Annotated in this window: 50 protein-coding genes and 1 pseudogene (1 of these 51 running past the window's edge); 28 read left to right on the top strand and 23 right to left on the bottom strand. The window is 64.7% G+C overall.

Translation table 11 applies throughout. The annotated features are described in order from the left end of the window. From gsiC to EVC45_RS25695, 6 genes are all read right to left on the bottom strand, one after another. Positions 1-270: the beginning of a glutathione ABC transporter permease GsiC gene (gene gsiC / locus EVC45_RS25720; protein WP_129961049.1), read on the bottom strand. It extends 651 nt beyond the left edge of the window; the window shows 270 of its 921 coding nt (coding positions 1-270); it begins with the start codon at positions 268-270; its stop codon lies beyond the left edge, outside the window. A gap of 116 nt (positions 271-386) precedes the next feature. After that, positions 387-1,949: a glutathione ABC transporter substrate-binding protein GsiB gene (gene gsiB, locus EVC45_RS25715; RefSeq protein WP_129961048.1), complete on the bottom strand. Its 1,563-nt coding sequence runs from the start codon at positions 1,947-1,949 to the stop codon at positions 387-389. Positions 1,950-2,057: 108 nt separating this feature from the next. Continuing rightward, positions 2,058-3,980, bottom strand: a complete 1,923-nt coding sequence (locus EVC45_RS25710; RefSeq protein ID WP_129961047.1) for a dipeptide ABC transporter ATP-binding protein — start codon at positions 3,978-3,980, stop codon at positions 2,058-2,060. Between the two features lie 70 nt (positions 3,981-4,050). Beyond that, positions 4,051-5,040 carry an isoaspartyl peptidase/L-asparaginase family protein gene (locus EVC45_RS25705; RefSeq protein ID WP_129961046.1) on the bottom strand — a complete coding sequence of 330 codons (990 nt, stop codon included), beginning with the start codon at positions 5,038-5,040 and terminating at the stop codon, positions 4,051-4,053. After that, positions 5,037-6,128: a MurR/RpiR family transcriptional regulator gene (locus EVC45_RS25700; RefSeq protein ID WP_129961045.1), complete on the bottom strand. Its 1,092-nt coding sequence runs from the start codon at positions 6,126-6,128 to the stop codon at positions 5,037-5,039. The genes EVC45_RS25705 and EVC45_RS25700 overlap by 4 nt, the downstream gene beginning before the upstream one ends. A 220-nt stretch (positions 6,129-6,348) precedes the next feature. Next, entirely contained in the window at positions 6,349-7,623 is a 1,275-nt protein-coding gene (locus EVC45_RS25695) for an MFS transporter (RefSeq protein WP_129961044.1), read from the bottom strand. A 94-nt stretch (positions 7,624-7,717) separates the two neighbouring features. On the opposite strand from EVC45_RS25695, the gene EVC45_RS25690 reads away from it, so the two are divergent. Beyond that, positions 7,718-8,428 carry a pseudouridine synthase gene (locus EVC45_RS25690; RefSeq protein WP_129961043.1) on the top strand — a complete coding sequence of 237 codons (711 nt, stop codon included), beginning with the start codon at positions 7,718-7,720 and terminating at the stop codon, positions 8,426-8,428. A 168-nt stretch (positions 8,429-8,596) separates the two neighbouring features. Next, the gene (locus tag EVC45_RS25685) at positions 8,597-8,785 is read left to right on the top strand and encodes a hypothetical protein (RefSeq protein ID WP_129961042.1); all 189 of its coding nucleotides are present in this window, start codon (positions 8,597-8,599) and stop codon (positions 8,783-8,785) included. 132 nt (positions 8,786-8,917) lie between these two features. On the opposite strand, the gene EVC45_RS25680 is transcribed toward EVC45_RS25685, so the two are convergent. Continuing rightward, positions 8,918-9,949 (bottom strand): SDR family NAD(P)-dependent oxidoreductase, encoded by a 1,032-nt coding sequence (locus EVC45_RS25680; RefSeq protein WP_129961041.1) that lies wholly within the window; start codon positions 9,947-9,949, stop codon positions 8,918-8,920. 94 nt (positions 9,950-10,043) lie between these two features. Between EVC45_RS25680 and EVC45_RS25675 the strand changes: the two genes are divergently transcribed. The 4 genes from EVC45_RS25675 (at position 10,044) to EVC45_RS25660 (ending at position 13,711) form a co-directional block, all read left to right on the top strand. Then, on the top strand, positions 10,044-11,075 hold the full coding sequence (locus EVC45_RS25675; RefSeq protein ID WP_129961040.1) for a CDP-6-deoxy-delta-3,4-glucoseen reductase: 1,032 nt from the start codon (positions 10,044-10,046) through the stop codon (positions 11,073-11,075). 405 nt (positions 11,076-11,480) lie between these two features. Then, positions 11,481-12,665: an acetylornithine transaminase gene (locus tag EVC45_RS25670; protein ID WP_129961039.1), complete on the top strand. Its 1,185-nt coding sequence runs from the start codon at positions 11,481-11,483 to the stop codon at positions 12,663-12,665. A 21-nt stretch (positions 12,666-12,686) separates the two neighbouring features. Then, a complete protein-coding gene (locus tag EVC45_RS25665; RefSeq protein ID WP_129961038.1) occupies positions 12,687-13,160 on the top strand; it encodes a GNAT family acetyltransferase in 474 nt (157 codons plus the stop codon). Positions 13,161-13,417: 257 nt separating this feature from the next. Next, on the top strand, positions 13,418-13,711 hold the full coding sequence (locus EVC45_RS25660; protein ID WP_129961037.1) for a GYD domain-containing protein: 294 nt from the start codon (positions 13,418-13,420) through the stop codon (positions 13,709-13,711). A 107-nt stretch (positions 13,712-13,818) separates the two neighbouring features. On the opposite strand, the gene EVC45_RS25655 is transcribed toward EVC45_RS25660, so the two are convergent. From EVC45_RS25655 to EVC45_RS25625, 7 genes are all read right to left on the bottom strand, one after another. Then, positions 13,819-14,523 (bottom strand): ABC transporter ATP-binding protein, encoded by a 705-nt coding sequence (locus tag EVC45_RS25655; protein ID WP_129961036.1) that lies wholly within the window; start codon positions 14,521-14,523, stop codon positions 13,819-13,821. Positions 14,524-14,540: 17 nt separating this feature from the next. Further along, positions 14,541-15,332: an ABC transporter ATP-binding protein gene (locus EVC45_RS25650; RefSeq protein ID WP_027198609.1), complete on the bottom strand. Its 792-nt coding sequence runs from the start codon at positions 15,330-15,332 to the stop codon at positions 14,541-14,543. A 20-nt stretch (positions 15,333-15,352) separates the two neighbouring features. Continuing rightward, positions 15,353-16,522, bottom strand: a complete 1,170-nt coding sequence (locus tag EVC45_RS25645) for an ABC transporter ATP-binding protein (RefSeq protein WP_129961035.1) — start codon at positions 16,520-16,522, stop codon at positions 15,353-15,355. A gap of 26 nt (positions 16,523-16,548) precedes the next feature. Then, positions 16,549-17,499 (bottom strand): branched-chain amino acid ABC transporter permease, encoded by a 951-nt coding sequence (locus EVC45_RS25640; protein WP_129961034.1) that lies wholly within the window; start codon positions 17,497-17,499, stop codon positions 16,549-16,551. A 228-nt stretch (positions 17,500-17,727) separates the two neighbouring features. Next, complete coding sequence (locus EVC45_RS25635; protein ID WP_129961033.1) at positions 17,728-18,930, bottom strand: branched-chain amino acid ABC transporter substrate-binding protein; 1,203 nt, start codon at positions 18,928-18,930, stop codon at positions 17,728-17,730. 546 nt (positions 18,931-19,476) lie between these two features. Continuing rightward, positions 19,477-20,436, bottom strand: coding sequence for a 4-hydroxy-3-methylbut-2-enyl diphosphate reductase (gene ispH, locus EVC45_RS25630; RefSeq protein WP_129961032.1), 960 nt, complete (start codon positions 20,434-20,436; stop codon positions 19,477-19,479). Positions 20,437-20,438: 2 nt separating this feature from the next. After that, the gene (locus EVC45_RS25625) at positions 20,439-20,894 is read right to left on the bottom strand and encodes a peptidylprolyl isomerase (protein ID WP_011489621.1); all 456 of its coding nucleotides are present in this window, start codon (positions 20,892-20,894) and stop codon (positions 20,439-20,441) included. Positions 20,895-21,103: 209 nt separating this feature from the next. On the opposite strand from EVC45_RS25625, the gene radC reads away from it, so the two are divergent. From radC to nadB, 4 genes are all read left to right on the top strand, one after another. Continuing rightward, a complete protein-coding gene (gene radC, locus EVC45_RS25620; protein WP_129961031.1) occupies positions 21,104-22,015 on the top strand; it encodes a DNA repair protein RadC in 912 nt (303 codons plus the stop codon). Positions 22,016-22,215: 200 nt separating this feature from the next. After that, on the top strand, positions 22,216-22,449 hold the full coding sequence (gene rpmB / locus EVC45_RS25615) for a 50S ribosomal protein L28 (RefSeq protein ID WP_007180631.1): 234 nt from the start codon (positions 22,216-22,218) through the stop codon (positions 22,447-22,449). Positions 22,450-22,459: 10 nt separating this feature from the next. Next, positions 22,460-22,627 carry a 50S ribosomal protein L33 gene (gene rpmG / locus EVC45_RS25610; protein ID WP_008919555.1) on the top strand — a complete coding sequence of 56 codons (168 nt, stop codon included), beginning with the start codon at positions 22,460-22,462 and terminating at the stop codon, positions 22,625-22,627. A gap of 224 nt (positions 22,628-22,851) precedes the next feature. Further along, positions 22,852-24,450 (top strand): L-aspartate oxidase, encoded by a 1,599-nt coding sequence (gene nadB / locus EVC45_RS25605; protein WP_129961030.1) that lies wholly within the window; start codon positions 22,852-22,854, stop codon positions 24,448-24,450. Positions 24,451-24,574: 124 nt separating this feature from the next. Here nadB and nadC read toward each other — a convergent pair whose 3' ends face one another. The 6 genes from nadC to purN form a co-directional block, all read right to left on the bottom strand. Beyond that, a complete protein-coding gene (gene nadC / locus EVC45_RS25600; RefSeq protein WP_129961029.1) occupies positions 24,575-25,498 on the bottom strand; it encodes a carboxylating nicotinate-nucleotide diphosphorylase in 924 nt (307 codons plus the stop codon). Further along, entirely contained in the window at positions 25,498-26,637 is a 1,140-nt protein-coding gene (gene nadA, locus EVC45_RS25595) for a quinolinate synthase NadA (RefSeq protein ID WP_211193477.1), read from the bottom strand. Before nadA ends, nadC begins: the two co-directional genes overlap by 1 nt. Before the next feature lie 128 nt (positions 26,638-26,765). Continuing rightward, the gene (locus tag EVC45_RS25590) at positions 26,766-27,962 is read right to left on the bottom strand and encodes an acyl-CoA desaturase (RefSeq protein ID WP_129961027.1); all 1,197 of its coding nucleotides are present in this window, start codon (positions 27,960-27,962) and stop codon (positions 26,766-26,768) included. A 200-nt stretch (positions 27,963-28,162) separates the two neighbouring features. Further along, positions 28,163-29,551, bottom strand: a complete 1,389-nt coding sequence (locus tag EVC45_RS25585) for a mechanosensitive ion channel family protein (RefSeq protein WP_248295250.1) — start codon at positions 29,549-29,551, stop codon at positions 28,163-28,165. A gap of 72 nt (positions 29,552-29,623) precedes the next feature. Then, entirely contained in the window at positions 29,624-30,883 is a 1,260-nt protein-coding gene (locus EVC45_RS25580) for an RsmB/NOP family class I SAM-dependent RNA methyltransferase (protein ID WP_129961026.1), read from the bottom strand. Then, on the bottom strand, positions 30,880-31,533 hold the full coding sequence (gene purN, locus EVC45_RS25575) for a phosphoribosylglycinamide formyltransferase (protein WP_129961025.1): 654 nt from the start codon (positions 31,531-31,533) through the stop codon (positions 30,880-30,882). Before purN ends, EVC45_RS25580 begins: the two co-directional genes overlap by 4 nt. Positions 31,534-31,671: 138 nt before the next feature. Here purN and EVC45_RS25570 point away from each other — a divergent pair, with 138 nt between their 5' ends. The 6 genes from EVC45_RS25570 to dut all read left to right on the top strand — a co-directional run bounded on the left by EVC45_RS25570 (position 31,672) and on the right by dut (position 39,133). Then, positions 31,672-32,667, top strand: a complete 996-nt coding sequence (locus EVC45_RS25570; protein ID WP_129961079.1) for a bifunctional riboflavin kinase/FAD synthetase — start codon at positions 31,672-31,674, stop codon at positions 32,665-32,667. A 168-nt stretch (positions 32,668-32,835) separates the two neighbouring features. Continuing rightward, positions 32,836-35,673, top strand: a complete 2,838-nt coding sequence (gene ileS / locus EVC45_RS25565) for an isoleucine--tRNA ligase (RefSeq protein ID WP_129961024.1) — start codon at positions 32,836-32,838, stop codon at positions 35,671-35,673. Then, positions 35,673-36,179 carry a signal peptidase II gene (gene lspA / locus EVC45_RS25560; protein ID WP_129961023.1) on the top strand — a complete coding sequence of 169 codons (507 nt, stop codon included), beginning with the start codon at positions 35,673-35,675 and terminating at the stop codon, positions 36,177-36,179. Before ileS ends, lspA begins: the two co-directional genes overlap by 1 nt. 127 nt (positions 36,180-36,306) lie before the next feature. Continuing rightward, positions 36,307-37,524, top strand: coding sequence for a bifunctional phosphopantothenoylcysteine decarboxylase/phosphopantothenate--cysteine ligase CoaBC (gene coaBC / locus EVC45_RS25555; RefSeq protein ID WP_129961022.1), 1,218 nt, complete (start codon positions 36,307-36,309; stop codon positions 37,522-37,524). 80 nt (positions 37,525-37,604) lie between these two features. Next, positions 37,605-38,621, top strand: a complete 1,017-nt coding sequence (locus EVC45_RS25550; RefSeq protein WP_129961021.1) for an LLM class flavin-dependent oxidoreductase — start codon at positions 37,605-37,607, stop codon at positions 38,619-38,621. A gap of 65 nt (positions 38,622-38,686) precedes the next feature. Continuing rightward, on the top strand, positions 38,687-39,133 hold the full coding sequence (gene dut / locus EVC45_RS25545; protein WP_129961020.1) for a dUTP diphosphatase: 447 nt from the start codon (positions 38,687-38,689) through the stop codon (positions 39,131-39,133). A gap of 143 nt (positions 39,134-39,276) precedes the next feature. Here dut and clpA read toward each other — a convergent pair whose 3' ends face one another. Beyond that, complete coding sequence (clpA, locus tag EVC45_RS25540) at positions 39,277-41,574, bottom strand: ATP-dependent Clp protease ATP-binding subunit ClpA (RefSeq protein ID WP_129961019.1); 2,298 nt, start codon at positions 41,572-41,574, stop codon at positions 39,277-39,279. Further along, positions 41,571-41,885 (bottom strand): ATP-dependent Clp protease adapter ClpS, encoded by a 315-nt coding sequence (gene clpS / locus EVC45_RS25535; RefSeq protein WP_008919570.1) that lies wholly within the window; start codon positions 41,883-41,885, stop codon positions 41,571-41,573. The genes clpA and clpS overlap by 4 nt, the downstream gene beginning before the upstream one ends. A 557-nt stretch (positions 41,886-42,442) precedes the next feature. Between clpS and EVC45_RS25525 the strand changes: the two genes are divergently transcribed. Next, a complete protein-coding gene (locus EVC45_RS25525; RefSeq protein WP_007180614.1) occupies positions 42,443-42,649 on the top strand; it encodes a cold-shock protein in 207 nt (68 codons plus the stop codon). Between the two features lie 182 nt (positions 42,650-42,831). On the opposite strand, the gene icd is transcribed toward EVC45_RS25525, so the two are convergent. Continuing rightward, a complete protein-coding gene (gene icd, locus EVC45_RS25520; RefSeq protein ID WP_129961018.1) occupies positions 42,832-44,088 on the bottom strand; it encodes an NADP-dependent isocitrate dehydrogenase in 1,257 nt (418 codons plus the stop codon). 329 nt (positions 44,089-44,417) lie between these two features. Between icd and EVC45_RS25515 the strand changes: the two genes are divergently transcribed. The 11 genes and pseudogenes from EVC45_RS25515 to EVC45_RS25465 form a co-directional block, all read left to right on the top strand. Further along, complete coding sequence (locus EVC45_RS25515) at positions 44,418-44,987, top strand: pseudouridine synthase (protein WP_129961017.1); 570 nt, start codon at positions 44,418-44,420, stop codon at positions 44,985-44,987. A 495-nt stretch (positions 44,988-45,482) separates the two neighbouring features. After that, positions 45,483-45,677, top strand: coding sequence for a hypothetical protein (locus EVC45_RS25510; RefSeq protein ID WP_027212290.1), 195 nt, complete (start codon positions 45,483-45,485; stop codon positions 45,675-45,677). A 144-nt stretch (positions 45,678-45,821) separates the two neighbouring features. Next, positions 45,822-46,337, top strand: a complete 516-nt coding sequence (locus EVC45_RS25505; protein ID WP_129961016.1) for a DUF192 domain-containing protein — start codon at positions 45,822-45,824, stop codon at positions 46,335-46,337. A 286-nt stretch (positions 46,338-46,623) separates the two neighbouring features. Continuing rightward, entirely contained in the window at positions 46,624-48,732 is a 2,109-nt protein-coding gene (gene fusA, locus EVC45_RS25500; RefSeq protein ID WP_129961015.1) for an elongation factor G, read from the top strand. A gap of 245 nt (positions 48,733-48,977) precedes the next feature. Continuing rightward, the gene (locus tag EVC45_RS25495) at positions 48,978-49,505 is read left to right on the top strand and encodes a cupin domain-containing protein (RefSeq protein ID WP_129961014.1); all 528 of its coding nucleotides are present in this window, start codon (positions 48,978-48,980) and stop codon (positions 49,503-49,505) included. 75 nt (positions 49,506-49,580) lie between these two features. Then, complete coding sequence (locus tag EVC45_RS25490) at positions 49,581-50,600, top strand: HoxN/HupN/NixA family nickel/cobalt transporter (protein ID WP_129961013.1); 1,020 nt, start codon at positions 49,581-49,583, stop codon at positions 50,598-50,600. 275 nt (positions 50,601-50,875) lie between these two features. Continuing rightward, complete coding sequence (locus tag EVC45_RS25485) at positions 50,876-52,552, top strand: ABC transporter substrate-binding protein (RefSeq protein WP_129961012.1); 1,677 nt, start codon at positions 50,876-50,878, stop codon at positions 52,550-52,552. A gap of 40 nt (positions 52,553-52,592) precedes the next feature. Next, entirely contained in the window at positions 52,593-53,621 is a 1,029-nt protein-coding gene (locus EVC45_RS25480) for an ABC transporter permease (RefSeq protein ID WP_129961011.1), read from the top strand. Continuing rightward, the gene (locus tag EVC45_RS25475) at positions 53,618-54,511 is read left to right on the top strand and encodes an ABC transporter permease (protein ID WP_129961010.1); all 894 of its coding nucleotides are present in this window, start codon (positions 53,618-53,620) and stop codon (positions 54,509-54,511) included. The genes EVC45_RS25480 and EVC45_RS25475 overlap by 4 nt, the downstream gene beginning before the upstream one ends. Then, entirely contained in the window at positions 54,508-56,715 is a 2,208-nt protein-coding gene (locus tag EVC45_RS25470; protein WP_129961009.1) for an ABC transporter ATP-binding protein, read from the top strand. The genes EVC45_RS25475 and EVC45_RS25470 overlap by 4 nt, the downstream gene beginning before the upstream one ends. A gap of 442 nt (positions 56,716-57,157) precedes the next feature. Beyond that, positions 57,158-57,671: pseudogene (locus tag EVC45_RS25465) on the top strand (hypothetical protein); the annotation flags it as partial.

The following is a 57,671-nucleotide window of genomic DNA, read 5'->3' as shown; positions in this document are numbered from 1 at the left end:
CTCCTGGCTCACCGGTCGCTTGCTGCGTGTCGACATGCCGAAGTCGCCGTGCGCCATCCGCCAGAAGAACCGCACGAACTGCTGCGGCAACGGCTTGTCGAGGCCGAGATCGGCGCGCACCAGCGTGACGGTCGCCTCGTCCGCTTCGGGGCCGGCGGCGAGCCGCGCCGGATCGCCCGGCAGCAGATGCACGAACAGGAACACCAGCACGGCGACGATGAAGAGCGTCGGCAGCAGGCCAAAGAGTCGTTTGACGAGGAAGTTCAGCATGAAACCAGTCCGGCGAATGAGCGGCAGATGAGCGGCAAATGAGGCGGGCAACGAAGCAGCGTGCGCGGCGACGGCCTGGGTAAGCCGCCGCCTGCGCATGCCGCCTCGTCAGCTCATCACTTGATCGCGATCTCGTCGAAGTTGAACGAGCCGTCCGGCGCGACGTAAGCGCCCGACAGACGCTTGCTGCGCGCATACACGACCTTCTCCTTGACGAGGAAGATCCACGGCGCGTCGGCCCAGATGCGCTTCTGCGCATCGGTGTAGAGCGTGGCCTTCTGCGTGCGGTCGGTGGTTTCGAGGGCCTGCTTCAGATCGTTGTCGACCGCGTCGCTCTTGTAGTACGACGTGTTGACCATCTTCGGCGGGATCGAGTAGCCGGCGAGCAGCGGGCTGATCGCCCAGTCCGCCTCGCCGGTCGACGACGACCAGCCCGCGTAGTACATGCGCACCGGCGCGGTCGCCGGGTCCTGCGCGCTTTCGACCTTGGCGACGCGCTGCCCCGCTTCGAGCGCCTCGACGCTTGCCTTGATGCCGACCTGCGCGAGCTGCTGCTGCACGAACTGGATCACCTTCTGCGCGGTCGAGTAGTTATACGCGGACCACAGCGTCGTTTCGAAACCGTTCGGATAGCCCGCTTCCTTCAGCAGTGCACGCGCCTTCGCCGGATCGTACGGCCAGGGGCCGAGCTTGACCGCATAGTCGACGCCCTGCGGCACCACGCCGTCGGCCGGCGTCGCGTAACCGGCGAACGCAACCTTGGTCAGCGCTTCCTTGTTGACCGCATAGTTCAGCGCTTCGCGCACCTTCGGGTTGTCGAACGGCTTCTGGTTCATGTTCATGCTGATGTAGCGCTCGATGATCGACGGCGCCGCGATCAGATCGACCTTCGGGCTCGACTGCAGTTGCGCGGCCTGCTCGAACGGCACCTGGAATGCGAAGTCCGCTTCGCCGGTGCGCATCAGCGCGGCGCGCGTGTTGTTGTCGACGACCGGCTTCCAGTCGATCGCATCGATCTTCGGATAACCCTTCTTCCAGTAGCCGTCGAACTTCTTCACGGTCAGGTCGCCGGCCGGGTCCCACTTGACGAGTTCGAACGGACCTGTGCCGACCGGATGAAACCCGATGTCCTTGCCGTACTTCTTCAGTGCGTCCGGCGAGATCATCACCGCCGACGGATGCGCGAGCACGTTGACGAACGCCGAGAACGGCGCCTTCAGCGTAATGCGCACCGTGTACGGATCGACCACTTCGGTCTTCTCGATGCGGCTGAACATGTTGTAGCGCTTCAGCTTGTTGGCCGGATCGGTCACGCGGTCGAAGTTCGCTTTCACGGCCGCCGCGTTGAAGTCGGTGCCGTCCTGGAACTTCACGCCATGGCGCAGCTTGATCGTATAGACGCGCGCGTCGGGGCTCGCCTCATAGCTGTCGGCGAGCACGTTGCCGAGCTTCATGTCCTTGTCGAAGCCGAACAGCCCCTGGTAGAACGACTTCGCGACTGCCTGCGACAGCGTGTCGTTCGCGTCGTACGGATCGAGCGACGTGAAGGTCGACGCGACGGCCATCACGGCCGTGGTTTCGGCGTGCGCCAGATTGCCCGCGAGCATCGCGAACACCACCGCGCCGCCGCTGACGAGCGCGCGCAAACGAAACGGAGAGGACGGGAACAGCAGGTTCATGAGGTTGCTCCAGGCTGCGAGTTAAGGGTGTGACAGGGTCGTTATGGTTGGCTGGTGCTGTGGGTGCTGCTTCAGGTCGATCAACTCCCACGCGGTGCGACGCTTCGCTCAATAAGCGCCGCCGACGCGATGCTGCGCGACGAAATGATCCGGTCCCACCGCCACCAGCGGCGCGACGACCGGCTCGTCGTGCAGCGCGCGGATCGGGCTCGGAATATCGTCGGCGGCGAGCAGGCGTTTGGCGTGACGGCGCGCGGGATCGGCGACCGGCACCGCGCTCATCAGCTTCTTCGTGTACGGATGCTGCGGCGCCTCGAACACCGCGCGGCGCGGACCGATCTCGACGATCTGGCCGAGATACATCACCGCGACGCGATGGCTCACGCGCTCGACCACCGCCATGTCGTGCGAAATGAACAGATACGCGACGCCGAGTTCGCGCTGCAGATCGAGCATCAGATTGACGATCTGCGCCTGCACGGAGACGTCGAGCGCGGACACCGATTCGTCGGCGATCACGACTTTCGGATTCAGCGCGAGCGCGCGGGCGATCGCGATACGCTGCCGCTGCCCGCCCGAAAACTCATGCGGATAGCGGCGCGCGGCCTCCGCCGGCAAGCCGACTTTCTCGAGCAGCCACGCGACGCGCGCCTGCGCTTCGGCACCCTGCGCGACGCCGTGCACGAGCAGCGGCTCCATGATCGAGAAGCCCACCGTCAAGCGGGGATTCAGCGACGCGAACGGGTCCTGGAAAATAAACTGGATATCGCGGCGCAGCGCCTGCAATGCGGGCCCGCTCAGCGAGCTGATTTCCTTGCCAGCGAATTCGATCGAGCCGCTCTGACTTTCGACGAGCCGCAGCAGCGAGCGGCCCGTGGTCGACTTGCCGCAGCCCGACTCGCCGACCAGCGCGAGCGTCTCGCCGGGACGCAGATCGAAGCTGACTTTTTCGACCGCATGCACGCGGCCCGTCATGCGGCCGAACAGGCCGCTGCGAACCGGAAAGCGCGTGACCAGATCGCGCACGCGCAGAATCGGCGGCGTGTCGTCGCGCACCAGCGGCTGCGCTTCTGCGGCGACGGCCGCGGCGGGCTGCACCGCGGCATCGGCGCCGTTCGCGCCGGCCTGCTCGACGCTCAGGATCGGGAAGCGCGCGGGCTGATCGGTGCCGTGCATCGAGCCGAGCCGAGGCACCGCCGCCAGCAGCGCCTTCGTGTACGGATGCGACGGCGCGGCGAACAACGCGTCCGACGCGCCCTGCTCGACCTTCTCGCCGCGATACATCACGAGCACGCGGTCGGCCACTTCGGCGACCACGCCCATGTCGTGCGTGATGAAGATCACGCCCATGTTCATCTCGTCCTGCAAGCCGCGGATCAGTTGCAGGATCTGCGCCTGGATCGTCACGTCGAGCGCGGTGGTCGGCTCGTCGGCGATCAGCAGCGCCGGCTTGCACGACAGCGCCATCGCGATCATCACGCGCTGGCGCATGCCGCCCGATAGCTGATGCGGGAAACGCGCCGCGACGCGCTTCGCTTCGGGTATCCGAACCAGTTCGAGCAGGCGCAAGGTTTCCGCGCGCGCGGCCTCGCGACTCTTGCCCTGGTGCAGCGCGATCGCCTCGCTGATCTGGTCGCCGACCGTGAAGACCGGATTGAGCGAGGTCATCGGCTCCTGGAAGATCATCGCGATGTCGGCGCCGCGCACCGTGCGCATCGTGCCGGACGACGCCTTCGCGAGATCGAGCACGCTGCCGTCGCGCCGCCGGAATGCGATGCTGCCGCCGGCGAGACGGCCGCCGCCATGCTCGATCAGCCGCATCAGCGCCAACGACGTGACCGACTTGCCCGAGCCCGATTCGCCGACGATCGCGAGCGTCTCGCCGCGCTCGACCGTGAACGACAGATTGCGCACCGCGTTGAAGGTCGCGTCGCCACGGCGGAAAGCGACCGTCAGATCGTCGACCGCGAGTACGCGCTGCGGCGGCAGGGTTTCGATCGGCGGGCTGGCGGTGTGCGAGGAAGTCGGCACGGTGATTCCTTTGCTTTGAATGCGAACGCGGCTAACGGGGCTGCGGCAAGGTGGCGACGCGCGCCGGCGGCTAGCGATAGATCGCCGTCACCGGCGCTTCGCCGAGCCGCGCGAAACCGCGATACATGCCTTCGGTGTTGAACGACAGCGTGACGTTGCCCTGCGCGTCGACGGCGACGAGGCCGCCGCGTCCGTCGATCTTCGGCAGGCGGTTCATCACGACATCGTGCGCGGCCTCTTCGAGCGAGACCTGGCGATAGGCCATCTGCGCGGCGACGTCGTAGGCGGCGACCATGCGCATGAACATCTCGCCGGAGCCGGTGGTCGACACCGCGCAGGTCGCGTCGTCCGCGTAGCAGCCCGCGCCGATCAGCGGCGTGTCGCCGACGCGGCCCACCTGCTTGTTGGTGACGCCGCCCGTCGAGGTCGCCGCGGCGAGATGCCCGTGGCGGTCGAGCGCGACCGCGCCGACGGTGCCGAACTTGCGGTTCGGATCGATCGGTTCGTGCGGCATCGGGTCGTCGTTATTCGACGCGGTGGACGCGAGCGTCGCGGCGTCGTGATCGAGCATCGGGCGCTGCTGCTCGCGCGCGAGCTGCCATTGACGATAGCGCGCGTCGGTATCGAAGTAGCTGTTATCGACGAATTCGAGCCCCTGCGCGATCGCGAACGCTTCCGCGCCTTCACCGGTGAACAGCACGTGGTCGCTGCGCTCGAGCACGCGGCGCGCGGCCAGAATCGGATTGCGCACGCGCTTCACGCAGCAGATCGCGCCCGCGTCGAGCGTGCGGCCGTCCATGATCGCGGCGTCGAGCTCGTGCGTGCCGGCCGCGGTGTAGACCGCGCCGTGGCCCGCGTTGAAGAGCGCGCAGTCTTCGAGCAGCCGTACCGCTTCGCTGACCGCGTCGAGCGCGCTGCCGCCATCGGCGAGCACGCGCTGGCCGGCGCTCAGCACCGCGTTGAGCGCCGCGTGATAGTCAGCTTCGGCGCTGGCTGACATCGACGTGCGCAGGATCGTCCCTGCCCCGCCGTGAATGGCAATGACTGCGTTGGAGTTCATCGTTTGGATCGTGGAGTGCGATTGTTGCGGGGAATGCGGGCTGCCGTGATGGCTTTTGCTTCGGTGTCCGTGGCTTTCACGCGTTTGGCTCGAGTGCTGTCGGCCTTTGCGCCGTCGCCGGTTTTGGGCTTCGCAGACTTCGCGCGCACGGCTTTGCTCGCGGCACGAACAGGCTCCTGCGCGGCACCGCCTGCGCCGGACTGCGGATCGAACAGCCACGGCAGCACGAACTCGCTGACCTCGGCGGCCGCCTTGACCGAGCGTTGCGCGCGATACGCGACCGCGTCGCACAACGCCTCGATCACCGCGAGCACGGCCGAATCGGCATTCGACGCGAGACGCCGGTCGGTGCGGACATACAGCGCCAGGTCCGCGAATCGCACGAGCGGCGAGCGCGGACCGTCGGTGAGTGCGAGCACGCGCGCGCCGCGTTCGGAGGCGCGGCGCGCCAACTCGATCGTGTCCTCGACATAGCGCGGAAACGCGATGCCGATCACTAGATCTCCCGCGCCGGAACCCACCAGGTGCCGCGCCGCATGCGACGGTCCGCCGTTCAGCGCGAGCGAATGCACGTTGTCGTGATACGGCAGCAGCCCGTGCTCCATCAGGCCCGCGAGAAAGGCGCTGGCGCCGAAGCCGATCACGAATACGCGGCGCGCGGCGATGATCGCGTCGACGGCGGCGTCGGCAGTCGCGCGATCGATCGACGTGCGCGTCGCATGCAGATTGTTGGCGGCCTGCTCGAGCGACGCGTCGATCAGATCGTCACCGGCCGCGAGCGTTTCCTGCGCGCTGCGCAGCCGCTCGACCGGCGCGAGCGTCGCCTCGAAGCCACGCACGAGCGCCTCGCGGAACTGCGGATAACCGTCGAAGCCGAGCGCGCGCGCAAAGCGATTCGCGCTCGCGACCGACGCACCGACCACGCTCGCGAGTTCGTCGATGCGCATCGTCGCCGCGCGGAACAGATTGGCCAGCACGTACTCGCCCATGCGCTGGTGGATCGGCGTGAGCGTCGGCATCGCGGCGGTGATGCGCGCGGCGATGGCCTGCTCGGCGGGGTTCGACACAGCGGACGGGTGATGGATCATGCGAGCGGACAGGCGCGGTTGTTCTAGGTGAACTGGATGAAATTATATTTACATGAAACACGCGCCGAAAAAAATTCATTTTCATAATTCGAGGGTTTTCACCGACCAAAGCCCTTCAGACAAGGGAGTTCAGCATTCGCGCATGCCGCACCCCGATGAAAATCCATTTTCATCGGGGCGATTGGGGGCCTCTTTGCGTGCCGCGTGCCGCGTGCCGTCATCAGCATGCCGCCGCGCTCTGCTCGGGAATGCCCGTGAGCCGCGCCGCCGGCGACATCACGATGATCAGCGCCTGCACCATGAACGCGAACGACGCCGCGACGAGGCACAGGTCGATGCTCCAGCGCGCGCTGAGGACGGCGCCGAGCAGCGCGCCCACCGGCCGCGCGCCGTAGGTGGCGGTGCTGATCAGCGCGGACACGCGGCCGATCATCCGTTCGGGTGTGATCGCCTGACGCAGCGTGGTCGAGCCGACGACCCACAGGATCGGTCCCGCGCCGAGCAGGAAGAAGCTCGCGAGCGCGAGCCAGAACGATGGCGCGATGAGCGTCGCCGCCATCACGAGCGACGCGAGCAGGCCGCACGACGGCCCGATGATCAGCAGACGCCCGAACGCGAGACGCCGCGCGATCGCGGGCGCGGCGAGCGCGCCGCAGACCATGCCGACACCGTACGCGCCGAGCGTCACGCCGACCGCCGAGGCATCGAGCCCGAGCCGATGCACCGCGTACGGCACGTAGACCGCCTGCAGGATGAAGAAGCCGAGATTGAAGAACACGGCGGTGAGCAGCATCGGCAGCAACAGCGGATCGCGCAGCACGAAGCGCGTGCCGTCGCGCAGCTCCAGCATGAAGTGGCGCCGCGGCGCGGCCGCTCGCGGCGGCTCGCGCAAGCCCGCGAGCAACGCGACCGCGAACGCGGACAACATCGCCGCGCCGCCATACGCCCAGCCCGCGCCGATCCAGCCGACCAGCACGCCGCCCAACGCCGGACCCGCCGAGTACGCGACGCTGCGCGCGAGTTCGAGCCGGCCATTCGCGTTCGCATAGGCCTCGCGCGGCACGATCGACGGCACCAGCGACGGCGCCGCCACGTTGTAGGCAACCGTGCCCGTCGCGGCGACGAAGCCGAGCGCGGCGAGTAGCGGCAGGCTCAGCGCATGCGTGAGCACCAGCAGCAGCACGCACAGCATCGCGCAGACACGCACGCTTTCGGCGAGCGTCATCAGCACGCGGCGCGAACGGCGATCGGCCCAGACGCCGAGCGGCATCGACAGCAACAGGAACGGCAGCGTCTGCGCGGTTTGCAGCAGACCGGTGTCGCGCGCGTTGGCGCCGAGCGCGAACACCGCGACGAGCGGCGCGGCGGCGAGACTGATCTGCTCGGCCGATTGCGCGCACAGGTTCGACCAGGCGAGACGCTGGAATGCGCGGGGTAGTCGTTGCGCGCTGGAAGACGAAGGCGAAGACGATGAAGACGAAGACGTGGCGGACATCGATGCACTCCCGAGGTTTGACGTGAGGTATTCATCGTCGGCGCTCGGGGCTGGCGGGGCGCTCCGCTTCTTGCGGTGTTATTCTTCGCTCGCCATGAATCTCGAAAGCATTCTCTTTACTCAAGGTTTCGGTTCGCGCCGCCAATGCCGCGCGCTGATCGGCGACGGCCGCGTCGGCGTCGACGGTGTTATCTGCACCGATGCCGATGCCGATTTCGCTATCGATAGCGGCGCGTTGCGATTCAGCGTCGACGGCGTCGAATGGCCGTATCGCGAGCACGCGTATCTGCTGCTGAACAAGCCGGTCGGCTACGAATGCTCGCGCGATCCGCAGCATCATCTGAGCGTGTTCAGCCTGCTGCCGCCGCAGTTCGCCGAGCGCGGCGTGCAGTGCGTCGGCCGTCTTGATCAGGACACCACGGGTCTGCTGCTGCTCTCCGACGACGGCAAGTTCGTGCATCAGTTCACCTCGCCGAAACGCAAGGTGCCGAAGCTCTATGTCGCGACCACCCGCTATCCGCTCGACGACGCGCAGCTCGCCGCGCTACGCGACGGCGTGCTGTTGCACGGCGAAACGAAGCCGAGCGCCGCGCTCGACGCAGAGGCGCGCGACACTCACACGCTCGCGCTCACGGTGCTCGAAGGCAAATACCACCAGGTCAAGCGGATGATCGCGGCCTCGGGCAACCGCTGCGAGGCGCTGCATCGCGAGCGGATCGGCGGGCTCGCTCTGCCCGCGACGCTCGCGCCCGGCGCATGGCAATGGCTCGACGAAACGGGCCTCGCCGCGCTGCGGACCGGCTAAGCGACTAGCGCGCAGCGAGTGCCAGCCTAAGCCCTTGATGCGCCGGAGAAAGCCCGCGTGCATTGTGGTGCATCGCACATAGGCCGCTGCGGTGCAGCATGCCGTTCCTTACATGTCGCCCTATACTCGTCTAAACAAACGACTACAAAGGTTTCAAGGAGGGGCGCCATGCATATCGACGGCACGATGGCGTTTTCGCACGCGATGATTGCGTTTATCTGCTTTGCGCTGCTGCTGGTCGGCGGATCGCTGATCGTCATGCGGCTGCGGCATAAGTACCACCCGAATCTGATCGGCGCGCTGATCGGCGGCATGCTGTGCTTCCTGTTGCTGGAAATGCTGCCGGCGCTGACCTGATGCCTGTTGGACCGCGCGGCCCGTTTTGCGCGGCGCATTAATGCGGTGCGGGGGATACGGTTCGTTTCGGGGCAGCGCGGCCTCGCGAGGCGGTATTTTCCTTCTGCTGCTGGCCGTGTCGGCCGCTGCGCCTTAGCCGCCCTTCCCGCTCGCTTCGCGCAAAAAATCGTCGACGCTCGGATAGCGCAGACGCACCCGCAATTCTTCCTTCAGACGCCGGTTCACGAGCCGGCGCGACTCGCGCATGAACGACAGCAGCATCGGATCGATCTGCTGCTCCGCCTGCTCGCGCGTGATGCGCGGCGCTCGCGCGAGCCCGAACGCGTCGGCGACCACGTCGAAATACTCTCCCATTTTCAGCGCCGAATCGTCGGACGCGTGCAGTGCGCGCGCGGGCCGGCCATGCGTGGCGAGTCGCACGAGGATCGCGGCGAGGTCGTCGGCGTGGATGTGGTTCGTATAGACGTCGTCGGCATCGACGAGCGCCGGCGTGCCTTTTTCGAGCCGCGCAAGCGGCAGACGGTTGCGCGCATAGATGCCCGGAATCCGCGCGATGCTCGCGGCGACGCTGCCGCGCGCGGTCGCACGCCGCAACTGCCGCTCGGCCGACACGCGACGTTTGGCGCGCGCATTCGCGGGCTGCGTCGCGCGCGTTTCGTCGATCCACGCGCCGCCGCAATCGCCGTAGACGCCCGTCGTGCTCGCGTAAACGATGCGCACGGGTGCGCTCGGAGCACCGGTTCGGCGCACCCCGTCGGGTACAATATCGGGTGTTTCAGCGTCCAGACCTGAAGCGCGCGTACGGCGCAATCGCGCGATGGGCGCGACGGACGACCTCGCCGCGCGAGCGTGCATGCGGCCCGCGGCACCCAGCGTCGCAAGCAGCGCGCGAGTGCGCCGGTCGTCGTCGCCGGACTTCTGTGGCGGCGCGAGATGCAGCACCGTCGGCGCGAGGCGCGCGAGTCGTTTGAGACTGCGGCGCGCGTCGAGATCGCCGACGAGCGGCGTCACACCCGCGGCGCGCAACTCATCGCAGCGCGCGGCATGGCTCGTCAACGCGAACACGTGCGCGCGCGGCCGCAACAGCGGCACGCAGCGCATGCCGACGTCGCCGCATCCTACGATAAGCACGCGCGGCCGGCGGAAGATTCGTGTGGCTTTCATGGTGGACGCATTGTAGCGGTCACACGCAACAGGTACCGCGCGGTTGATCCGGCGGGTCCAATTACGATTCCGACTTTTCGATTTCGAACACTTTATGGCATTTAACGTCACGCTCCGGCAAAGCGGCCGGCAGTTTCAGGTAGAACAGGACGAACCGGTCCTCTCCGCAGCACTGCGTCAAGGCGTCGGCCTGCCGTACGGCTGCAAGAACGGCGCGTGCGGTTCGTGCAAGGGCACAATCGTGAGCGGCGAGGTCGAACAGCGCGCGCACTCGTCGTCGGCGTTGTCGAACGACGAAAAGACGCGCGGCATGGCGCTCCTGTGTTGCGCAACCGCGTGCTCCGATCTCGAAGTCGACATCCGCGAAGTGGCCGGCGTCGGCGACGTGCAGGTCAAGAAGCTGCCGTGCCGCGTGAATGCGATCGAGCGTAAGGCCGACGACGTGATCGTCGTCAAGCTGCAATTGCCGGCCAACGAACGTCTGCAATATCTGGCCGGCCAGTACCTCGAATTCATCCTGAAGGACGGCAAGCGCCGCAGTTATTCGATGGCGAGCGCGCCGCACGTCGAAGGCCCGGTCGAACTGCACATTCGTCACATGCCCGGTGGCGCCTTCACCGATCACGTGTTCAACACGATGAAGGAGCGCGACATCCTGCGCTTCGAAGCACCGCTCGGCACGTTCTTCCTGCGCGAAGACTCGGACAAGCCGATCGTGCTGCTCGCGTCGGGCACCGGCTTCGCGCCGCTGAAGGCGATCGTCGAGCATGCGGTGTTCAAGAACATCACGCGGCCCATGACGCTTTACTGGGGCGCGCGCCGCAAGAAAGACCTGTACCTGCTCGAACTCGCCGAGCAATGGGCGCGCGAGATTCCGAACTTCAAGTTCGTGCCGGTGCTCTCCGAGCCCGATGCGGGCGACGCGTGGACGGGCCGCACGGGCTTCGTGCATCGCGCGGTGATCGAGGATCTGCCCGATCTGTCAGCCTACCAGGTGTACGCATGCGGCGCGCCGGTGATGGTCGAATCGGCGCTGCGCGACTTCACGCAGCATCACCAGTTGCCGGAAGACGAGTTCTACGCGGACTCGTTCACGAGCGCGGCGGATCTCGCGAACGCGGTCTGATTGCACGGCGACATACGGCCGGCCCCCACGCCTGGATCAGCGCTTCAATGAGCGCTCGCGTCGACCGGTCGCGCCGAACATGTCAGCCTCGCGGCAAGCCGTCAATGTGGCCTCGATGCAGCGCCAGTGCAAATTCATGGTTTACACCAGCGGTTTTCTTATCGTATTCTTTCGCGCATGAACCGCATCCAGTCCGAACTCCGACGTCGCCGCTCGCCGCTCCCCTAGGGACGCCGCTGGCTTCTTCACGGACTCGCGCCACACACAAATCTGGGCGCAAGCTGTTCGAATCATGAAAGCCACGGCATGCCGTGGCTTTTCTGTTTTTCCGGCCGCCGTTTTGAGTGGCCAAACCGTCACCGTTTCTTCACCCTGCACTTACCCTTTTGCCTGGAGCCTGCCGTCATGAATTTCAATGAGTATCCAATCGATTCGCTGATGTACATCACGAACCGGCCTGAAATCGTTTTCACGCACGGCAAAGGCTCGTGGATTTACGACAACAACGGCAAGCGCTATCTGGATTTCATCCAGGGCTGGGCGGTCAACAGCCTCGGCCACTGCAACGACGGCATGATCGAAGCGCTGAACAGCCAGGCGAAGCTGCTGATCAACCCGTCGCCGGCGTTCTACAACGAGCAGATGGCGAAGCTCGCGGGCCTGCTCACGCAGCACAGCTGCTTCGACAAGGTGTTCTTCGCGAACAGCGGTGCCGAGGCGAACGAAGGCGCGATCAAGCTCGCGCGCAAGTGGGGCAGGAAGTTCAAGGACGGCGCGTTCGAGATCATCACCTTCGACCACAGTTTCCACGGCCGCACGCTCGCGACGATGTCGGCGAGCGGCAAGCCGGGCTGGGACACGATCTACGCGCCGCAGGTGCCGGGCTTCCCGAAGGCGGAGCTGAACGACATCGCATCGGTGGAAAGGCTGATCAACGCGAAGACCGTCGCGGTGATGCTCGAGCCGATTCAGGGCGAAGGCGGCGTGATCCCCGCAACCCGCGAATTCATGCAGCAACTGCGCGAGCTGACGAAACAGCACAACATCCTGCTGATCGTCGATGAAGTGCAAAGCGGCTGCGGCCGCGCCGGTACGCTGTTCGCGTATCAGCTGTCGGGCATCGAGCCGGACATCATGACGCTCGGCAAGGGCATCGGCGGCGGCGTGCCGCTCGCGGCGCTGCTGTCGAAGGCGGAAATCGCCGTGTTCGAAGCAGGCGACCAGGGCGGCACCTACAACGGCAATCCGCTGATGACGGCGGTCGGCTACTCGGTGATTTCGCAGCTGACGGCGCCGGGCTTCCTCGAAGGCGTGCGCTCGCGCGGCGAATACCTGCGCACGAAGCTTCTCGAACTGTCCGAAGAGCGCGGCTTCAAGGGTGAGCGCGGCGAAGGTCTGCTGCGCGCGCTGCTGCTTGGCAAGGACATCGGCAACCAGATCGTCGAGAAGGCGCGCGAGATGCAGCCCGACGGCGTGCTGCTGAACGCCGCGCGTCCGAATCTGCTGCGCTTCATGCCGGCGCTGAACGTGACGACCGAAGAGATCGACCAGATGCTGGCGATGCTGCGCTCGGTTCTCGATTCGCTGTAATCGATCGCGGAGCGCCCCCTGATGACGACGAACACGACGCTGTCGATCCGCCGCTTCGACGCGAGCGATACCGAAGCGGTGATCGCGCTATGGCAACAGGTGTTTCCCGAGTATCGCGACGTGACACGGCCGCAGCGCAATCCGCGTCTGTCGATCGCGAACAAGCTGGCGACGCAACCGGAACTGTTCTTCGTCGCGGTGCTCGATGGACGGATCGTCGGCACCGTGATGGGCGGCTATGACGGACACCGCGGCTGGCTGTATTCGCTCGCGGTCGACGCATCGCTGCGACGTCATGGCATCGGCACGCGGCTTGTCGCACACGTCGAGAGCGAGTTGACGAAGCTTGGTTGTCCGAAGCTGAATCTGCAGGTGCTGGCGTCGGCGTCGGCCGAAGTGCGCGCGTTCTACGACGCGCTCGGCTATCGCGCCGATGCGGTAATCAGCCTCGGCAAACGGCTCGGCGAATACGCGGACGCGGCCCCGGCGGGTTGATTCGCGTCGTACACCTGATTAAAGAAGGCCGCATGCGTTGGTGAGCGCATGCGGCTTTTTTTATTGGTTCTCCAACGAACGGCGCACATATCGGCGGATTCGGACAAACATCAGATGGCGGGCAGATGGTTGCCTAGAATCGTTTACGCACGAGACGACCACGGGGCTGAAAGAGACGTTCGCGGCGGTTCGCGACGCTCCCCGCGGCGGCTCATGCATCCGAGTCCCAACGCGTTTGAATCCTAAGGGGAATCTTCATGGCGACTTATGTGGTGCTCCTGCAATTCACGGATCAGGGGATCCGCGCGATCAAGAACACAGCCCAGCGAGCCGGGCAGGCGGCGGAGATGGCGAAATCGTTTGGCTGCGAAATGAAGCAGATCTACTGGACGTTAGGGGAATACGACCTTGTCTCGGTCATCGACGCGACAGACGAGCAGAGCTTCCTCGCCTTCGGCTTCGCACTCGGCTCGTCCGGCAATGTGCGCACGAAAACGCTGCGTGCGTTCGATAAAGACGAAATCAGTGCGGTTATCGGGCGACTCCCTTAATTCACGCCCTAACCAGAAAAATAAAACGCGCCCCACGACGTTGCATCGTGGAGCGCGCTGCAAGCCGGACGTGTGCACAAAGGGCACACGTCCCACTATTCACCTACTTATTCACCCAGGTATGCGGCCCGAACCTTCGGGTCGTCGAGCATCTGCTTCGCGTCGCCCGACATCGTGATCAGACCGGAGTCCATCACGTAGCCGCGATTGGCCGCCTGCAGCGCGAGACGCGCGTTCTGCTCGACGAGCAGCACGGTCATGCCTTCGGCGGAAATCGAGCGCACCACTTCGAAGATCTTCTCGACCATGATCGGCGACAGACCCATCGACGGTTCGTCGAGCAGCAGCAGTTTCGGCCGCGAGATGATCGCGCGCGCCATGGCGAGCATCTGCTGCTCGCCGCCCGACAGCGTGCCCGCGTATTGCGAGGCGCGCTCTTTCAGACGCGGGAAGAAGCCGAACATGCGCTCGACGTCCGACTTGATCGCGTCGGTATCGTTGCGCAGATACGCGCCCATCTGCATGTTCTCGACGATCGACATGCGCGCGAAAATGCCACGCCCTTCCGGCACCATCGCGAGACCGCGCTTGAGCAGTTCATGCGCGGGCAGGCCCTTGATCGACTGACCCATGTACTCGATGTCGCCGGCCGCGTACGCCTTCAGGCCGGTGATCGCCTTCATCGTCGTGGTCTTGCCCGCGCCGTTCGCGCCGATCAGCGTGACGAGTTCGCCCTGCCCGACCTCGAGGTCGACACCCTTGACCGCCTGGATGCCGCCGTAGTTGACCTGCAGGCCCTTGATTTTCAACATTGCTTGCGTCGTGGACATCAGTGGACCCCCGCACCCAGATAAGCTTCGATCACCTTCGCATCCTTCTGCACGTCCTGCGGCAGACCCTGCGCAATCACCTTGCCGTAGTCGAGCACCGTCATCTGGTTGCACAGGCCCATCACGAGTTTCACGTCGTGTTCGATCAGCAGGATCGTCTTGCCGTCCGCGCGGATCTTGTCGAGCAGCTTGGTCAGCTCGACCTTCTCGGTGGCGTTCATGCCGGCCGCCGGTTCGTCGAGCGCGAGCAGCTTCGGATCGGTCGCCAGCGCACGGGCGATTTCCAGACGACGCTGGTGGCCGTACGACAGGTTGCGCGACGTGTAGTCCGCGTATTGCGTGATGCCGACGTAGTCGAGCAGTTCGAGCGCGCGCTCCTTGATCTCGCGCTCTTCCTGGCGTTCTGCCGGGGTCTGGAACACCGCGCCGAGCAGGCCGTGCTTGGTGCGCACATGACGGCCGACCATCACGTTTTCGAGCGCGGTCATGCCGCCGAATAGCCGGATGTTCTGGAACGTGCGCGCGATGCCCGCCTTCGCGACCTGATAGACCGCGGTCGGCGTGTAGTTTTCGCCGTCGAGCTTGAACTCGCCCGAATCCGGCGTGTACAGACCCGTGATCACGTTGAAGAAGGTCGTCTTGCCGGCGCCGTTCGGGCCGATCAGGCCGTAGATTTCGCCCGCGCGGATCTGCAGGCCGACCTCGGAAAGCGCCTGCAGGCCGCCGAAGCGCTTGTTGACGCCCTTCACCGACAGACGGATCGCCGCGTTGTTGCTTACGTTATCGCTCATGTCTTTTTCTCCACCGGACCTTATGCGCGCACCGGCTTCTTGCCGTTACGCTTCGCCAGCTTCGCAATCTTGTCTTCGTGCTTCGGCGCGGGCCACAGGCCTTCCGAGCGATACAGCATGATCACGACCATCGCGAGACCGTACAGCAGCTGACGGATCACTTCGGTATCGACGATTTCATGGCCGAAGATCATGTTCTGCAGCGGACCCATCGTGGAGCGCAGGAACTCGGGGAACACCGCGAGCAGCACCGCGCCGAGGATCACGCCCGGAATGTGGCCCATGCCGCCCAGCACCACGCAGGCGAGCACCACGACCGATTCCCAGAACGTGAACGATTCCGGTGACACGAAGCCCTGGAACGAGCCGAACATCGCGCCCGACAGGCCGCCGAACGACGCGCCCATCGCGAACGCGAGCAGCTTGACGTTACGGGTGTTGATGCCCATCGCCTTGGCGGCGATTTCGTCTTCGCGGATCGCGGCCCACGCGCGGCCGATACGCGAATGCTGCAGACGCGTACAGGTCCAGATCACGAACAGCGCGCACAGCACGAACAGGTAGTAGTACAGGTACACGGACGGGAACTGCATGCCGAACAGCGAGTGCGACTGCGACAGGCTGAAGCCGCCGACCTGCACCGGGTCGATCCCCGTGATCCCCTTCGGGCCGTTGGTGATGTTCACCGGACGGTCGAGGTTGTTCATGAAGATCCGGACGATTTCCCCGAAGCCGAGGGTCACGATTGCGAGGTAGTCGCCACGCAGACGCAGCGTCGGCGCACCGAGCAGAATCCCGAACATCGCGGCGAGCGCCATCGCGATCGGCACGATGATCCAGATCGGCACGTGCAAACCGTGCGGCGCGAGTGCCGCGATCCACTCGAATTGCGTCGACAGGTGCGGCGAGCTGAGCAGCGCGGCTGTGTAGGCGCCGATCGCGTAGAACGCGATGTAGCCCAGGTCCAGCAGGCCGGCGAAGCCGACCACCACGTTCAGGCCCAGCGCGAGCATCACGTACAGCATCGCGAAGTCGAGCACGCGGACCCAGTAGTTGCCGCCGGCGGCGCCGATCACCATCGGTGCGGCGATCACGAAGATCGCCGTGAGGATGCCGATGGTCAGCGTCTTCGTGCGGTTCTTTTCGGGGATGAGCGTGGTGGACGGCTCGATCGGTTGAATTGAGGTCATGATTGTTGACTCCTTGTGGCCCGGGATCAGGCGCGATCCGCGACACGTTCGCCGAGCAGACCCGACGGACGGAACACGAGCACGACGATCAGCACGATGAACGCGAACACGTCCTGGTAGTTACTGCCGAACACGCCGCCCGTGAGATTGCCGATATAGCCTGCGCCCAGCTGCTCGATCAGGCCGAGAATCACGCCGCCGACCATCGCGCCGCCGAGATTGCCGATACCGCCGAGCACGGCCGCGGTAAAGGCCTTCAGGCCAGGGATGAAGCCCATGTAGAAGTGCGCGTTGCCGTATTCGGATGCGATCATCACGCCGGCCAGTGCGGCGAGCGCCGAGCCGATCATGAAGGTCGCCGAAATCACGAAGTTCGGGTTCACACCCATCAGGCTCGCGACGTTCGGGTTTTCGGCGATCGCGCGCATCGCGCGGCCGAGCTTGGTCTTGTGCACGAGCAGCAGCAGGCCGCCCATCACGAGGAACGCCACCACGATGATCACGATTTCAGTCATCGAGATCACGGCGCCGGGCGTCGTGTCGGTGGCCTTGATCACGTTGATCGGGTCGGTGGGCAACAGCTGCGGGAACGGCAGAGGATTGCGCGACCAGATCATCATCGCGAGCGTCTGCAGCAGAATCGACACACCGATCGCGGTGATCAGCGGGGCGAGACGCGGTGCGCGCCGCAACGGCCGGTAGGCCACGCGCTCGATCGTGTAGCCGACCACCGAGCAGACCGCCGCTGCGATGATCAACGCGATGACGAGCGTCAGCACATTGCCGAGGCCGGGGAAGTGGTTCTGCAGCACACCTATGGCGGAGAGCGCAACCATCGCGCCCACCATCAACACATCGCCGTGAGCGAAGTTGATGATGCCCAGAATGCCGTAAACCATCGTGTAGCCTAGTGCGATGATGGCGTAGACACTGCCAAGCACCAGTCCATTCAGGATCTGCTGGATGAAGATATCCATTTATTGCTCCTTAGCCCGTGCGACTGGATTCGCGTTGTTCATCTGCCGGTGGGCGGTGATGCGCGACGAATCTCAACGGCACTGCGGGTACTGATGTAAAAGACCGGTAAGGGTTATCCGCTGCCGGCTTGCCCTGACGACCGTGATGCGGTCGCGGGCTCCCCTTGGGCGGATGCAAAAACGGCACCGTTGGATGGTGTCGGTGCCGTCAGGCCGAACTTCCCGTCATCACATCTTTACGACGTCGAGCACTGCTTTCTTGCCGTCCTTGAAGTCGTAAAGCGTAATGGCGCCCTCTTTCAAATCACCCTTGTCGTCGAACGCGATGTGGCCGATTACCCCGTTGTAATCGGTCGAAGGCATCGCAGCCAGCACCTTGGGCGCCTCGATCGAATTAGCGCGCTTCATTGCATCGACAATCACGTACACAGCGTCATACGTGAACGGCGCGTAAATCTGCACCGGCGTGTGGAAGCGATCCTCGTACTTCTTTTCGAAGTCCGCTCCATTGGTCATTTTCGAAAGCGCGAGTCCTGCTTCCGAACAGACCAGGTTTTGCACGGCGGTACCCGCCAGCTCACCTACCTTGTCGGTACACACACCGTCGCCGCCAAGGATTTTTGCCCTGATACCGAGCGCCGCCGCCTGCTTCGTAAACGGCCCGCCCGTCGCGTCCATGCCGCCGAACATGATGGCGTCCGGCTGAACACTCTTGATCTTCGTGAGAATGGCCCGGAAATCCGTGGCCTTGTCGTTGGTCGCCTCGCGCGCGACGATCTTCGCACCGCTCGCCTCGGCGGTCTTCGCGAATTCATCAGCGAGACCCTTGCCGTAGGCGGTCGCATCGTCCACGATCGCGATGCGCTTGGCGCCCAGCGCCTTCGTCGCGTAATTGGCGAGCGCCGGACCCTGCTGCGCGTCGGTCGCGACCACCCGATAGGTCGTCTTGAATCCCTGTTGCGTGTAGGCCGGATTCGTCGACGACGGCGAGATCTGCACGATGCCCGCGTCGCTATAGATCTTCGACGCCGGAATCGAGACCCCGGAGTTCAGGTGCCCGATCACTGCGACCACGTGATCGTCGACCAGCTTCTGCGCGACCGCGGTGCCCGTTTTCGGGTCCGCCGCATCGTCCTGCGCGTCGAGCTGCAGCTGGATCTTGCGACCGTCGATCGTCAGACCCTGCGCATTGATTTCCTCGACTGCGAGACGCGCCCCATTTTCATTGTCCTTGCCCAGGTGCGCGATGCCGCCCGTCAACGGAGCCGCATGACCGATCTTCACGATAGTCGCTTCGCTCGCGGCGGCGACCGCCGCGGCCGAAGCCGCCGATGCGCCCGCTCCCGCTTCGCCATCCTGTTTCTTGCCGCACGCGGTCAGCATCGCAACCGCGGCCGCGATGGACACGGCGTAAGCAAATTTGACTCGCATCAAGTGAGGTCTCCTGCGCCTTTCAAAATCCACTGTTCAGGACCTTAAGGCCTTGAGAACGCGCGCATTGTAACTCCAATTATGCGGCTGGCAATATTGTTGAACCGGTGGGGTTTTCCTGCATTGCAACCTGATATTCAGAGGAAAGTTCGCTAAAAAGCGCAACCCGGTTGCGATCCTTTTTCGTGCACCAGTTGCACCGTCCCCGAGCCCGATGGCATCAAGTGTTGCGGCCGATCGGGCTGAATGCCGGATAGGGCGGGCTTTGCATCGGATATGTCCTTTTAGCGTGCGTTCGCCAAGATGCACTAATTCAGTGCGTGATTAATTCGTCTTAAGCCGGTTGCTTAGGTTAAAACGGGGGCGCATCGCTCGAAAATCAATAAAAGACCCGATCACAATTCAAAATTATTTGTGCGCGAGACCACTGAAATCCAGTGAACCGTTCGATCTGGCACCCAATTTACCCAGGCGTGCCGTCTGAGTCGGCACATAAAAAAAGCGCGCCCTCGGGCGCGCTTTCCTTTCACTGATGCTAACGGATTGTCAGGCTGGCAGACCGAGCCCGCGCGGCAGCGGGAACGCGATGTTTTCCTCGATACCCTCTAGCGCGCGCACGTTGCGCACACCCAATTCGCGCAGACGCGCGATCACTGCCTGCGCCAGCACCTCCGGAGCGGACGCGCCGGCGGTCACGCCGATGCGGCGCTTGCCCTCGACCCACACCGGATCGATCTGATCGGGCGAATCGACCATATAGGCCGGCACCCCGAGCTTCTCGGCGAGCTCGCGCAAGCGATTCGAATTCGAGCTGTTCGGACTGCCGACGACGACCACGACGTCGCACTGCGGCGCCATGAACTTCACGGCGTCCTGGCGATTCTGCGTGGCGTAGCAGATGTCCTGCTTCTTCGGCTCACGGATGGACGGATACTTGGCCTTCAGCGCGCCGATGATTTCGGCGGCGTCGTCGACCGACAACGTGGTTTGCGTGACGAACGCGATCCGCTCGGGATCGGCGAGCTGCAAAGCCTGCACGTCCTCGATGTCCTCGACCAGATGCATACCCTCGGCCGCCTGGCCCATCGTGCCTTCCACTTCCGGGTGGCCCTTGTGGCCGATCATCACGATGTCGAAACCGTCCTGGCGCATCTTCGCGACTTCGATATGCACCTTGGTCACGAGCGGACAGGTGGCGTCGTACACGCGCAGCCCGCGCGACTCCGCCTCCGAGCGCACGGCCTTCGACACGCCGTGCGCGCTGAAGATCACCGTGTTGCCCGCCGGCACCTCGTCCAGGTTTTCGATGAAGATCGCTCCCTTCTTGCGCAGGTCTTCGACCACATAGGCGTTATGGACGATTTCGTGACGCACGTAGATCGGCGAGCCATACAGCTTGATGGCCCGCTCGACGATCTCGATCGCCCGGTCGACGCCGGCGCAAAACCCGCGTGGCTGGGCCAGCAGGATCTCCGCTTCGGCAAGAGTCGTATCCGTGATGCTCATGTTTACAGAATCCCGATGATTTTCACTTCAAACGCCAGCGCCTGGCCGGCAAGCGGGTGATTGAAATCGAACAGGGCCGACGTTTCGCCGACTTCCTTCAGCACGCCGGCGTAGCGCCCGCCGCCCGGCGCATTGAATTCGACCAGGTCACCCGGGGAAAAATCCTCGCCGATCATGCTGTTCTCCCGCAGCGTGGCAAGAGACACCCGCTGGATCAACTCCGGATTGCGCGGGCCGAACGCCTGCCCCGGCGCTAGCTGAAAGGTCGAATGGTGGCCCACCTTCAAACCCAGCAAAATATCTTCCAGCGGCGGCGCCAGTTGACCGGCGCCGAGCAGCAGCGTGGCCGGCTTGTCGCTGAACGTGTTGATCACTTCGGCGCCATCGGCAAGGGAAAGCCGGTAATGCAGCGTGACGTGTGAACCGGGTTTCACCTCGGAAATATCGATGATGCTCATGCAATGCTCGCTCAGTCGAAGCGCGCTGCACGCGTGCGCCGCGGGCGCAATTGACGCGTGTGGCAAACCGTCGGCCTGCCGTGCGCAAAGCGTCTATTGTAAGCCACCTAGCGGGCGCCGGCTTGAGTCCGTCGCGCGCGGAGGCGGCACGGCCCGACGGCGCGTTGCGCCGCGCGCGCCGTCAACCTTATGCGGAGGACTCTATATATATGGCTGATTTCGCCAGCACAATCGACGACACACCTGCGGCAACGGTACCGCCGAAGTCGCGCAAACGCATCGGGGGCGGCGCGAAAGCCGCGGCGAACGAGACGGCCGGGGCTGCTTCGAAGGCCACCGACTCGACCGCTCGCACCCGGCCGCAACTATTCCGCGGCAAATGGCACAGGCGCGACATGCCGCGCGAGCGGCTGATCGACCAGGGCCCCGACGTGCTGTCGGACACCGAAATGATCGCACTCGTACTCGGCTCCGGCCTGCCCGGCCACGACGTGTTCAGCGTCGCGCGGGCGCTGCTCGATCGCTTCGGCTCACTGCGCGCGATGCTCGACGCGACTTACGAGGACTTCGACGGCATTCGCGGCATCGGCCCGGCGAAAAAGGCGCAATTGCTCGCGATCATGGAAATGGCGCGCCGCTCGCTCGTCGACAAGATGCGCAAGCGCCCGCTGATGAATTCGCCCGACGCGGTCGAAAGTTATCTGCGTCTTCTGATCGGTGGTCAGCCGCAGGAGGTGTTCGTGTCGCTATTTCTCGACGCGCGGCATCGGCTGATCCGCTGCGAGGAAAGCGCACGCGGCTCGCTGACGCGCATGGCCGTTTATCCGCGCGAGATCGTGCGGCGGGCGCTCGCCGCGAACGCGGCCAGCCTGATCGTCGCGCATAATCATCCGTCTGGCGCCGTCGAGCCGAGCGCGAGCGACTGCCGGCTCACGCAGACGCTGCGCGACGCGCTCGCGCTCGTCGATGTGCAGCTGATCGATCATCTGGTAATCGGCGCGGACAGCGTATACTCGTTCGCCCGCGCCGGCTGGCCGGGGCTCGCACGAAAGGCCGCTCGAGCGCAAGAAGCGGCGAAGCCGCCGCACGGCGCCGTGTTCCGCATCGCAAATAAGGTTTGATTTTGCGGCTTTTTTTCTGCTAGAATTCCGGTTTGCCTATTTCCAACCCCCTGTTCCGAAGCCATCAAGGCGTTCCGCAAAGGTCAGGCGGCTGTGGTAGCGAAGTGCTCTCTACGCAACTTCGCACATCTTCAGCGCGGCTCTTTTCGGGAAACTTTCACGGCGTTCGAACTCAGAATTAGCGTATTAGGAGTGCTCTCATGGCACGCGTATGCCAAGTAACTGGGAAAGCGCCGATGAGCGGCAACAACGTTTCCCACGCGAACAACAAGACCAAGCGCCGGTTCCTCCCGAACCTGCAAAACCGCCGTATCTGGGTGGAAAGCGAAAACCGTTGGGTGCGTCTGCGCGTTTCGAACGCCGGCCTGCGCCTGATCGACAAGAACGGTATCGACGCTGTGCTCGCAGACCTGCGCGCACGCGGTGAAGCCTAAGGAGTAAATCATGGCGAAAGGCGCACGCGACAAGATCAAGCTGGAATCGACCGCAGGCACGGGTCACTTCTACACGACGACGAAGAACAAACGCAACATGCCGGAAAAGATGCTGATCAAGAAATTTGATCCGGTCATCCGTAAGCACGTTGACTACAAGGAAACCAAGATCAAGTAATCTTGGCTCTCCAGCCTGACGAAGGCAAAAACATGAAAAGCCTCGCATCCGTGCGAGGCTTTTTTGTTCTTGCGCCCACCTCGCGATAGCGCCGCAACGCGCGCACGAATCACCCTATTCCGTTTGGCCAGCTTTCGCTAGCGCGTCGCGGCGCGTATCCTTTGTCGTTTTCGCGGCGCGGTTCGCGCGCCGTCATTGCAAAACGAAAGATGGAGATGTGGGCAATGGAATTCGATGTGGCGATTGTCGGTAGCGGTCTGGCTGGTTTGAGCGTCGCGCTCAATCTCGCGCAGACACGGCGCGTTGCTGTGATCGCCAAGCGATCGCTGACCGAGGGTGCGAGCGACTGGGCGCAGGGCGGCATCGCCGCGGTGCTCGATTCCGCGGACAGTGTCGAGAATCACGTGCGCGACACGCTGATCGCGGGCGGCGGCCTCTGCGACGAGGCGGCGACGCGATTTATCGTCGAGCACGGGCGCGCCGCGATTGAATGGCTGATCGAACAGGGCGTGCCGTTCACGAAAGACGACGCCGCCGAACTGGGCTTTCACCTGACGCGCGAAGGCGGTCATAGCCATCGCCGGATCATTCATGCTGCCGACGCGACCGGCCACGCGGTCGTCGCCACGCTCAGCGAACAGGTTCGCCAGCATCCGAACATCACGCTGTTCGAAGACCATCACGCGGTCGACCTGATCACGTCCGAACGCCTCGGCCTGCCCGGGCGCCGCTGCCACGGCCTGTACGCGCTCGATCTGCAAAGCGGCCGCACCGTCACGATCGAGGCACCGCATACGGTGCTCGCGACCGGCGGCGCCGGCAAGGTCTACCTGTACACCACCAACCCGGATACCGCGACCGGCGACGGCATCGCGATGGCATGGCGCGCCGGCTGCCGCGTGTCGAACATGGAATTTATCCAGTTCCACCCGACCTGCCTGTTTCACCCGTACGCGAAGTCGTTCCTGATTTCGGAAGCGGTGCGCGGCGAAGGCGGCATTCTGAAGCTGCCGGACGGCACGCGCTTCATGCCCAATCACGACGAGCGCGCGGAGCTTGCACCGCGCGATATCGTCGCGCGCGCGATCGACTTCGAGATCAAGAAACGCGGCATCGACTGCGTGTACCTCGACATTAGTCACCAGCCCGCCGAGTTCCTGCACGAGCATTTCCCGACGATCCTCGCCCGCTGCCGCGAGTTCGGCATCGACATCACGAAAGAGCCGATTCCCGTGGTGCCGGCCGCGCATTACACGTGCGGCGGCGTCGTCACCGACCTGGCAGGTCGCACTGACCTCGCGGGTCTCTATGCGGTCGGCGAAACGTCGTGCACGGGCCTGCACGGCGCGAACCGGCTCGCCAGCAATTCACTGCTCGAATGCCTGGTGATCGGCCGCTCGGCCGCCGAGGCGATCGAAGCGGAGGGCTTTGCCGCTGCTGTCCACGCGCCGCTGCCGGATTGGGACGAAAGCCGCGTGTCAGATCCGGACGAGGAAGTCGTGGTCGCGCACAACTGGGACGAGCTGCGCCGGCTGATGTGGAACTACGTTGGCATCGTGCGCACCGACAAGCGGCTCGAGCGCGCGAAGCACCGGCTTTCGCTACTGCGCGACGAGATCCACGAGTACTACGCGAACTTCAAGGTGAGTCGTGATCTGCTGGAGTTGCGCAATCTGGTCGACGTGGCCTCGCTGATCGTCGAGGGCGCGCGCTCGCGGCGCGAAAGCCGCGGCCTGCATTTCAGCCGCGACTGGCCGGCCGCATTGCCCAAGGCGCTGCCGACAGTGCTGTCGCCGAAATATGCGCGCAAGCGGAATACCTGATGGCATAGCGCTGAAACATACGCTGAAACGGCGCCTCAAACGACAAGGCCATTGCCGAAAAGCTCCGGCAATGGCCTTGTTCAGTTGTCGCGACGGTTGGTTGGTGCGCCAGAACGTCCGACGCTCAAACGATCCGCATCGAGTAGTCGGTCGCGCGCACGTCCTTGGTCAGCGCGCCGATCGACACGCGGTCCACGCCCGTCTCGGCAATCGTACGCACGGTCTCGAAGTTCACGCCACCGGACACCTCGAGCACTGCGCGCCCCGCCGTGATACGAACCGCGTCGCGCATCATGTCGAACGAGAAGTTGTCGAGCAGGATCGACTGCGCGCCATGTGAGAGCGCGGTTTCGAGTTGCTCGAGCGTTTCGACTTCGATCTGGATCGGCACGCCTGCGTTCAACGCGAGCGCCGCGTCCATCGCCGCACCCACGCCGCCGGCCGCTGCAATGTGGTTTTCCTTGATCAGAATGCCGTCGTACAGCGCGAGCCGCTGATTCGCCCCGCCGCCGACGCGCACCGCGTACTTCTGCGCGAGCCGCAAGCCCGGCAAGGTCTTGCGCGTATCGAGCACGTGCGTGCGCGTGTGAGCGATTGCATCGACATAGCGGCGCGTCGCGCTCGCCACGCCCGACAGCAGCTGCAGAAAATTCATCGCATTGCGCTCGCCGGTCAAGAGCGCGCGCACCGGCCCCCGTAGATCGCACACCGTCGTGTCGGCGCTCATGCGGTCGCCCTCGCGATACCGCCATTGAACTTCGATGCGCGGATCGACCGCGCGCATCACCGCGTCGAACCACGGTACGCCACACAGGACCGCGTCCTCGCGCACGATGATGCGCGCGTTGCGAACGTCATCGGCAGGCACGAGGCGGCCGGTCTGATCGCCGCTGCCGATGTCTTCGGCGAGCGCATCGGCGACGTTGCGCGCGAGCGCCGTGTCGAACGCCGCGCCGTATTGTGCGTGAATCTCCGCGAAAAGCGGCGACACTGCGTTGGCCCCTTCGTGCGCCACTGCCTGCTCAGGCGCCTTCTCCACCACAGTCATTACGCTGCCCCCACGTTCGAATACAGTTGCGCGTCGCGCGCAAGATCGCCGCTCGCCTGCACGCGCTTCTTGTGACGCGCCGCGAAATCGAGCATGCGGTCGATCGGCAGACGCGCACGCTCGCCGATCGCGCGATCGACGAAGATCTCGTTGTGGCCGCGCTCAAGCACATCGGCCAGGTTGGCGAGGCCGTTCATCGCCATCCACGGGCAATGCGCGCAGCTCTTGCAGGTCGCGCTGTTGCCAGCCGTCGGTGCCGCAATCAGCGTCTTGCCGGGCGCGGCGAGCTGCATCTTGTGCAGGATGCCGAGGTCGGTCGCGACGATGAAATGCGTCGCGTTGAGCTTCTGCGCAGCGTCGATCAACTGCGTGGTCGAGCCGACCACGTCCGCCAGGGCGACCACGTTGGCCGGCGACTCCGGATGCACGAGCACCTTCGCGTGCGGATAATCGGCGCGCAGCAGATCGAGCTCGATGCCCTTGAATTCGTCGTGCACGAGGCACGAGCCCTGCCACATCAGCATGTCCGCGCCGGTCTTGCCCTGGATGTAGCTGCCGAGATGACGGTCCGGCGCCCAGATGATCTTCTCGCCGCGCGCATGCAGATCAGCGACAATCTCCAGCCCGATCGACGACGTCGCCATCCAGTCCGCGCGCGCCTTCACGGCCGCGCTCGTGTTCGCGTACACGACCACCGTGCGGTCCGGGTGCGCGTCGCAGAACGCCGAGAACTCGTCGACCGGACAGCCGAGGTCGAGCGAACAGGTCGCATCCAGATCCGGCATCAGGATGCGCTTGTCCGGACTGAGAATTTTCGCGGTCTCGCCCATGAAGCGCACGCCCGCGACCACCAGCGTCTGCGCTTCGTGATCGCGGCCGAAGCGCGCCATTTCCAGCGAATCGGCTACGCAACCGCCGGTTTCGTCGGCAAGCTCCTGCAATTCGGCATCGACATAATAATGCGCGACCAGCACCGCTTTCTCGCGTCTGAGTAACTCGCGAATGCGTGCCTTCAGCACCCGCTTCTCTTCCGCCGACGGCGTCTCGGGCACCTTCGCCCACGCCTGGCCGACCCCGCAGGTCGTGCCCTGCGCCTGTGGCCGATCGTATTCGACGGTCTTGATCGCCTGCTGCTCCATCATCTCCTCTGCCCTCACCTGGCCGCCGCGGCTTGCCGCTCGCGTTGCACGCGATGCTTTTCCGCAGCCCAAAAATGCAAAACCCCGCCAACGCGGGGTTTTGTGACGTCTTTGAATTTTAATGGATTTCAGGCATAGCGACGCAACCGCATCGCGAAGTCTTGCAGCGCCTTGATTCCGCTCTGCTCGGCACGATGGCACCAGTCCTGCAATTGCACCAGCAATTGCTCGCGCGATGCGTTGGAGCGCTCCCACATCGCCGCCAGTTCGTTGCGCATGTCGATGTAGGTCTTCAGCTTCTGGCTGTTCGCAAAAATCTGCGGCAACTGGAGCCTCTGCGGCTCGTTGAGGCCTGCCTCTTCCTTGTGAAACCAGCTACGCGCGCCGCGCATCACCTGATACTTTTCGCGCGCGCCGACTTCCTTCAGATGCGCGAGCTCCTGGCGGTACGCCCGCTTGATCGCCTTCGCGTAACGCGCCATCACTTCGTAGCGGTTCGCGAGTACGGCCTGCAGCGTGTCCTGATCGAGCACGAGCTTGCCGGTGGTCAGGCGCGGCGTCGGCGCGACCTTCTTCACCTTGGCCAGACGAAACGCCTGCATGATGCGGATGTACATCCAGCCGATGTCGAACTCGTACCACTTATTCGAGAGCTTCGCCGACGTCGCATACGTATGATGATTGTTATGCAGCTCCTCGCCGCCAATGATGATGCCCCACGGGAAAATGTTGGTGCTCGCATCCGACGAATTGAAGTTGCGATAGCCCCAGAAGTGCGCGAGGCCGTTGACCACGCCGGCGGCCCAGAAAGGGATCCAGACCATCTGCACGGCCCAGATGGTGAGGCCGACGACGCCGAACAGCGCGACGTTGATCACCATCATCAGGCTCACGCCGAGAATCGGGTACTTCGTGTAGACGTTGCGTTCCATCCAGTCGTTCGGCGTACCGTGACTGAACTTGCGCATCGTTTCTTCGTTTTTCGCTTCGGTGCGATAGAGCTCGGCGCCTTCGAGCAGCACCTTCCAGATGCCGCGCGTTTGCGGGCTGTGCGGATCCTCTTCGGTTTCACACTTCGCATGGTGCTTGCGGTGAATCGCGGCCCACTGGCCGGTCAGCATGCCAGTGGTCATCCACAGCCAGAAGCGGAAAAAATGACTGACGATCGGGTGCAGATCCAGCGCGCGATGCGCCTGGCAGCGATGCAGATAGACGGTCACGCCGATGATCGTGATGTGCGTCACGATTAGCGTGTACACGACGAGTTGCCACCACGAGAAATGCAGCAGCCCGTGGGCAAGGAAATCGAGCAAAGAATTCAACAAGGTAAGTTACCTGCAGAACGAGAGATACGAAGCACACGCGACGCGTGTGTCATGAAAGTGAAAGCATACAGCGGGATAGGACGATATTCTACTTGAAGCGTTCCAAGTGTTTGTAACAAATAGGGATTTTTTGTGCGCTATCAAGTCGATGGCGATTCTCCCGGCGCTGAAGCATGCCTCGTCGCGGCCCGAAACGGTGCTCAACGACCGTCGTCGACAGCCCCGCCGGCGGGCCTGAGCGCGGAATCGGCCGTGGCATCAGGCACCGGATCGGTCATTGTTACCGGGTGCGGCATTGCGCCGCCTGTCGGACCGACGATGCGCACCTCGCGTTGCGCGAGCGGAATCGTGATGCCGTGCTCGGAAAAGAGACGCCAGATGTTGCGATTGACCGTCGAGCGTACGCCCCCCGTGCCGTTCGCCGCGTCCGCGATCCAGAAGCCCAGCTCGAGATTGATGCCATCCGGACCAAAGCCGACCAGAAACGGCGTCGGCGCCGGTTCGTGCAGCACCCGCGGCACGTCGGCGGCGGCCTCGGCGAGCAGCGTCATTGCTTGCTCGACGTCGGATGTGTAGGCGATCTGCACGGCCGCCTTCGCGTAGCCGCGAGTCAGATACGACGACTGGTTCTGTACGACGTCGGTGATCAGCTTCTCGTTCGGAATCAGCGTCTCGATACCGTCGAGTCCACGCACGACGGTGTAGCGCGTGCGAATCTGCGTGACGCGGCCCTGCAGGCCGCTCACGTTGATCGTGTCGCCGATTCGCAACGAGCGGTCGAGCAGAATGATGAAGCCCGACACGTAGTTGCTCGCGATCTTCTGCATGCCGAAGCCGAGGCCGACGCCCAGCGCGCCGCCGAACACGCCGAGCACGGTGATGTCGATGCCGACGATCGACGGACTGATCAGGATTGCCGCGAGCACGAAGGCCGCGCGGCCGACCCGCGCGACCACCACCTTCAGGTTCGCGTCGAGCGTGTTCGAGCGCATCAGGCGATCTTCGAACGACGAGCCGAGCCACATCGCGACGATCATCGTGACGCCGACCCACAACATCCCCGTGATCAGCGACAGCAGCGTCATATGCGCATTGCCGACGCGAAAGCTCACGCTGTCCAGCCATGCGATCACGGCGTTCTGAATGCCCAACAGCGTGACCACCATGCCGATCCACACCACCACCGACACGACCTTCTCGACGAGAAACAGCCACGGATGCTCGCCACCTTCGCGGTTGAACACCCGCCGCGCGAAGAAGAACACGATGTAGATCAGCCCGATGCCGACGAGCGGCACCAGCGCCAGATCGAGCAGCGCGGTGTCCATGAACTGGCCGGCGATCGCCCGCGCGAGCCACACGAGTCCCGCGCCGATCAGCGGAAAAGCCGCCCGGTGGAGGCTTTCCATGCCAAAACGCAGGCTCCCGTAGCGCGCCGGCTGCGGCCGCTCCATCCGGCGGCCCAGTGCCCGCGCAAGCGCCCACGCGACGAGCAGCGTCGCGAGCAGGATCGCGACCTGCCACAGCATCACGGGCTGACCGAAGTCGCGCGCGATGTCGCTGAACATGTGGGGAAAAGTCGTATGCATGGGTGTCGCCGAAATTGCCGGCACGCGCGGATTCGTCAGCCAATCCGCGCGCACCCGCCGGTAGCCGGTTGCCTAGCTCTGGCGCTCGAGCACGGCGGCGAAGAAGCCGTCGGTCGCATGGCGGTGCGGCCACAGCGACAGGTAGTCGCCCATCTCCAGTTCGATGCGCTGCTCGGCGAGCACGTCGCGCACGGGGACCAGCGCGAAATCAGGGTGATCGGCGAGGAACTGCTGCACGACCGCCTCGTTTTCCGCTTCGAGGATCGAGCACGTCGCGTAGACGAGCCGGCCGCCCTTCTTCACGAGACGCGCCGCGCTCGCGAGGATCGACGCCTGCTTCGGCGCCAGTTCGGCGATCGACTCCGGCGACTGGCGCCACTTCAGGTCCGGATTGCGGCGCAGCGTGCCGAGGCCGCTGCACGGGGCATCGACGAGCACGCGGTCGATCTTGCCGGCCAGACGCTTGATCTTCGCGTCGTGTTCGCTGTCGATCAACACCGGGTTCACGTTCGACAGGCCGCTCCTCGCGAGACGCGGCTTCAGCTTCGCGAGACGACGCTCGGAGACGTCGAACGCGTAGAGTCGGCCGGTCGAGCGCATCGCCGCGCCGAGCGCCAGCGTCTTGCCGCCCGCGCCCGCGCAGAAATCGACGATCATCTCACCGCGTCGCGGCGCGACCAGCGAGCACAGCAGCTGGCTACCCTCGTCCTGCACTTCGAGCCAGCCCTGCTGGAACGCGTCGAGCTTGGTGAGCGCCGGCTTGCCGACCACCCGCACGCCGAGCGGCGCGAACGGCGTCGCGCCTGCCTCGATGCCGGCCTTCGACAACGCGCCCAGCACGTCGTCGCGGCTCGCCTTGATGGGATTGGTGCGCAAATCGAGTGGCGCCGGGTAATTCAGCGCGGCGGCCAGCTGCGCGAGCTCGGCGCCCTCGAAGCGCGTGCTCAACGCCTGGCAGATCCAGTCGGGCAAGTTCAGGCGAATCCGCAGCGGCAGGCTTTCCGGGTCGATCTTCGACACGTGTTCGAGCCACGTCCCCTCGGCCTCGGTGACGAACGGCTTGAGCGCCGAGCGTCCGACTGTCTGCATCAGGCCCAGCAGCGCCATGCGGCGCGCCGGACTGCCGGTGCCGCTTTCGGCCAGATGCGCGAACTCCATCCGGCGGCGCAGCACCGCGAACACCGCCTCGGCGATCACGCCGCGCTCGGCATGGCCGAGCTTCGGATGCGCGCGGAAGAAGCGGCTCGTGGTGGCGTCGGCGGGGCCGTTCAGCCGCAGCACTTCGGCCAGCAGCGTTTCAGTTTGTCCAATCAGGAAACCATGCAATCTCATGCGCCCTCTCCGGCGGTGTGACCGGCAAAGAGCCATTGCGGCTCCGACGGCGTAAGCGTGACGCGCAAGCCGTCGAGAGCGAGACGCCCTTCGACGAACCAGCGCACCGCGCGTGGATAGATGATGTGCTCGGTGGCGAGCACGCGTGCGGCGAGCGTCTGGGCGGTGTCGCCAGTCTCGACAGGCACGGCCGACTGCAGAACGATCGGCCCGTGATCAAGCTTTGATGTGACAAAATGCACCGACGCGCCGTGGAACCGCACGCCGGCATCGAGCGCCTGCTGGTGGGTCTTCAGGCCCGGGAAGCTCGGCAGCAGCGACGGGTGTACGTTCAGCATGCGCCCTGCGTAATAGTCGACGAAGCGCGCGGTCAGCACGCGCATGAAGCCCGCGAGCACGACGAGGTCCGGCGCGAACGAGTCGATCTGCCCGGCGAGTGCCGTGTCGAAGCTGTCGCGATCCGGAAACTGGCGGTGGTCGACCACCGCCGTGGCGATGCCGCGCGACGCCGCGAACGCGAGCCCCGCGGCATCAGGACGGTTGGCAATCACGGCGGCGACCTGCGCCGGCCAGCCCTCGCTCGCGCAGGCGCGCACGATGGCTTCCATGTTGCTGCCCCGCCCGGAAATCAGGATGACGAGTTTTTTCATGCGCGGATTTTATCATTCGGCAATCGCTAACCCGCGACCGCGCAGCCGTCTGTTGCGCCAAGCGTTTATAATCGATTGTTTTGCGGCACCCTGCCCGCGCCCCTATTGCAATCGCAGCAACTGCTGCAACCCGCTATCGTGAGAGTCTTCCGCGGTCTTCCCAATGCCGAGAGCCGCGCGCCATGCGCGCTGACCATCGGCAACTTCGACGGTGTCCACCGCGGCCACCAGGCTCTGCTCGCGCACGTGCGCGCGGCCGCCAACGCGCGTGGCCTGCCCGTCTGCGTGATGACCTTCGAGCCGCACCCGCGCGAGTTCTTCAACCCTACCGGCGCGCCGCCGCGCATCGCGATGCTGCGCGACAAGCTCGAGGCGCTGCGCACCAACGGGGTCGACCGGGTCGTCGTCGAGCACTTCAATCACACGTTCGCGAGCCAGTCGCCGGACACGTTCGTCGAGCGGATCATCGTCAACGGCTTGCACGCGCGCTGGATCATGATCGGCGACGACTTCCGCTACGGCGCGAAGCGCGCCGGCGATTTCGCGTCGCTGCAGGCCGCCGGCAAGCAACACGGCTTCGAAGTCGAACAGATGGCGACGGTCGCCGATCCGTCGGGCGCGCGCATTTCGAGTTCGGGCGTGCGCGCGGCGCTGGTCGCTGGCGACCTCGACTCGGCGCGCGCCGCGCTCGGCCGCGACTATCTGATCAGCGGCCACGTCACCCATGGCATGAAACTCGGCCGCGATCTCGGCTTTCCGACGCTCAACCTGCCGATCGCGCACAAGCGTCCGGCTCTGGCCGGCATCTTCGTCGTGCAGGTGCACGGCATCGCCGAGCACCCGCTGCCGGGCGTCGCGAGCCTGGGTCTGCGCCCCACCGTCGACGATTCCGGCCGCGTGCTGCTCGAAGTACACCTGCTCGACTGGCACGGCGACGCGTATGGCAAACTCGTGCGCGTCGAATTTCTGAAGAAGCTGCGCGACGAGGAGAAGTTCGTCGACCTCGAAACGCTGACCGCCGCGATCGCGCGCGACGTCGCCAATGCGCGCGCGTGGTTCGCCGCGGTCGGCGCCGGCACGCCGGGCAGCCGTTCCACCGGTTTCGCCACCTCGGCCACCGACCGAATTAGATAACCGCCCGCGGTTTGGGCCGGCGCACCGCGCCGCACGAACCGTCGCCGCGCGCATCGAAGGGCGTCCTGGCTTCACGCGGAGCCGCCCGCCGGGCGCGTCCCACGCTCCTCGCGCAGCGCGCAATCCGCGCGCCGCTACGCAAAGAAACGAATTCACCGCCACCACATCATGAGCAACAAGAAAGCCGATTCGAAACCGCAGTCCCGCTACCCGGTCAACCTGCTCGACACGCCGTTCCCGATGCGTGGCGACCTGCCCAAGCGCGAGCCGCAATGGGTCAAGGACTGGCAGGAACGCAAGGTCTACGAGACAATCCGTGCTGCCTCCAAGGGCCGCAAGAAGTTCATCCTGCACGACGGCCCGCCGTATGCGAACGGCGACATCCACCTCGGCCACGCGGTGAACAAGATCCTGAAGGACATGATCGTCAAGGCGCGCAATCTGGCGGGCTTCGACTCGGTCTACGTGCCGGGCTGGGACTGCCACGGCATGCCGATCGAAATCCAGATCGAGAAGCAGTTCGGCAAGTCGCTGCCGGCGGCCGAAGTGATGCAGAAGGCCCGCGCTTACGCGACCGAGCAGATCGAGAAGCAGAAGGTCGGCTTCCGCCGTCTGGGCGTGCTCGGCGACTGGGACAATCCGTACAAGACGATGAACTTCGCGAATGAAGCCGGCGAAATCCGCGCGCTCGCGAAGATCATGGAAAAGGGCTACGTGTTCCGCGGCCTGAAGCCGGTCAACTGGTGTTTCGACTGCGGCTCGGCGCTCGCTGAAGCGGAAGTCGAGTACAAGGACAAGACCGATCCGACCATCGACGTGCTGTTCAGCTTCGCCGAGCCGGAAAAGACCGCGCAGGCGTTCGGCCTCGCGGCGCTGCCACGCAACGAAGGCGGCATCGTGATCTGGACCACCACGCCGTGGACCATTCCCGCCAACCAGGCACTGAACCTGCATCCGGAAATCGTCTACGCGCTGGTCGACACGCCGCGGGGCCTGCTGATCCTCGCCGAGGAGCGCGTCGAGGCGTGCCTGAAGCTGTACGGTCTCGAAGGCAAGGTCGTCGCGACCACGCAGGGTGAAAAGCTCGTGAACCTGCGCTTCAACCACCCGCTCGCGTCCGCGCATCCGGGCTACAAGCGCACCGCGCCGGTCTATCTCGGCGACTACGTGACGACCGAAACCGGCACCGGCGTCGTGCACTCGTCGCCCGCGTACGGCGTGGAAGACTTCGTGTCGTGCAAGTCGCACGGCATGGCCGACTCCGACATCATCAACCCGGTGATGGGCGACGGCCGCTACATCGAATCGCTCGCGCTGTTCGGCGGTCTGTCGATCTGGGCGGCCAATCCGCAGATCGTCGAGGCGCTGCAAGGCGCCGGCGCGCTGCTGCGCACCGAAAAGTACACGCATAGCTACATGCACTGCTGGCGCCACAAGACGCCGATCATCTACCGCGCCACCTCGCAGTGGTTCGCCGGCATGGACGTGAAGCCGAACGACAGCGACAAGACGCTGCGCGAAACCGCGCTCGAAGGCATCGAGAACACGGCGTTCTATCCGTCGTGGGGCAAGCAGCGCCTCTTTAGCATGATCGCGAACCGTCCGGACTGGACGCTGTCGCGTCAGCGCCAGTGGGGCGTGCCGATGGCGTTCTTCGTGCACAAGGAAACCGGCGAGCTGCATCCGCGCACGCTGGAGTTGCTCGAACAGGTCGCGCAGCGCGTCGAGAAGGAAGGCATCGAGGCATGGCAAACGCTCGATCCGCGCGAGCTGATCGGCGACGACGCGAACCTGTACGAAAAGAACCGCGATACGCTCGACGTGTGGTTCGACTCGGGCACCACGCACTGGCACGTGCTGCGCGGCTCGCACAAGGACGAGCTGCAGTTCCCGGCCGACCTGTACCTCGAAGGTTCGGACCAGCATCGCGGCTGGTTCCATTCGTCGCTGCTGACGGCTTCGATGCTCGACGGCCGCCCGCCCTACAACGCGCTGCTCACGCACGGCTTCACCGTCGACGGCGAAGGCCGCAAGATGAGCAAATCGCTCGGCAACGGCATCGATCCGCACGAAGTGGCGAACCGCCTCGGCGCGGAAATCATCCGCTTGTGGATCGCGTCGACCGACTACTCGGGCGAGCTCGCGATCTCCGAGGAAATCCTGAAGCGCGTGACGGAAGGCTATCGCCGGATCCGCAACACGTTGCGCTTCCTGCTCGCAAACCTGTCGGACTTCGACATCGCGCAGCACGCGCGTCCGGTCGACGACTGGCTCGAAATCGACCGTTACGCGGTGGCGCTGTCGGCGAATCTGCAGAACGACATCCTCTCGCACTACGAGAAGTACGAGTTCCATCCGGTGGTCGCGAAGCTGCAGACGTTCTGCTCGGAAGACCTGGGCGGCTTCTACCTCGACGTGCTGAAGGACCGTCTGTACACCACCGCGGCGGATTCGGTCGCGCGCCGCTCGGCTCAGACCGCGCTCTACCACATCGCTCATGGCCTGTTGCGCGTGATGGCACCGTTCCTGTCGTTCACTGCGGAAGAGGCGTGGAAGGTGTTCCAGCCGAACAGCGAAACGATCTTCACCGAGACGTACCACGCGTACCCGGCCGTGCCGGACGCGGGCGCGCTGCTCGACAAGTGGACGCTGCTGCGCGCCGCGCGCGGCGACGTGACCAAGGCGCTGGAAGAAGCGCGGGTTGCGAACCTGATTGGCTCGTCGCTGCAGGCGGAAGTCGAAATCCGTGCGAGCGGCGCGCGTTACGACGCGCTCGCGAGCCTCGGCGACGACCTGAAGTTTGTCCTGATCACGTCGGCGGCGAACGTCGTCAAGGTCGACAGCGAAGCGGATGAAGGCGTCGAAGTGATCACCTCGAAGTACCTGAAGTGCGAGCGCTGCTGGCACTATCGCGCGGACGTCGGCGCGAACGCCGAGCATCCGTCGCTGTGCGGCCGTTGCTTCAGCAATCTGTTCGGCAGTGGCGAAACGCGGAGCGCGGCATAATGGCGAGAACCATGTCGAAAACGTCCACCGCAAGCAGCTCGCTCGCACCCTGGCTCGGCATCGCGCTGATCGTCATTCTGTTCGACCAGCTGACGAAAATCGCCGTCCGCAAGGTGTTCGCCTACGGTGTGCCGCACGAGGTCACGCCGTTCTTCAACCTGATCCTCGTGTTCAACCGCGGCGCGGCGTTCAGCTTCCTCGCGATGGCGGGCGGCTGGCAGCGCTGGGCGTTCACCGCGCTCGGCGTGGTGGCGGCGCTCGTGATCTGCTATCTGCTCAAGCGGCACAGCGGGCAGAAAATGTTCTGCACGGCGCTCGCGCTGATTCTCGGCGGCGCGCTCGGCAATGTGATCGACCGGCTCGCCTACGGCCACGTGATCGACTTCCTCGATTTCCACGTGGGCGGCTGGCACTGGCCGGCGTTCAATCTGGCCGACAGCGCGATCACGATCGGCGCGATCCTGCTCGTGATCGACGAGCTGCGGCGAGTACGCGGCACACGCTAACGTCGCCGACGCGACGCTCGGCCGCGCTTGCGCGAGCCGCGCGTGGCGGCCGGTTTGAAACGCGCGGCGGCAACGACGGATAACGCCCTCCTGCCGCCGCGCGATCATGCTTTGTCGGAGGCTTTCGTTGGCAACCGCTGAACTCGCAGGCAAACACCTCGTCCTCGGCATGACGGGCGGCATCGCCTGCTACAAGATCGCCGAACTCACGCGTCTCTTGACCAAGGCAGGCGCAACCGTGCAGGTCGTCATGACCGAAGCGGCCACGCAGTTCATCACCCCCGTCACGATGCAGGCACTGTCGGGCCGACCGGTCTACACGAGCCAGTGGGACGCACGCGTGCCGAACAACATGGCGCACATCGATCTGTCGCGCGAAGCCGATGCGATCGTGATCGCGCCGGCGTCGACCGACTTCCTCGCCAGGCTCGCGCACGGCATGGCCGACGATCTGCTGTCGACGCTGTGCATCGCACGCGACTGCCCGCTGCTCGTCGTGCCGGCGATGAACCGGCAGATGTGGCAGAACCCGGCCACGCAACGCAACGTCGCGCAACTGCGCGCGGACGGCATCGAAGTGCTCGGCCCCGATTCGGGCCCGCAGGCCTGCGGCGAGATCGGCGATGGCCGCATGCTCGAAGCGGCCGCGACCTACGAGGCGATCGCGTCGTTCTTCGCGCCGAAAATCCTGTCGGGCCGGCGCTTGCTGCTGACCGCCGGGCCGACCTTCGAACCGCTCGACCCGGTGCGCGGCATCACCAATCGTTCGAGCGGCAAGATGGGCTTCGCACTCGCGCGCGCCGCGCAGCAGGCCGGCGCCGACGTGCATCTGGTGGCCGGTCCGGTCGCGCTGGAAACGCCGTGGGGCGTATTTCGCGAGGATGTGCAGACCGCGCAGCAGATGCACGACGCGGTGATGCGCACGGTCGCGGACGCGGACATTTTCATCGGCGTCGCGGCGGTGGCCGACTGGCGCGTCGACCATGTCAGCGATCGGAAGATCAAGAAAACCGCCGAGCGCACGCTGCCGAGCTTTTCATTCGTCGAGAATCCGGACATCCTCGCCGCGGTCGCCAGGCTGTCGAAGCCGCCGTTCGTGGTCGGCTTCGCCGCGGAGAGCGACAATCTCGAAGTCCACGGCGAGGAAAAGCGCGCACGCAAGAACGTGCCGCTGCTGATCGGCAATCTGGGTCCGCAAACGTTCGGGCTCGACGACAACGAAGTGATTCTGTTCGAAGCAGGCGGCGCGACCAGGCTGCCACGCGCCGACAAGCAGACGCTCGCGCGCGCGCTGATCACGGAAATCGCGAAGCGTCTGCCGCCCGGCATCAGTCCGGCTGGCTGAGCGACGCGACGGCAACGGGCCCGGGTGCCCTCGCCGTCCTGGTCGCATAGCTAACGGGAATCATCTGGAGCACTACTGCCATGACGCTACTCTCCGTGCTCGATCAAACACCGGTGATCGCCGGCCATTCGGTGTCCGACGCGATCGCCGCAACCATCGAACTCGCGCAGCTCGCCGACGACCTCGGCTACACGCGCTACTGGTGCGCCGAGCACCACGGCCTGCGCGGCGTGTCGAACCCCTGCCCCGAAGTGATGCTGGCGCGCCTCGGCAGTGTGACCAAACGCATCCGCATCGGCTCGGGCGGCATCATGCTGCCGTACTACAGCCCGTTCAAGGTCGCCGAGCAGTTCATGATGCTCGAGGCGCTGTTTCCGAATCGCATCGACCTCGGCGTCGGACGCGCACCGGGCGGCGACATGCGCACCGCGCAAGCGGTTGCCGCCGGCGCCTACAATCGCGGCGAGCTTTTTCCGCAGCAGGTCGCCGAGCTGTTCGGCCTCATGCATGGCACGCTGCCCGACGATCACCTCGCGCAGGGCGTGCTGCTGCAGCCGCAAATCGATACGCGTCCGCAGCTATGGATGCTCGGCTCGAGTGAATTCGGCGGTCTGCTCGCGGCGCAGCTCGGCATCCGCTTCTCGTTCGCGCATTTCATCAACGCGCATTTTGGCAAGCAGGTCGCGCTCGCGTATCGCGAACGTTTCCAGGCTGGCCACGAGGCATCGCAGCCGTATCTGGCCACCGCGGTCTTCGTGATCTGCGCGGATACCGAGCAGGAAGCCGCGGACCTCGAAAAAGCCGTGGATCTGCGTCGCGTGCAGATGGCCTATGGCCTGAACGAACCGATTCCATCGATCGAGCAAGGCGTCGAGCAGGAATATGGCGAGCGCGAACAGCTCGTGATCGATCGGGAAAAGCCGCGCAGCATCATCGGCACACCTGAGCGCGTGACCGAGCGGCTCACGGATTTGCAGCAGCAGTTCCAGGCCGACGAGCTGATCGTGCTGACCGTGGCCGGCAGCTATCGCGCACGACTGCGCTCCTACGAGCTGCTCGCCGACGCGTTCCAGCTCGGCTCGAACCAGGCGGCCTGATCGCACAGGTTTTGCCGATCTGCCGCGTGCCCCTTCACCACACCCACACCCACTATCGAACCTGAATGAAACTCGACCTGAAGATTCTCGATCACCGCATGCGCGAACAGCTTCCCGCCTACGCGACGACCGGTAGCGCCGGCCTTGATCTGCGCGCCTGCCTCGACGAACCGCTGACGCTGAAGCCCGGCGAAACCGCGCTGGTGCCGACCGGACTCGCGATCCACGTCGGCGACCCCGGCTATGCGGCGCTGATTCTGCCGCGCTCGGGTCTCGGCCATAAGCATGGGATCGTGCTCGGCAATCTGGTCGGCCTGATCGATTCCGACTACCAGGGTCAACTGATGATTTCGACGTGGAATCGCGGCGAAACGACGTTCGTGCTGAATCCGATGGAACGCCTCGCGCAACTGGTGATCGTGCCGGTCGTGCAGGCCGAGTTCAACATCGTCGACGACTTCGAAGAAAGCCTGCGCGGCGCGGGCGGGTTTGGCAGCACCGGCAAGCATTGACGGCGTGCTGCGACGCGGCGGCCGCGATTTTCAGCGCACGCCGCGAGCAGGAAACCAGATTAAAAAAAACGGCGCGGGATAAAACCCGCGCCGTTCTGTTTCTGGTCGTCCGACCGGCTTATCGCATGCCGGCCTGACTGACATCACTCGACTTCCACCGCCTCCGGATTCGGATTGCGCGGCGCCGGATGCTCGTCGAAGGTCAACTGCACCTTGTCGTCCGCATCGACGTCGACCGTCACGCGGCCGCCGTTCATCAGCTTGCCGAACAGCAACTCGTCGGCGAGCGCGCGACGGATCGTGTCCTGGATCAGGCGCTGCATTGGCCGCGCACCCATCAGCGGATCGAAGCCGTGCTTTGCCAGATGCTTGCGCAGCGCGTCGGTGAACAGCGCATCGACCTTCTTCTCGTGCAGCTGATCTTCCAGCTGCATCAGGAACTTGTCGACCACGCGCATGATGATTTCCTCATCGAGCGCACGGAAGCTGATCGTCGCGTCCAGACGGTTGCGGAACTCCGGCGTGAACATGCGCTTGATGTCGACCATCTCGTCGCCCGCCTCGCGGCGGTTCGTGAAGCCGATCACCGCCTTGCCCATCGCCTCGGCGCCCGCGTTCGTCGTCATGATGATGATGACGTTGCGGAAGTCCGCCTTGCGGCCGTTGTTGTCCGTCAGCGTGCCGTGGTCCATCACCTGCAGCAGCACGTTGAAGATGTCCGGATGCGCCTTCTCGATTTCGTCGAGCAGCAGCACGCAGTGCGGTTTCTTCGTGATCGCCTCGGTCAGCAGGCCACCCTGGTCGAAACCGACGTAGCCCGGCGGCGCGCCGATCAGCCGGCTCACCGCGTGACGCTCCATGTATTCCGACATGTCGAAGCGGATTAGCTCGATGCCGAGCGTGAACGCGAGCTGCTTCGCGACTTCGGTCTTGCCGACGCCGGTCGGACCCGAGAACAGGAATGCGCCGATCGGCTTGTCGAGCTTGCCGAGGCCCGCGCGCGCCATCTTGATCGCGGCCGACAGCGCGTCGATGGCCGGGTCTTGCCCGAACACGACGCTCTTCAGATCGCGGTCGAGCGTTTGCAGCTTGCTGCGATCGTCTTGCGACACGCTTTGCGGCGGCACGCGCGCGATCTTCGAGATGATTTCCTCGATCTCGTTCTTGCCGATCGTCTTCTTCTGCTTCGACTTCGGCAGAATGCGTTGCGCCGCGCCCGCTTCGTCGATCACGTCGATCGCCTTGTCCGGCAGATGGCGATCCGTGATGAAGCGAGCCGACAGCTCAGCCGCCGCCGACAACGCACCCGACGAATACTTGACGCCGTGGTGTTCTTCGAAACGCGACTTCAGCCCGCGCAGGATCGCGACCGTCTGCTCGACGGTCGGCTCGGTCACGTCGACCTTCTGGAAACGACGCGACAGCGCCGCGTCCTTTTCGAAGATGCCGCGATATTCGGTGAAGGTGGTCGCGCCGATGCACTTCAGCGTGCCCGACGAGAGCGCCGGCTTCAGCAGGTTCGACGCATCCAGCGTGCCGCCCGACGCGGCGCCCGCGCCGATCAGCGTATGGATTTCGTCGATGAACAGAATGGCGTGCGGACGCTCTTTCAGTTCCTTCAGCACGGTCTTCAGACGCTGCTCGAAGTCGCCGCGATACTTGGTGCCCGCCAGCAACGCGCCCATGTCGAGCGAATACACCTGGGCATCCGCGAGGATGTCCGGCACTTCGCCGCGCGTGATGCGCCATGCGAGCCCTTCGGCGATCGCGGTCTTGCCGACACCGGCCTCGCCGACCAGCAGCGGGTTGTTCTTGCGCCGGCGGCACAGCACCTGCACGACGCGCTCGACTTCCGACTCGCGCCCGATCAGCGGATCGATGCGGCCGTCCTTTGCCATCTGGTTCAGGTTCTGCGTGAACTGGGCAAGCGGCGTTTCCTTCTGCGCGGCGGCTTCGTCGGACTCGGCATTCGCGTCGCTCGCTTTCGCGGCGTCCGAGCTGCTCGTCTTGGCGATGCCGTGCGAGATGAAGTTGACCACGTCCAGACGCGTCACGCCCTGCTGCTGCAGGTAGTACACCGCATGCGAGTCCTTCTCGCCGAAGATCGCGACCAGCACGTTCGCGCCGGTCACTTCCTTCTTGCCGTTCGAGGTGGACTGCACATGCATGATCGCGCGCTGGATCACACGCTGGAATCCGAGCGTGGGCTGCGTGTCGACGTCGTCCGTGCCCGGCACGGTCGGCGTGTTGTCATGAATGAAGTTGCGCAGGTTCTGACGCAGATCCTCGATATTGGCCGCGCATGCGCGCAGTACCTCTGCCGCCGTCGGGTTATCCAACAGCGCGAGCAAAAGATGTTCGACCGTTATGAACTCGTGCCTTGCCTGGCGCGCTTCCATGAACGCCATATGCAGGCTGACTTCCAGTTCCTGGGCAATCATGCTTCCTCCATCACACACTGCAGCGGATGCCCGGCCTGCCGTGCGTGGGTAACGACTTGCTCGACTTTGGTCGACGCGATGTCCCGCGTATAGACCCCACAAACTCCCCTGCCCTCGCGATGCACCTTCAACATGACCTGCGTTGCGGTTTCACGATCCTTATTGAAATATTCCTGCACGATCATCACGACAAATTCCATCGGCGTGAAGTCGTCATTCAGCAGCACCACCTTGTACATGGACGGCGGCTTGAGTTTCTGCTCCTGCCGCTCCAGTACGGTGCCGTCCTGCTTGTCCGGGATAATCGCCATACACCCATTCTAAACAACTAGGACAGGCCCGCAATCCTGTCAAAACCCGGCCGCCCGGCCGATGAGCCCGTTCGCTGCCGCCCGGCGGTCACGACGCTGTCATGATCGGCCCGGCCTCTCGCGTTTTCGACGGGCCGATTGCGGTGCCGGCCCCCGATCCAGTGTTGCGCGGTGCGTGCTGCACCGCGGTCGGATCGAGTATCGCACAACCTGCCGGTACTGGCTGAGAGCGCTCGCCGCGCTGGGCGTCGGCGCCGCGGGCACAGTCAGCATGTGAGTCGATTATGCGACTTTTCAAGCCACGCCGCTTGCGCCACCGCACATACGGAAGCGGTAAAAACCCTGGAAAGCGGCCTGTTTGCAACGCGACAACGACGTCTCAAAATTTTCTTGACACTCGAATAAAGAGCCCCAACAATCAAGCTGGCACTTTTTTCACCAAGCCATAATTTCGAAAAAATGCCGATGGTGAGCTTGTGAGGAGGGGACGACTGCCTCGCGCGGTCGTGGCTTTTCGAGGGCTCGTGGTAGTGACATGAGTTACAGGGGAAGTTGGAATGGCAACTGGTACGGTCAAATGGTTTAACGACGCAAAGGGTTTCGGATTTATCACGCCTGACGAAGGCGGCGAGGATCTGTTTGCACACTTCTCGGCCATCCAGATGAATGGCTTCAAGACGCTGAAGGAAGGCCAAAAGGTCACCTTCGAGGTCGTGCAAGGCCCGAAAGGCAAACAGGCATCGAACATTCAGGCACCCGCCTGAGACGTTTCGTTACCCAGCCTTTTTGAAACCCGGCTCCGCGCCGGGTTTCTTTTTTGCGGCGGCTTTCTGTTGCAGCGGATTATCCGGCCGGAAAACCGCGCGAGAATTCCGGGTAAAAAAATACCCCGGCCGTTTGCTGGCGCCGGGGTTTTTATGCAAACCGGATAATCCCGGCGCATCGATTACATATTCTCGATCATCACCTGCCCAAATGCCGAGCACGACACCTGGGTCGCCCCTTCCATCAGGCGGGCAAAATCGTAAGTCACGCGCTTTTGCAGGATCGATTTTTCCATCGAGCTGATTATCAGATCCGCCGCCTCGAACCAGCCCAGGTGGCGCAGCATCATTTCCGCCGACAGGATTTCCGAGCCCGGATTCACGTAGTCCTTGCCCGCGTATTTCGGCGCCGTGCCGTGCGTCGCCTCGAACATCGCAACCGAGTCCGACAGGTTCGCGCCCGGCGCGATGCCGATGCCGCCGACCTGCGCGGCGAGCGCGTCCGAGATGTAGTCGCCGTTCAGGTTCAGCGTGGCGATCACGTCGTATTCGGCCGGGCGCAGCAGGATCTGCTGCAGGAACGCGTCGGCGATCACGTCCTTCACGACCACGTCGCCGCCCGTCTTCGGATTCCTGACTTTCATCCACGGGCCGCCGTCGATCAGTTCCGCGTTGAATTCCTTCTGCGCCAGCGCGTAGCCGTAGTCGCGAAACGCGCCTTCCGTGTACTTCATGATGTTGCCTTTGTGCACCAGCGTCACCGAGCGGCGTTCATTGTCGAGCGCGTACTGGATCGCCTTGCGCACCAGACGCTCGGTACCTTCGCGCGACACCGGCTTGATGCCGATACCCGACGAATCCGGGAAGCGGATCTTCTTCACGCCCATTTCTTCGCGCAGGAACTTGATGATCTTCTTCGCCTGTTCGGATTCGGCCGGCCATTCGATGCCCGCGTAGATGTCTTCCGAGTTCTCGCGGAAGATCACCATGTTGGTCTTCTCGGGCTCGCGCACCGGCGACGGCACACCCTTGAAATACTGCACCGGGCGCAGGCACACGTAGAGGTCCAGTTCCTGGCGCAACGCGACGTTCAGCGAGCGGATGCCGCCGCCGACCGGCGTGGTGAGCGGCCCCTTGATCGACACGACGTATTCCTTGACCGCCTGCAGCGTTTCGTCCGGCAGCCATACGTCCGGGCCGTACACCCGGGTCGCCTTCTCCCCCGCGTAGATTTCCATCCAGTGGATTTTCTTCTTGCCCCCGTACGCCTTTTCGACCGCCGCATCCACGACCTTGATCATGACCGGCGTGATGTCCAGACCGGTGCCGTCGCCTTCGATATACGGGATGATCGGCTCGTCGGAAACGTTGAGCGAGAAGTCGGCGTTGACGGTGATCTTATCGCCACCAGTCGGAACCTTGATGTGCTGATACGGCATGATCGGACTCCAGTGAAAGCTGTGCAAAAGCTGATGGGAGACTGCGAAAGAGACGCCCTCGCCGCGCAATGCCGAACGTCCGCGAGCGGCCAGGCCGCTATTCTAGCCCGCCCCAGCGCGCGACGCGGCCGCCCCCGGCTCCGGGTTTTCCAACATGGACGGCTCTTGGAACGCGCCACGCTCCTCTATAAGATACAAGAATCTGCATACTGATTTATGCATTATCATCGCGCCATCCATCACCGGACGAAACGTGTGCGCAACGCGCGTACGCCAGTGTCCGCGCGCCGTTCCTGGCTTGCAGTATCGCTCTGCCGTCTCGCTCTCCTATGCGCCTTCTCGCCCTCAACAAGCCGTTCGGCACCATCTGTCAATTTTCGCCGCACGAGACGCGCGCGTCGCTTGCCGACTGGGTCAAGGTACCCGGCGTCTATGCGGCCGGCCGGCTCGACTCCGATAGCGAAGGCCTGCTGCTGCTCACCGACGACGGCGCGCTGCAGGCGCGCATCGCCGAGCCGCGTCACAAGCTCGTCAAACGCTACTGGGCGCAAGTCGAAGGCGCGGTCGATGACGCCGCGTTGAAAAAGCTCGCACGCGGCGTCGATCTCGGCGACTACGTGACACGCCCATGTCAGGCGACCTATGTCGAACCGTCCAGCTCGCTATGGACACGCACGCCGCCGATCCGTTATCGCGCTGCGATCCCGACCACCTGGATCGAGCTGTCGATCACCGAAGGCAAGAACCGTCAGGTGCGTCGCATGACGGCCGCGGTCGGTTTTCCGACGCTGCGTCTGGTACGCGTCGGTATCGGTGCGCTTGACATTTTTTCACTCGGACTGCAACCCGGACAGAGCATCGAGTTGCGAGCGAACGCGCCATGGGATGGCGTCGCCTGAACACTATTTGACGATTGTTCGTTGATCGCCAAAGCATCGCGTGCCGAACTCATACACGCGCAAAACAGCCTGCACGTGATCGCTCAAAACGCGTTTCACGGCTGTGACAATCAAGCTAACTCGTTGTAGCAGCACGCAAATTAATGCGTGAAACACGAGCCCAAAATGCGTGAAACAAGTGGGCTCGCGCGAGCCTGCGCGATGCAGTTTGAGCGCGTCTCATGGCGATAAAAAATTCCGCGCAATTCGCGTCAACCGCCGTACAACTCCACGCGTTATTCGACGCAGATGCCGCCGAAGCTATCCGGCATTCAGCCTTAAAGACCTTTGCATACGCCGTTTTGCGCGGCGAGTACGAAAGTCTGAACGCTAGCAGACGTGTCGAAAAATTTGTTCGATGCGGCTGTCAACCGAAAGGTGGATGGCACGTTTACCGACATGACTCTACATAAGCCGGGTCATTTGGTTAATTAAATCAAGCTGAGGATTCACAAAATGAACAAACTGATCGCCGCTCTGGTCGCTGGCCTCTTCGCAACGGCAGCATTCGCACAAGCATCGGCACCGGCAGCAGCTTCGGCAGCTCCGGCAGCAGCAGCTTCGTCGGCAAAGAAGACCACCAAGCACGCTCACAAGAAGTCGCACAAGAAGGCAGCAGCAGCTGCTGCAGCTTCGGCAGCTTCGGAGTAAGTTGCTTGTAAAAACGCAGTAAAGAACTAGCTTCATTGCCGTTCTTACGGCGTTGTAAGGCAGATCACCGCAAGGCGATCTGCCTTTTTGTTTTTGACGCGCTCGCGTAACATGCGCGAGTTAATTTCAGCAAGGAGTCTTGCCGTGCGATTTTCCATGCGCTCGTCGATGGCGCGTCTGGCCGTTGCCGTTGCACTGCCGCTCGCGGCGCTGTCGTTCGCCGCCACCACGGCTCCCGCCCAGGCGCAGCAGATGCCGCCGGGCGCCAAGCAGCCGAGCGAGTTTCCGCGCGTCAAGCTGAGCGCCGGCATGTTCGTGATCGACGCGGCCGTCGCCGCCAACGACGCGGACCGCGAACAGGGCTTGATGTATCGCACGAAGCTCGGCCCGAACGAAGGCATGCTGTTCGTGTTCAACGAGAACGCGGGCCACTGCTTCTGGATGAAGAACACGCTGATCCCGCTGTCGATCGCGTTCATGCGCGCCGACGGCACGATCACCGATATCGACGAGATGCAGGCCGAGACCACCAACAACCACTGCCCGACGCACAACGGCGTGTTCGCGCTCGAAATGCCCAAGGGCTGGTTCTCGGCAAAAGGCATCAAGCCGGGCATGCAGATCCAGGGCTTGCCGCCGGTGCCGGGTATCACGCAGTAACCTCCAGGCGGCCGTCTGGGCGGCCCACTGAGCGGCCCGACCGCCCCGCCACACTTTCCCGCAAAGAGCCGGCGCCTCGACCCGAGGCGCCGGCTTTTTTTCGCCCGCGCAGCCCCGCGCGGCCCACCTTCGCGCCGGCTGGCAGGATTCATGCAAAAGACCAATCGACGCGCTATCCTTGTAATCTCGATCTGGTAACGCCACATACAGCACCACCCAGACTCCCCGGGCGATCCACGCGGCCGCCCGGCATGCGTTTCAGGCGCGCCATTACAAGGAGATTCACGTGCCCCGCAAGACTCCCATCGAGCGCTACCGGAATATCGGCATCAGCGCTCACATCGATGCCGGCAAAACCACCACCACTGAACGGATCCTGTTCTACACCGGCGTGACCCACAAGATCGGCGAGGTTCACGACGGTGCGGCGACGATGGACTGGATGGAACAGGAGCAGGAGCGCGGCATCACGATCACGTCGGCTGCCACCACCGCGTTCTGGAAGGGCATGGCCGGCAACTATCCCGAGCATCGGATCAACATCATCGACACCCCCGGGCACGTCGACTTCACGATCGAAGTCGAGCGCTCGATGCGCGTGCTCGACGGCGCCTGCATGGTGTACGACTCGGTCGGTGGCGTGCAGCCGCAATCGGAAACCGTGTGGCGCCAGGCGAACAAGTACAAGGTGCCGCGCATCGCGTTCGTCAACAAGATGGACCGCGTCGGCGCGGACTTTTTCCGCGTGCAGCGGCAAATCGGCGATCGCCTGAAGGGCGTCGCCGTGCCGATCCAGATTCCGATCGGCGCGGAGGAGCACTTCCAGGGCGTGGTCGACCTCGTCAAGATGAAGGCGATCTTCTGGGACGACGCGAGCCAGGGCATCAAGTTCGAGTACCGCGACATTCCGGCTGAACTCGCGGCCACCGCGAAGGAATGGCACGACAAGATGGTCGAGGCCGCGGCCGAGGCGAACGAAACGCTGCTCGAAAAGTACCTGGGCGGCGAGCATCACCTGACCGAAGAAGAAATCAAGCAAGGCATCCGCGCGCGCACGATCGCCAACGAGATCGTGCCGATGCTGTGCGGCAGCGCGTTCAAGAACAAGGGCGTGCAGGCGATGCTCGACGCGGTGATCGACTATCTGCCGTCGCCGGTCGACGTGCCCGCGATCACCGGCCACGACGAGCACGACAAGGAGATCGAGCGTCATCCGAACGACGACGATCCGTTCTCGGCGCTCGCCTTCAAGATCATGACCGACCCGTTCGTGGGCCAGCTGATTTTCTTCCGCGTGTACTCGGGCGTCGTCAATTCGGGCGACACGGTCTACAACGCGGTCAAGGAAAAGAAGGAGCGCCTCGGCCGGATCCTGCAGATGCACGCGAACGAGCGCAAGGAAATCAAGGAGGTCTACGCGGGCGACATCGCCGCGGCCGTCGGCCTGAAGGAAGCGACCACCGGCGACACGCTCTGCGATCCTAACCATGTGATCATCCTCGAAAAGATGATCTTCCCGGAGCCGGTGATCTCGCAGGCCGTCGAGCCGAAGACCAAGGCCGACCAGGAAAAGATGGGCATCGCGCTGAACCGTCTCGCGCAGGAAGACCCGTCGTTCCGCGTGCAGACCGATGAGGAGTCCGGCCAGACGATCATCTCCGGCATGGGCGAGTTGCACCTCGAAATTCTGGTCGACCGGATGAAGCGCGAGTTCGGCGTCGAAGCAACCGTGGGCAAGCCGCAGGTCGCGTATCGCGAAACGGTGCGCAACAAGGTCGAAGATATCGAAGGCAAGTTCGTCAAGCAGTCGGGCGGCCGCGGCCAGTACGGCCACGCGGTGATTACGCTGGAGCCGTCCGCGCAGGGCAAGGGCTATGAATTCGTCGACGCGATCAAGGGGGGCGTGATTCCGCGCGAATTCATCCCCGCGGTCGACAAGGGCATCGTGGAAACGCTGAAGGCCGGCGTGCTGGCGGGCTATCCGGTGGTGGACGTGAAGGTCACGCTGACCTTCGGTTCGTACCACGACGTCGACTCGAACGAAAACGCGTTCCGCATGGCCGGCTCGATGGCGTTCAAGGAAGCGATGCGCAAGGCGAAGCCGATCCTGCTCGAACCGATGATGGCCGTCGAGGTGGAAACGCCCGAGGACTTCATGGGCAACGTGATGGGCGACCTGTCGAGCCGACGCGGCATGGTGCAAGGCATGGAGGACATCGCGGGCGGCGGCGGCAAGCTGGTGCGCGCGGAGGTGCCGCTCGCCGAGATGTTCGGCTACTCGACGTCGCTACGCTCGGCCACCCAGGGCCGCGCGACCTATACGATGGAGTTCAAGCACTATGCCGAAACGCCGAGCAACGTCGCCGAGGCTGTGATCAACGCGAAGAAGCAATGACGCTGATGCGCCGACTCTAAGCGCGACAACCCGGAAGCCCGCTCCTCGTGAGCGGGTTTTTTTTCGTGGCTCCGTGGGTACCGTCACGCTGCGCAGCCGTTTTTTGAACGTGCCAGAATGTCGATCAACCAGGCGGCACGAACACCCGCCGAGCCACGACCGGCGGACAAACCGAAGCAGCACCCTGAAGCGCAAGACCGAAGCGAACGACTCGTACGCGGCACCCAAGCCGAGGAGGAGACACGATGAGCCAGGATCACGAACATCCGCATTACCGGGCCGAACACGAAGCCGCCGAAACCGGCGCGCAGGTCGACTGGCGCGAGCACGGCGTGAAGGTCATCCGCGGCGATCAGCTCGACAGCAACACCGCGCAAACGCCGGGCATGAACCGCGCGGCCGCGATCAACGCGGCGCGCGTCGGCGCGCAGAAGATCTGGGCCGGCACCGTGACGATCCATCCGAACGCGAAGACCGGCGCGCATCATCACGGCGCGCTCGAAAGCGTGATCTACGTGGTGCGCGGCCAGGCGCGCATGCGCTGGGGCGAGCATCTGGAATTCACCGCCGAGGCCGGTCCCGGCGACTTCATCTTCGTGCCGCCCTACGTGCCGCATCAGGAGATCAACGCGAGCACCGACGAGCCGCTCGAATGCGTGCTGGTGCGCAGCGACAACGAAGCGGTCGTCGTCAATCTGAACATCGACGCGGTCGAGCAGCCGGAAACGGTCTACTGGGTCGATCCGATCCACAAGCATCCGCACGACCACTAGGCCGCTCATTTGCCCGCTCATTTGCCCGCTCATTTGCCCGCTCATTCACCCGCCGTTTTCGCCCGCCCGCGCCACATGACGCCTACCGCCTCGCTGCGCCCTCGCCTCGTCACGCTCTACGCGGTGCTGATCGCCGCCAACCTCGGCGCGTGGCTGTGGGCGCTGATCGCGTTTCGCCACTACCCGTTGCTGCTCGGCACCGCGCTGCTCGCGTATGGCTTCGGTCTGCGCCATGCGGTCGACGCCGACCACATCGCGGCGATCGACGCCGTCACGCGCAAGCTGATGCAAACCGGCCAGCGGCCGGTCGGCATCGGGCTCGCGTTTTCGCTCGGACACTCGACGATCGTGATCGCGGCGACGCTCGGCATCGCGTGGACCACGCATTCGCTGCATGGGCGCTTCGAAAGCTTCAAGGCAGTCGGCGGCACGCTCGGCACGCTGGTTTCCGCGACGTTCCTGCTGGTGCTCGCGGCGGTCAATCTGGTGATCCTGCGCGATGTGTGGCGCCGCTACCGGCACGCGCAACATGATGGCGCGGCGAGTCCCGCGTCAGCCGATGCGCTCGCCCCAGCCGGGCTGCTGTCGCGCGCGTTGCGGCCGCTGTTCCGGCTGGTCACGAAAAGCTGGCACATGTACCCGGTCGGCGTGCTGTTCGGGCTCGGCTTCGACACCGCGACCGAGATCGGCCTGCTCGCGATCGCCGCGTCGCAGGCGAGCACCGGCCTGCCGCTCTACTCGATCCTGGTGTTCCCCGCGCTCTTCACGGCCGGCATGACGCTCGTCGATTCGACCGACAACGTGCTGATGGTGCATGCCTACGGCTGGGCGATGGACGACCCGAAGCGCAAGCTGTACTACAACGCGAGCATCACGTTCGTGTCGGCGGTGGTCGCGATCGTGATCGGCGGCGTCGAGGCGTTGGGGCTGCTGTCGGACCGCTTCGGCTGGAGCGGCGGCGTGCTGGATGCGCTCGCCCGCATCAACGATCATTTCGGCGCGCTCGGTTATGCGATCGTCGCGGCCTTCATGGCGTGCTGGGTCGGCTCGGTGCTGTTTCATCGCTGGGGACGGCCGAATAACTTGCCGCGGTAAAACTCACTCGGCACACGCATCGCGATCGGTAAGGATGCCAGCGCGATACCGCCAATCCGTCCGCTATGGCGGGCGCCGCTCGCGAGCATGCGTCGGGCAAACGTTGTCACGACGACACACCGCGCGCCGTTTATCGGCCGATCGGCGGGCGCGGTGTGCCGCCGGCGCGCCAGAGCCGCGAGCAATCGCTTACACTGAGACCGCTTTTCCTCGCGCTGTCGCGCGGCTTGCGCGACGCTTCGAACCGGCAACAGAACGGACTGGACACGCCATCGATGAAAACGCCAGCGGACCGATTTCTCGCCCCTGATGCAGCACTGAACGAAGCCCGCCTCACCGCCGACGCCTACGGCAACCACGCCCTCGACGAGTTCCTTGCCGGCCGCATCACGCGCCGCGAAATGCTGCGCTATGCGAGCGTGGTCGGTCTTTCACTCGCGGGCGGCGGCCTGCTCGGCGCGCCCCGAGCGCGGGCGCAAGGTACGCCGGCCACGTCGAACCAGACGATCCGCGTCGCGCATCTGACGCCGGCGGGCGCCGTCGATCCGCTGACGGTCACCGACGCCGCGAGTCTCGCGCTGCTGAACCAGACCGGCGAATTCCTGATCGACGACGACGGCGAGAAGCTGATGCTGAAGCCCGCGCTCGCGCTGTCGTGGAAGCCGAACGACAAGGGCGACGTGTGGACCTTCAAGCTGCGCCAGAACGTGAAATTTCACGACGGCCAGAGCTTCGGCGCGAAAGACGTGGTCGCCACCTTCGACCGTCTCGCCGATCCCGCGAGCGGCTCGGCCGCGCTGTCGGTGTTGAAGGGCGTGCTGTCGAAAGGCGGCGCGAAGATGGTCGACGAACACACGGTCGAGTTCCATCTCGACGCGCCGAACGGCAATTTCCCGTACTACGTTTCCTCGGATAATTACAACGCGGTCCTGCTGCCCGCGAACTACGCGGGCAACTACGAAAAGAGCTTCATCGGCACCGGTCCGTTCAAATTCGAAAAGTATCAGCCGAAGGTCGGCGCGTCGTTCGTGCGCAATCCCGACTACTGGGGCGACAAGGCGCTACCGCAACGCGTACAGTTTTCGTTCTACGCCGACGAACAGGCGCAACTGCTCGCATTACAGGGCCATCAGGCCGACGTGATGGGCACCTTCACCGTGCAGGGCGGCGCGGGCATCCTGAACAATCCGGACTTCAAGGCAGTGGGCGTGAAGTCGAGCGCGCATCGGCAGATCCATATGCGCAACGACAGCCCGCTCTTCAAGGACAAACGCGTGCGCCAGGCGCTCGCGCTGTCGCTCGATCGCGACGTGCTGGTGCGCGGTCTCTTCAAGGGGCGCGCGCAGCTCGGCAACGACAGCCCGTTCGCGCCGGTGTTTCCGTCGTCGGATGCGGGCGTGCCGCAACGCAAGATCGATGTCGCGAAGGCCAAGCAGTTGCTCGCGCAGGCCGGAGTGCCGAACGGTTTCGACGTCACGCTGACCACCGAAAAATACATGGAGATCCCCGACCTCGCGGTCGTCGTGCAGAACGCCGCGAAGGCGATCGGCGTGCGCATCAATCTGAAGGTCGAAAGCCAGTCGCTGTACTACGGCGCGGGCACGCCGGGCAAATCCGACTGGCTCGACTCGCCGCTCGGCATCACCGACTACGGCCATCGCGGCGTGCCGAACGTGTTCCTCAACGCGCCGCTGACGAGCAACGGCACCTGGAACGCCGCGCACTTCAAGAACCCGCAATACGACCAGCTGGTCGCGCAGTTCGTTGCGGCGATCGATCTCGCCACGCAGAAGAAAATCTCCGGACAGATCCAGACGTTGCTGCTCGACGAAACCCCGCTGATCATCCCGTTCTTCTACGATCAGCTGATCGCGATGCGCAAGGGCGTGAACGGCGTGCGCTTCACCGCGCTCGCGCAACTGTATTTCGATCGCGCGACGCTGAGCGCATAAGCACCGCGCTGCTCGACGCCCCTTCGCAGGAGAACTCACGATGTCGGCTCCGGCGCCCTCTCCCGCCTCGAACGCATCGCGTTTGCCACGCGCGACGAACGGCAACGCGGGCCGCGTCGCGCGGTTTCTGGCGACCCGCCTGGGTCTTTCGCTGATCACGCTGTGGCTGCTGTCGCTGATCGTGTTCGCCGGCGGCCAGCTGCTGCCCGGCGATATCGGCCGCGCGGTGCTCGGGCCGCTCGCCGACGCGCGCGCGGTCGCCGCGCTCAATCATCAGCTCGGCGCCGACCGGCCGCTGCTCACCCAATACATCGACTGGATCACGCATTTCGTGCGCGGCAACATGGGGCTGTCGTACGCGTATCGCGAACCGGTTGGACCGTTCATCGCCGACGCGCTCGGGCATTCGGCGAAGCTAGGCCTGCTCGCGTTCATCGTGGTCGTACCGCTCGGTATCGCGGGCGGCGTGTGGTCGGCGATGCATGCGGGACGCTGGCTCGATCGCACGATCAGCATTGGCGGCTTGTCGGCGACCGTGGTGCCGGAGTTCGTGTCGTCGATCGTGCTGATCCTCGTGTTCGGCGTGTGGCTGCGCTGGCTGCCGATCGAGGCCTCGTATCCGCCCGAGGCGGGCGTGCTCGAACAGCTGCGGCATCTGGTGCTGCCGGTGCTGCCGCTCGTCTTGGTGTTCTTCGGCTACATCGCGCGGATGGCACGCGCGGGCACCGTCGAAGCGCTCGATGCCGACTACACGCGCACCGCGATCCTCAAGGGCCTGCCGCGCCACGTGGTGATCTGGCGGCACGTGCTGCGCAACGCGCTGCTGCCGACGATCACCGTCGCCGCCACCCAGCTCGGCTACATGATCGGCGGACTCGTGGTGGTCGAGACGCTGTTCCGCTACCAGGGCATCGGCTCGCTGATTTACAACGCCGCCAAGGCCAAGGACTTTCCGATGCTCGAAGCGGGCGTACTGACGATCGGCGTGGTCTATACGCTCGCGAATCTGGTGGCCGATGCGCTGCACGTGCTGCTCAATCCGCGGCTGCGGGTGAGGACCGCCGAATGAATACGACCGTGCCGCCGGCTTCATCGCCGCCACCAGGCTCGCCCGCACCAGGCGCGGCCGACGAACCGCGCTACCCGCGCGTGCTCCTGCTGCTGGGTTCGCCGACCTTCATCGTGGGCGCGCTGATTGTCGCGTGGTGGATCGTCTGCGCGATCGCCGGACCGTGGTTCGTGCCTCTCGACCCGTACGCGTCCGATCCGCTCAATTCACTGACGCCGCCCGATCGCACCCACTGGTTCGGCACCGATCAGCTCGGCCGCGACGTGTTCTCACGCGTGATCGTCGGCGCGCGCGACATCCTGACCATCGCGCCGCTCGCGACGCTGCTCGGCACCGCGGCGGGCACCGCGCTCGGCCTGCTGGTCGGCTACTTCGACGGTTGGGTCGACGACGTGATCGGCCGCCTGATCGACGCGGTGCTCGCACTGCCGCTCGTGATCATCGCGCTGCTCGCGCTCGCCGCGGTCGGTGCGTCGAACCTCACGGTGATTCTCGTGATCGGCATCACGTTCACGCCGATCACCGCGCGCACCGTGCGCGCCGCCGTGTTCGCCGAGCGTCATCTCGACTACGTGGCCGCCGCGCAGCTGCGCGGCGAGCGCGCACCCTACATCATGTTCGCGGAGATCTTGCCGAACGTGCTGCCGCCGATCGTCGTCGAGGCGACCGTGCGGCTCGGCTATGCGATCTTCGCGGTCGCGACGCTATCGTTTCTCGGCTTCGGCATCCAGCCGCCGTCGGCCGACTGGGGGCTCGCGCTGTCCGAGTCGTACACGCTGATGGCGGGCGGCGCGTGGTGGACCGTCGTGTTCGCGGCGGGCGCGATCGCGTCGCTGGTGGTCGGCGTCAATCTGATCGCCGACGGCGTGCAGGGAGTGCTCGACCGATGAACGGCTCGTCGTCCACCTTGCCCTCCGCGTTCGCCGCGTTCGACGTATCGAAGAGCGATCGCACCGACGCGCTGACCGTGGTCGGCCTGACGGTCACCTACCGGATCCGCGGACGCGATCGCGAAGTGCTGCAGGACGTGTCGTTTCGCGTGCGGCGCGGCGAAGCGTATGGGCTCGTCGGCGAATCGGGCTGCGGCAAGTCGACCGTCGCGATGGCGACGCTGCGCTATCTGCCGCGCAACGGCAAGCTGAAGGCCGGCAAGATCGTGATCGCCGGCGCGGAGGTGCACAAGCTCGGCGCCGATGCGCTGCGCAGCATGCGCGCGACGACCGTGTCGATGGTCTACCAGGACCCGGGGCGCGCGCTGAATCCATCGCTGACGATCGCCCGTCAGGTTTCCGAAGCATTCGAGGCGGCCGGTGTCGCGCGCGACGAAGCGCTGCATCGCACGCTCGAGATGTTGAGGCGCGTGCGCATCGCGGCGCCCGAGCGCGTGATGGACAGCTATCCTCATCAATTGTCGGGCGGCATGCAGCAGCGCGTCGTGATCGCGATGGCGCTGGCGTCGAACCCCGCTCTGCTGATTCTCGACGAGCCGACCACCGGCCTCGACGCGACCGTCGAAGCGGAAGTGCTCGACCTCGTCGCGCAGTTGCGCGAGGAACTCGGTACCGCGGTGCTGTTCATCAGCCACAACCTCGCGGTGATCGGCCGCATGTGCGAACGCGTCGGCGTGCTGTACGCGGGCAAGCTGGTCGAGGAAGGCGCGACCCAGGATGTGTTCGCACGGCCACGTCATCCGTACACGGTCGGATTGCTGCGCTGCCTGCCGACGGCCGGACGCAGCAAGGACCGCGAGCGGCTCGATACGATCGCGGGCGGCCTGCCGCTGCCGGGCTCGGTCACGCAGGGCTGCGTCTATGCGGAGCGCTGCCGTCTCGCCGACGAGCGCTGCCGCCGCGACGCGCCGCCGCCGTATCGGCTCGGCGCCGCGCATGGCGATCAGATGGCGCGCTGCCACTATCACGAGCGCGCGATCGAGTTGCCGCGTGCGGTCTCGAGCGCGCCGCCCGCAGTGGCCGCATCACCCGAGGCGCGGCCGCCGCGCGCGGCGTCTTCGCCGGTTCTGCGTGCGCGCAACCTGGCGAAAACATTCCACGTGTCGGGTGCGCCGCTGCGCGCGGTCGACGACGTGTCGCTCGAACTCGCGAGCGGCGAGACGCTCGGACTCGTCGGCGAATCGGGCAGCGGCAAGACGACCCTCGCGCGGCTGATGCTCGGCCTGCTCGCACCCGATGCCGGCGCCGTGCTCGAACTTGACGGCGCGCCGCTCGCCGCACGCGTCACGCGACGCAGCGACGAACAGCTGAAGTCGCTGCAGATCGTGTTCCAGAATCCCGACTCGGCGCTCAATCGCGCCCATTCGGTCAAGCGGCTGATCGGCCGCGCGCTCGCGCGCTTCACCGCGCTGCGCGGTCCCGAGATCGACGCACGTCTCGCCGCGCTGACGGATGCCGTGCGGTTGCCCGAGCGCTATCTCGACGCGCGCTCGCGTCAGCTATCGGGTGGGCTCAAGCAGCGCGTCGCGATTGCGCGCGCGTTCGCGGGCGAACCACGCGTCGTCGTGTGCGACGAGCCGACTTCGTCGCTCGACGTGTCGGTGCAGGCCGCGATTCTGAACCTGCTCGCCGACTTGCAGCGCGAGCGCGGCGTCAGCTACGTGTTCATCTCGCACGATCTGCACGTGGTGCGCTACGTGTCGGATCGCATCGCGGTGCTCTATCTCGGCCGCTTGCTCGAAATCGGCCCGGCGGCGGCCGTGTTCGATGGGCCGCAACACCCCTATACCGAGGCGCTGCTGTCCGCCGTGCCGACGCTGCCGGGCGACGGCGAATCCAATGACACGCGTCGACGTGCGCGCATCCGTCTCGCGGGCGAGTTGCCCGGGCCCGGCGCGATGCCATCGGGCTGCGTGTTTCACACGCGCTGTCCGCGCAAGCTCGGCGCCATCTGCGAGCAGCAGGACCCGCCTTTTTTGCTCGACGCCGGCGGCGCCGCGGACTCGGGTTCCGCACACCGGATTCGCTGCCATATTCCGGTCGCCACACTGCGCGAGCTGCAAAGCGAGCCCCGCCGCGACAACGCGGACGACCCGACGAATGGCGGCGCCGGCGACGACGACGCGTCGGAAAACGCCAGCTAGCGTCGACTCGAACCTCGTCGATTCGCACGACACGGCGTGAGGCAGCGCGCCGCCCTCCTTAACGAATCCCGTGCCGGAACACGCTTTTGCGTGCGAGCGTTTCATCGCCGCAACGTTTTCAGGCGTTTTTCCAGCGTGCGCATCGCACATCCCGCTATCGCCCGCGTCGCTTCAAGGCTTGGCGACCCGTGGCATGGATATCGCTAAATTAGCGGCCAGAGATTCGAAGTCAGACCGGGCGCACAAAGCCGCACATAGCCGCACGACGAGCGTCATCACGCGATGGCGCGACCTCGCGCAGTCTGCACGGCAGCGACGCGCGGAGCACTTCGACACCACGGACTCGGGGTGCGACAAGACCCGTAGGCAGAGAGGCCGGCCGCCGCTGGAGCAGCTCGCGAAGGCGGCGGCAAGGTACCGTCCTTGGCTCGGGAGACGCGCGATGAAGACCAGAAAATTAGCTCAGTACTACTGTGCAATGATCCGCCGCGCGGTGGTCCTCACGGGGGTGGCGGCGCTGGCGGGCGAGGCCGCGTACGGGGCGTCGGCGGACGTGACCCCTCGCTGGGTGGTGCAGGCCGACGCGTCGCGAGCGCAGCCCGGCGAGTCCGCGCCGCTGCTGCTCGCGCAGAACGACGCCGCAGCGACCGGCGCCGAGGCCGGCACCGCCACGGCCGCCGACGATGCCGCGTCGGTGTTCGCACCGGCTGGCTGCGGCGGGCTCGGCGGTCCGGACTGCGGCCGGCTCGGCGGCGGCAGCGGCAATGGCAACGGTAGTGGCGGCGCGTCGGGTTCGAGCAATAGCGGTGCTGGCGCCAGCGGCAACGGCGGCGTCGGGGCGGCGGGTTCAGGGAGCGGAAGCGGGAGTGGCAGTGCGGGCACGGGCGGTAAGGGAAATAGCAGTGGTGGAAATAGTGGCGGTGGTGGTGGTGGTGGTGGTGGTGGTGGCGGTGGCG

The sequence above is a fragment of the Paraburkholderia sp. UYCP14C genome (assembly GCF_004197395.1).
Classification (GTDB): domain Bacteria; phylum Pseudomonadota; class Gammaproteobacteria; order Burkholderiales; family Burkholderiaceae; genus Paraburkholderia.
Note: the sequence above shows the minus strand (reverse complement) of the source record. Positions and strands in the feature narration are given on the sequence as shown.

Bases quoted from the DNA above. Each gene is read 5' to 3' on its own strand.
- nadC (WP_129961029.1), bottom strand. From the start codon at position 25,498: ATGACTGTGGTGGAGAAGGCGCCTGAGCAGGCAGTGGCGCACGAAGGG.
- rpmG (WP_008919555.1), top strand. From the start codon at position 22,460: ATGGCGAAAGGCGCACGCGACAAGATCAAGCTGGAATCGACCGCAGGC.
- EVC45_RS25655 (WP_129961036.1), bottom strand. From the start codon at position 14,523: ATGTTGAAAATCAAGGGCCTGCAGGTCAACTACGGCGGCATCCAGGCG.
- EVC45_RS25585 (WP_248295250.1), bottom strand. From the start codon at position 29,551: ATGCATACGACTTTTCCCCACATGTTCAGCGACATCGCGCGCGACTTC.
- EVC45_RS25640 (WP_129961034.1), bottom strand. From the start codon at position 17,499: ATGGATATCTTCATCCAGCAGATCCTGAATGGACTGGTGCTTGGCAGT.
- EVC45_RS25635 (WP_129961033.1), bottom strand. From the start codon at position 18,930: ATGCGAGTCAAATTTGCTTACGCCGTGTCCATCGCGGCCGCGGTTGCG.
- EVC45_RS25470 (WP_129961009.1), top strand. From the start codon at position 54,508: ATGAACGGCTCGTCGTCCACCTTGCCCTCCGCGTTCGCCGCGTTCGAC.
- EVC45_RS25700 (WP_129961045.1), bottom strand. From the start codon at position 6,128: ATGATCCATCACCCGTCCGCTGTGTCGAACCCCGCCGAGCAGGCCATC.
- EVC45_RS25475 (WP_129961010.1), top strand. From the start codon at position 53,618: ATGAATACGACCGTGCCGCCGGCTTCATCGCCGCCACCAGGCTCGCCC.
- EVC45_RS25580 (WP_129961026.1), bottom strand. From the start codon at position 30,883: ATGAGATTGCATGGTTTCCTGATTGGACAAACTGAAACGCTGCTGGCC.
- EVC45_RS25690 (WP_129961043.1), top strand. From the start codon at position 7,718: ATGAATCTCGAAAGCATTCTCTTTACTCAAGGTTTCGGTTCGCGCCGC.
- purN (WP_129961025.1), bottom strand. From the start codon at position 31,533: ATGAAAAAACTCGTCATCCTGATTTCCGGGCGGGGCAGCAACATGGAA.
- nadA (WP_211193477.1), bottom strand. From the start codon at position 26,637: ATGGAGCAGCAGGCGATCAAGACCGTCGAATACGATCGGCCACAGGCG.
- gsiB (WP_129961048.1), bottom strand. From the start codon at position 1,949: ATGAACCTGCTGTTCCCGTCCTCTCCGTTTCGTTTGCGCGCGCTCGTC.
- clpS (WP_008919570.1), bottom strand. From the start codon at position 41,885: ATGGCGATTATCCCGGACAAGCAGGACGGCACCGTACTGGAGCGGCAG.
- EVC45_RS25680 (WP_129961041.1), bottom strand. From the start codon at position 9,949: ATGAAAGCCACACGAATCTTCCGCCGGCCGCGCGTGCTTATCGTAGGA.
- EVC45_RS25625 (WP_011489621.1), bottom strand. From the start codon at position 20,894: ATGAGCATCATCGATATTTCCGAGGTGAAACCCGGTTCACACGTCACG.
- EVC45_RS25675 (WP_129961040.1), top strand. From the start codon at position 10,044: ATGGCATTTAACGTCACGCTCCGGCAAAGCGGCCGGCAGTTTCAGGTA.
- nadB (WP_129961030.1), top strand. From the start codon at position 22,852: ATGGAATTCGATGTGGCGATTGTCGGTAGCGGTCTGGCTGGTTTGAGC.
- EVC45_RS25525 (WP_007180614.1), top strand. From the start codon at position 42,443: ATGGCAACTGGTACGGTCAAATGGTTTAACGACGCAAAGGGTTTCGGA.
- EVC45_RS25510 (WP_027212290.1), top strand. From the start codon at position 45,483: ATGAACAAACTGATCGCCGCTCTGGTCGCTGGCCTCTTCGCAACGGCA.
- EVC45_RS25645 (WP_129961035.1), bottom strand. From the start codon at position 16,522: ATGACCTCAATTCAACCGATCGAGCCGTCCACCACGCTCATCCCCGAA.
- rpmB (WP_007180631.1), top strand. From the start codon at position 22,216: ATGGCACGCGTATGCCAAGTAACTGGGAAAGCGCCGATGAGCGGCAAC.
- EVC45_RS25695 (WP_129961044.1), bottom strand. From the start codon at position 7,623: ATGTCCGCCACGTCTTCGTCTTCATCGTCTTCGCCTTCGTCTTCCAGC.
- radC (WP_129961031.1), top strand. From the start codon at position 21,104: ATGGCTGATTTCGCCAGCACAATCGACGACACACCTGCGGCAACGGTA.
- ispH (WP_129961032.1), bottom strand. From the start codon at position 20,436: ATGAGCATCACGGATACGACTCTTGCCGAAGCGGAGATCCTGCTGGCC.
- EVC45_RS25485 (WP_129961012.1), top strand. From the start codon at position 50,876: ATGAAAACGCCAGCGGACCGATTTCTCGCCCCTGATGCAGCACTGAAC.
- EVC45_RS25670 (WP_129961039.1), top strand. From the start codon at position 11,481: ATGAATTTCAATGAGTATCCAATCGATTCGCTGATGTACATCACGAAC.
- EVC45_RS25650 (WP_027198609.1), bottom strand. From the start codon at position 15,332: ATGAGCGATAACGTAAGCAACAACGCGGCGATCCGTCTGTCGGTGAAG.
- EVC45_RS25490 (WP_129961013.1), top strand. From the start codon at position 49,581: ATGACGCCTACCGCCTCGCTGCGCCCTCGCCTCGTCACGCTCTACGCG.
- lspA (WP_129961023.1), top strand. From the start codon at position 35,673: ATGGCGAGAACCATGTCGAAAACGTCCACCGCAAGCAGCTCGCTCGCA.
- EVC45_RS25515 (WP_129961017.1), top strand. From the start codon at position 44,418: ATGCGCCTTCTCGCCCTCAACAAGCCGTTCGGCACCATCTGTCAATTT.
- EVC45_RS25685 (WP_129961042.1), top strand. From the start codon at position 8,597: ATGCATATCGACGGCACGATGGCGTTTTCGCACGCGATGATTGCGTTT.
- EVC45_RS25660 (WP_129961037.1), top strand. From the start codon at position 13,418: ATGGCGACTTATGTGGTGCTCCTGCAATTCACGGATCAGGGGATCCGC.
- EVC45_RS25480 (WP_129961011.1), top strand. From the start codon at position 52,593: ATGTCGGCTCCGGCGCCCTCTCCCGCCTCGAACGCATCGCGTTTGCCA.
- dut (WP_129961020.1), top strand. From the start codon at position 38,687: ATGAAACTCGACCTGAAGATTCTCGATCACCGCATGCGCGAACAGCTT.
- clpA (WP_129961019.1), bottom strand. From the start codon at position 41,574: ATGATTGCCCAGGAACTGGAAGTCAGCCTGCATATGGCGTTCATGGAA.
- icd (WP_129961018.1), bottom strand. From the start codon at position 44,088: ATGCCGTATCAGCACATCAAGGTTCCGACTGGTGGCGATAAGATCACC.
- EVC45_RS25665 (WP_129961038.1), top strand. From the start codon at position 12,687: ATGACGACGAACACGACGCTGTCGATCCGCCGCTTCGACGCGAGCGAT.
- EVC45_RS25705 (WP_129961046.1), bottom strand. From the start codon at position 5,040: ATGAACTCCAACGCAGTCATTGCCATTCACGGCGGGGCAGGGACGATC.
- EVC45_RS25550 (WP_129961021.1), top strand. From the start codon at position 37,605: ATGACGCTACTCTCCGTGCTCGATCAAACACCGGTGATCGCCGGCCAT.
- ileS (WP_129961024.1), top strand. From the start codon at position 32,836: ATGAGCAACAAGAAAGCCGATTCGAAACCGCAGTCCCGCTACCCGGTC.
- EVC45_RS25495 (WP_129961014.1), top strand. From the start codon at position 48,978: ATGAGCCAGGATCACGAACATCCGCATTACCGGGCCGAACACGAAGCC.